This is a genomic window from Burkholderia sp. Bp8986 (assembly GCF_003854225.1).
Classification (GTDB): Bacteria; Pseudomonadota; Gammaproteobacteria; order Burkholderiales; family Burkholderiaceae; genus Burkholderia.
The window spans coordinates 1-57,671 of the sequence record NZ_QTQM01000001.1 but is presented as its reverse complement, the minus strand read 5'-3'; the positions used below and the strand labels follow the sequence as shown (position 1 = coordinate 57,671).

General features: G+C 68.5%; 49 protein-coding genes and 2 pseudogenes (1 of these 51 running past the window's edge). 24 read left to right on the top strand and 27 right to left on the bottom strand.

What is annotated here, in order from left to right:
* Together DID99_RS00255 and DID99_RS00250 are read left to right on the top strand one after the other, a co-directional pair.
* Positions 1-524, top strand: partial view of a cytochrome-c peroxidase gene (locus tag DID99_RS00255; protein WP_124665779.1) — the 3' end only. The gene continues 781 nt to the left of window position 1, outside the view; only the last 524 of its 1,305 coding nucleotides appear in the window; its start codon lies off the left edge, out of view; the stop codon is at positions 522-524.
* 97 nt (positions 525-621) lie between these two features.
* On the top strand, positions 622-897 hold the full coding sequence (locus DID99_RS00250) for a hypothetical protein (RefSeq protein WP_044842898.1): 276 nt from the start codon (positions 622-624) through the stop codon (positions 895-897).
* Positions 898-1,041: 144 nt separating this feature from the next.
* Here DID99_RS00250 and DID99_RS00245 read toward each other — a convergent pair whose 3' ends face one another.
* Positions 1,042-2,526, bottom strand: coding sequence for a PLP-dependent aminotransferase family protein (locus DID99_RS00245; RefSeq protein ID WP_185500275.1), 1,485 nt, complete (start codon positions 2,524-2,526; stop codon positions 1,042-1,044).
* A 203-nt stretch (positions 2,527-2,729) separates the two neighbouring features.
* On the opposite strand from DID99_RS00245, the gene DID99_RS00240 reads away from it, so the two are divergent.
* Positions 2,730-3,080 carry a hypothetical protein gene (locus DID99_RS00240; RefSeq protein ID WP_124665778.1) on the top strand — a complete coding sequence of 117 codons (351 nt, stop codon included), beginning with the start codon at positions 2,730-2,732 and terminating at the stop codon, positions 3,078-3,080.
* A 386-nt stretch (positions 3,081-3,466) separates the two neighbouring features.
* Here the strand turns inward: DID99_RS00240 and DID99_RS00235 are convergent, their stop codons facing one another.
* The 8 genes from DID99_RS00235 to gtdA form a co-directional block, all read right to left on the bottom strand.
* Complete coding sequence (locus tag DID99_RS00235; RefSeq protein ID WP_124665777.1) at positions 3,467-3,889, bottom strand: DUF6691 family protein; 423 nt, start codon at positions 3,887-3,889, stop codon at positions 3,467-3,469.
* Between the two features lies 1 nt (position 3,890).
* Complete coding sequence (locus DID99_RS00230; RefSeq protein ID WP_044842894.1) at positions 3,891-4,325, bottom strand: YeeE/YedE family protein; 435 nt, start codon at positions 4,323-4,325, stop codon at positions 3,891-3,893.
* Complete coding sequence (locus DID99_RS00225) at positions 4,315-4,665, bottom strand: helix-turn-helix transcriptional regulator (protein WP_124665776.1); 351 nt, start codon at positions 4,663-4,665, stop codon at positions 4,315-4,317. The genes DID99_RS00230 and DID99_RS00225 overlap by 11 nt, the downstream gene beginning before the upstream one ends.
* Before the next feature lie 126 nt (positions 4,666-4,791).
* Positions 4,792-6,153: an aromatic acid/H+ symport family MFS transporter gene (locus DID99_RS00220; RefSeq protein WP_124485015.1), complete on the bottom strand. Its 1,362-nt coding sequence runs from the start codon at positions 6,151-6,153 to the stop codon at positions 4,792-4,794.
* 76 nt (positions 6,154-6,229) lie between these two features.
* Positions 6,230-7,438: a 3-hydroxybenzoate 6-monooxygenase gene (locus DID99_RS00215; protein WP_124665775.1), complete on the bottom strand. Its 1,209-nt coding sequence runs from the start codon at positions 7,436-7,438 to the stop codon at positions 6,230-6,232.
* Between the two features lie 19 nt (positions 7,439-7,457).
* Complete coding sequence (gene maiA, locus DID99_RS00210; RefSeq protein WP_124519669.1) at positions 7,458-8,099, bottom strand: maleylacetoacetate isomerase; 642 nt, start codon at positions 8,097-8,099, stop codon at positions 7,458-7,460.
* A 32-nt stretch (positions 8,100-8,131) separates the two neighbouring features.
* Complete coding sequence (locus DID99_RS00205) at positions 8,132-8,830, bottom strand: fumarylacetoacetate hydrolase family protein (RefSeq protein ID WP_124485018.1); 699 nt, start codon at positions 8,828-8,830, stop codon at positions 8,132-8,134.
* 83 nt (positions 8,831-8,913) lie between these two features.
* Positions 8,914-9,960: a gentisate 1,2-dioxygenase gene (gtdA, locus tag DID99_RS00200; protein WP_124665774.1), complete on the bottom strand. Its 1,047-nt coding sequence runs from the start codon at positions 9,958-9,960 to the stop codon at positions 8,914-8,916.
* Positions 9,961-10,124: 164 nt separating this feature from the next.
* Between gtdA and DID99_RS00195 the strand changes: the two genes are divergently transcribed.
* Positions 10,125-11,069: a LysR family transcriptional regulator gene (locus DID99_RS00195; protein WP_124485020.1), complete on the top strand. Its 945-nt coding sequence runs from the start codon at positions 10,125-10,127 to the stop codon at positions 11,067-11,069.
* Between the two features lie 45 nt (positions 11,070-11,114).
* On the opposite strand, the gene DID99_RS00190 is transcribed toward DID99_RS00195, so the two are convergent.
* The 4 genes from DID99_RS00190 to DID99_RS00175 all read right to left on the bottom strand — a co-directional run bounded on the left by DID99_RS00190 (position 11,115) and on the right by DID99_RS00175 (position 14,800).
* Complete coding sequence (locus DID99_RS00190; RefSeq protein ID WP_124665773.1) at positions 11,115-12,404, bottom strand: FAD/NAD(P)-binding oxidoreductase; 1,290 nt, start codon at positions 12,402-12,404, stop codon at positions 11,115-11,117.
* Positions 12,401-12,634: a 2Fe-2S iron-sulfur cluster-binding protein gene (locus DID99_RS00185; RefSeq protein ID WP_011658575.1), complete on the bottom strand. Its 234-nt coding sequence runs from the start codon at positions 12,632-12,634 to the stop codon at positions 12,401-12,403. Before DID99_RS00185 ends, DID99_RS00190 begins: the two co-directional genes overlap by 4 nt.
* A gap of 109 nt (positions 12,635-12,743) precedes the next feature.
* Positions 12,744-13,871, bottom strand: coding sequence for an FAD-binding oxidoreductase (locus DID99_RS00180; RefSeq protein WP_124519672.1), 1,128 nt, complete (start codon positions 13,869-13,871; stop codon positions 12,744-12,746).
* Positions 13,868-14,800 carry a 4-hydroxyproline epimerase gene (locus DID99_RS00175; protein ID WP_124665978.1) on the bottom strand — a complete coding sequence of 311 codons (933 nt, stop codon included), beginning with the start codon at positions 14,798-14,800 and terminating at the stop codon, positions 13,868-13,870. The genes DID99_RS00180 and DID99_RS00175 overlap by 4 nt, the downstream gene beginning before the upstream one ends.
* A gap of 612 nt (positions 14,801-15,412) precedes the next feature.
* Between DID99_RS00175 and DID99_RS00170 the strand changes: the two genes are divergently transcribed.
* The 4 genes from DID99_RS00170 to ilvD all read left to right on the top strand — a co-directional run bounded on the left by DID99_RS00170 (position 15,413) and on the right by ilvD (position 21,895).
* A complete protein-coding gene (locus tag DID99_RS00170) occupies positions 15,413-17,038 on the top strand; it encodes an APC family permease (protein WP_044842883.1) in 1,626 nt (541 codons plus the stop codon).
* Between the two features lie 71 nt (positions 17,039-17,109).
* Positions 17,110-18,702, top strand: coding sequence for an aldehyde dehydrogenase (NADP(+)) (locus tag DID99_RS00165; RefSeq protein WP_124665772.1), 1,593 nt, complete (start codon positions 17,110-17,112; stop codon positions 18,700-18,702).
* Positions 18,695-19,717, top strand: a complete 1,023-nt coding sequence (locus tag DID99_RS00160) for an Ldh family oxidoreductase (protein WP_124665771.1) — start codon at positions 18,695-18,697, stop codon at positions 19,715-19,717. Before DID99_RS00165 ends, DID99_RS00160 begins: the two co-directional genes overlap by 8 nt.
* A 318-nt stretch (positions 19,718-20,035) precedes the next feature.
* Positions 20,036-21,895 carry a dihydroxy-acid dehydratase gene (gene ilvD / locus DID99_RS00155; RefSeq protein WP_044842880.1) on the top strand — a complete coding sequence of 620 codons (1,860 nt, stop codon included), beginning with the start codon at positions 20,036-20,038 and terminating at the stop codon, positions 21,893-21,895.
* 211 nt (positions 21,896-22,106) lie between these two features.
* On the opposite strand, the gene DID99_RS00150 is transcribed toward ilvD, so the two are convergent.
* The gene (locus DID99_RS00150; RefSeq protein ID WP_124665770.1) at positions 22,107-22,907 is read right to left on the bottom strand and encodes an SH3 domain-containing protein; all 801 of its coding nucleotides are present in this window, start codon (positions 22,905-22,907) and stop codon (positions 22,107-22,109) included.
* A 33-nt stretch (positions 22,908-22,940) separates the two neighbouring features.
* The gene (locus DID99_RS00145; RefSeq protein WP_124665769.1) at positions 22,941-23,375 is read right to left on the bottom strand and encodes a hypothetical protein; all 435 of its coding nucleotides are present in this window, start codon (positions 23,373-23,375) and stop codon (positions 22,941-22,943) included.
* A 308-nt stretch (positions 23,376-23,683) separates the two neighbouring features.
* Between DID99_RS00145 and DID99_RS00140 the strand changes: the two genes are divergently transcribed.
* Positions 23,684-25,246 (top strand): sigma-70 family RNA polymerase sigma factor, encoded by a 1,563-nt coding sequence (locus tag DID99_RS00140; protein WP_124665768.1) that lies wholly within the window; start codon positions 23,684-23,686, stop codon positions 25,244-25,246.
* A gap of 187 nt (positions 25,247-25,433) precedes the next feature.
* Positions 25,434-26,312 (top strand): helix-hairpin-helix domain-containing protein, encoded by an 879-nt coding sequence (locus tag DID99_RS00135; RefSeq protein ID WP_124485028.1) that lies wholly within the window; start codon positions 25,434-25,436, stop codon positions 26,310-26,312.
* Between the two features lie 87 nt (positions 26,313-26,399).
* On the opposite strand, the gene DID99_RS00130 is transcribed toward DID99_RS00135, so the two are convergent.
* Positions 26,400-26,825 carry a helix-turn-helix domain-containing protein gene (locus tag DID99_RS00130; protein WP_124665767.1) on the bottom strand — a complete coding sequence of 142 codons (426 nt, stop codon included), beginning with the start codon at positions 26,823-26,825 and terminating at the stop codon, positions 26,400-26,402.
* Between the two features lie 133 nt (positions 26,826-26,958).
* A complete protein-coding gene (locus tag DID99_RS00125) occupies positions 26,959-27,399 on the bottom strand; it encodes a MarR family winged helix-turn-helix transcriptional regulator (RefSeq protein WP_124665766.1) in 441 nt (146 codons plus the stop codon).
* Positions 27,400-27,533: 134 nt separating this feature from the next.
* Between DID99_RS00125 and DID99_RS00120 the strand changes: the two genes are divergently transcribed.
* Positions 27,534-29,066, top strand: coding sequence for a DHA2 family efflux MFS transporter permease subunit (locus DID99_RS00120; protein WP_124665765.1), 1,533 nt, complete (start codon positions 27,534-27,536; stop codon positions 29,064-29,066).
* A gap of 39 nt (positions 29,067-29,105) precedes the next feature.
* On the opposite strand, the gene DID99_RS00115 is transcribed toward DID99_RS00120, so the two are convergent.
* On the bottom strand, positions 29,106-30,620 hold the full coding sequence (locus DID99_RS00115; RefSeq protein WP_124665764.1) for an acetyl-CoA hydrolase/transferase family protein: 1,515 nt from the start codon (positions 30,618-30,620) through the stop codon (positions 29,106-29,108).
* Between the two features lie 642 nt (positions 30,621-31,262).
* On the opposite strand from DID99_RS00115, the gene DID99_RS00110 reads away from it, so the two are divergent.
* The 8 genes from DID99_RS00110 (at position 31,263) to DID99_RS00075 (ending at position 41,416) form a co-directional block, all read left to right on the top strand.
* Positions 31,263-31,943 (top strand): CDP-alcohol phosphatidyltransferase family protein, encoded by a 681-nt coding sequence (locus tag DID99_RS00110; RefSeq protein WP_124665763.1) that lies wholly within the window; start codon positions 31,263-31,265, stop codon positions 31,941-31,943.
* Entirely contained in the window at positions 31,940-32,749 is an 810-nt protein-coding gene (locus DID99_RS00105; RefSeq protein ID WP_124665762.1) for a 2OG-Fe(II) oxygenase, read from the top strand. The genes DID99_RS00110 and DID99_RS00105 overlap by 4 nt, the downstream gene beginning before the upstream one ends.
* On the top strand, positions 32,746-33,747 hold the full coding sequence (locus DID99_RS00100; protein ID WP_044843986.1) for an HpnL family protein: 1,002 nt from the start codon (positions 32,746-32,748) through the stop codon (positions 33,745-33,747). Before DID99_RS00105 ends, DID99_RS00100 begins: the two co-directional genes overlap by 4 nt.
* A 36-nt stretch (positions 33,748-33,783) precedes the next feature.
* Positions 33,784-34,551 carry an NTP transferase domain-containing protein gene (locus DID99_RS00095; protein ID WP_044843985.1) on the top strand — a complete coding sequence of 256 codons (768 nt, stop codon included), beginning with the start codon at positions 33,784-33,786 and terminating at the stop codon, positions 34,549-34,551.
* On the top strand, positions 34,548-36,233 hold the full coding sequence (gene aepX / locus DID99_RS00090) for a phosphoenolpyruvate mutase (protein WP_124665761.1): 1,686 nt from the start codon (positions 34,548-34,550) through the stop codon (positions 36,231-36,233). The genes DID99_RS00095 and aepX overlap by 4 nt, the downstream gene beginning before the upstream one ends.
* The gene (gene aepY, locus DID99_RS00085) at positions 36,230-37,411 is read left to right on the top strand and encodes a phosphonopyruvate decarboxylase (protein ID WP_124665760.1); all 1,182 of its coding nucleotides are present in this window, start codon (positions 36,230-36,232) and stop codon (positions 37,409-37,411) included. Before aepX ends, aepY begins: the two co-directional genes overlap by 4 nt.
* Positions 37,411-38,475: a 2-aminoethylphosphonate aminotransferase gene (locus DID99_RS00080; protein WP_124485037.1), complete on the top strand. Its 1,065-nt coding sequence runs from the start codon at positions 37,411-37,413 to the stop codon at positions 38,473-38,475. The genes aepY and DID99_RS00080 overlap by 1 nt, the downstream gene beginning before the upstream one ends.
* A 427-nt stretch (positions 38,476-38,902) precedes the next feature.
* On the top strand, positions 38,903-41,416 hold the full coding sequence (locus tag DID99_RS00075) for an EAL domain-containing protein (RefSeq protein ID WP_124665759.1): 2,514 nt from the start codon (positions 38,903-38,905) through the stop codon (positions 41,414-41,416).
* A 39-nt stretch (positions 41,417-41,455) separates the two neighbouring features.
* On the opposite strand, the pseudogene DID99_RS00070 reads toward DID99_RS00075, so the two are convergent.
* Both DID99_RS00070 and DID99_RS00065 read right to left on the bottom strand, forming a co-directional pair.
* A pseudogene (locus tag DID99_RS00070) lies at positions 41,456-41,653 on the bottom strand (ATP-dependent protease); the annotation flags it as partial.
* 73 nt (positions 41,654-41,726) lie between these two features.
* A complete protein-coding gene (locus DID99_RS00065; RefSeq protein WP_260426172.1) occupies positions 41,727-42,869 on the bottom strand; it encodes an Acg family FMN-binding oxidoreductase in 1,143 nt (380 codons plus the stop codon).
* Positions 42,870-43,336: 467 nt separating this feature from the next.
* On the opposite strand from DID99_RS00065, the gene DID99_RS00060 reads away from it, so the two are divergent.
* The 4 genes and pseudogenes from DID99_RS00060 to DID99_RS37700 all read left to right on the top strand — a co-directional run.
* Positions 43,337-43,789 (top strand): pyridoxamine 5'-phosphate oxidase family protein, encoded by a 453-nt coding sequence (locus DID99_RS00060; RefSeq protein ID WP_124519684.1) that lies wholly within the window; start codon positions 43,337-43,339, stop codon positions 43,787-43,789.
* Positions 43,790-43,885: 96 nt separating this feature from the next.
* Positions 43,886-44,263 (top strand): hypothetical protein, encoded by a 378-nt coding sequence (locus DID99_RS00055; protein ID WP_124665758.1) that lies wholly within the window; start codon positions 43,886-43,888, stop codon positions 44,261-44,263.
* A 374-nt stretch (positions 44,264-44,637) separates the two neighbouring features.
* The gene (locus DID99_RS00050; RefSeq protein ID WP_124519686.1) at positions 44,638-45,582 is read left to right on the top strand and encodes a GIY-YIG nuclease family protein; all 945 of its coding nucleotides are present in this window, start codon (positions 44,638-44,640) and stop codon (positions 45,580-45,582) included.
* 187 nt (positions 45,583-45,769) lie between these two features.
* Positions 45,770-45,904: pseudogene (locus DID99_RS37700) on the top strand (multidrug ABC transporter ATPase); the annotation flags it as partial.
* A 28-nt stretch (positions 45,905-45,932) separates the two neighbouring features.
* Here DID99_RS37700 and DID99_RS00040 read toward each other — a convergent pair.
* Complete coding sequence (locus DID99_RS00040) at positions 45,933-47,087, bottom strand: acyltransferase (RefSeq protein WP_124665757.1); 1,155 nt, start codon at positions 47,085-47,087, stop codon at positions 45,933-45,935.
* A gap of 353 nt (positions 47,088-47,440) precedes the next feature.
* On the opposite strand from DID99_RS00040, the gene pip reads away from it, so the two are divergent.
* Positions 47,441-48,373 carry a prolyl aminopeptidase gene (pip, locus tag DID99_RS00035; protein ID WP_124485045.1) on the top strand — a complete coding sequence of 311 codons (933 nt, stop codon included), beginning with the start codon at positions 47,441-47,443 and terminating at the stop codon, positions 48,371-48,373.
* Between the two features lie 54 nt (positions 48,374-48,427).
* Here pip and DID99_RS00030 read toward each other — a convergent pair whose 3' ends face one another.
* The 6 genes from DID99_RS00030 to DID99_RS00005 form a co-directional block, all read right to left on the bottom strand.
* Positions 48,428-48,700, bottom strand: a complete 273-nt coding sequence (locus DID99_RS00030) for a hypothetical protein (RefSeq protein WP_124485046.1) — start codon at positions 48,698-48,700, stop codon at positions 48,428-48,430.
* Between the two features lie 172 nt (positions 48,701-48,872).
* Positions 48,873-49,931, bottom strand: a complete 1,059-nt coding sequence (locus tag DID99_RS00025) for a transglutaminase family protein (protein ID WP_124485047.1) — start codon at positions 49,929-49,931, stop codon at positions 48,873-48,875.
* Positions 49,925-52,531 (bottom strand): circularly permuted type 2 ATP-grasp protein, encoded by a 2,607-nt coding sequence (locus DID99_RS00020; RefSeq protein WP_124665977.1) that lies wholly within the window; start codon positions 52,529-52,531, stop codon positions 49,925-49,927. The genes DID99_RS00025 and DID99_RS00020 overlap by 7 nt, the downstream gene beginning before the upstream one ends.
* Before the next feature lie 212 nt (positions 52,532-52,743).
* On the bottom strand, positions 52,744-56,163 hold the full coding sequence (locus DID99_RS00015; RefSeq protein ID WP_124665756.1) for a DUF2126 domain-containing protein: 3,420 nt from the start codon (positions 56,161-56,163) through the stop codon (positions 52,744-52,746).
* Positions 56,164-56,256: 93 nt separating this feature from the next.
* Positions 56,257-57,231, bottom strand: coding sequence for a transglutaminase family protein (locus DID99_RS00010; protein ID WP_124485049.1), 975 nt, complete (start codon positions 57,229-57,231; stop codon positions 56,257-56,259).
* An 8-nt stretch (positions 57,232-57,239) separates the two neighbouring features.
* Positions 57,240-57,671, bottom strand: a 432-nt coding sequence (locus DID99_RS00005) for an alpha-E domain-containing protein (protein WP_148092714.1), incomplete at its 5' end; no start/stop codon positions are given.

The following is a 57,671-nucleotide window of genomic DNA, read 5'->3' as shown; positions in this document are numbered from 1 at the left end:
TGTCGGAAACGTCGAGCCGGCCGGAGCGCTCGCTCTTCACCGATTTCGGCTACGACGCGATCGCGGTGCCGCGCAACCACGCACTGCCCGCGAACCGCGATCCGCGCCATTTCGACAACGGTCTGTGCGATACGGCTGCGCGGCTGCGCTGGCCCGAGCCGACGCAATGGTGCGGCTACCTGCGCACGCCGGGACTGCGCAACGTCGCGGTCAAGCAGACGTTCATGCACAACGGCGTGTTCACGACGCTGCGCGACGCGGTCGCGTTCTACAACACGCGCTCGACCGACCCTGGCCGCTGGTATCACGGCGCCCGGACGTTCGACGACGTGCCGGCCGCCTATCGCGGCAACATTAACGTCAATTCGACGCCGATGAACCGCCGGCCCGGCACGCCGCCCGCGCTGACCGACGCGGAAATCGACGACATCGTCGCGTTCCTCGGCACGCTGACCGACGCACGCTACGCGAATCCCGTTCCGGCCGCCGCCCGCATCGCCCGCGCCGCCGCGCCGGCGCGTTGACCCTGGCCGAACGGCCAGGCGCGTGCGCATCCGCTTGCGGTCGCCGCAAACACTGGTTATATTTACAGTACTGTATTTATGAACAGTGAGGTGCGCGATGGAACATCTGGTCCGTATCGTCAACGACACCGATCGCCAAGTGCTGGCATGGCTGCGTGCGCAGGTGGGCGACGCCCGCGTCGAGCGTGCGGCGCGCCAGCTCGGGCATACGCGAAAGCCCTTTCCGTCGGCGGTATGCCGGTATCTGGGCATGAGCGCGCCGGCCACGCTGCGCCCGGCGGAGCGGCCGCGTGCCGCACGCGACTTCTCGGTCGGAGATCGCTATCTGTCGCTGATCCGTCAGCACCTCGCCGCGCATGCGGTCAGCCGATGAAATCGCCGAAATCGTATCGTCGGCGTGTCGCCGCGCGGCGGCCGGCCGCGGAGAATGCGGCGAGCCGGATCGGCCGGCCCGTGCTCTCGTCACGACCGCCGAGCCCGGTAGCCAACGCGCCAGCCCGGCCGACACCCGCCCTGCTCACGCAGCGGCCGCCGCGTCGCGTATCAACTGGCCGAGCGTTTCGATTGCCGCTTCATGTGCCGTGTCGAACACCCGCGTGCAGGCAAGCCGGATATACGCGTCAAAGCGGTCGGAATTCGAGAAGATCGCGCCTGGCGCGATCCTTACCCCGCGTGCGAGCGCGGCATCGAACAAGGCTTCGGAACGCACGCCGTCGGGCAGCGCGATCCACAGCAGCATGCCGCCGGGCGGCCGGTTCATCCGCGTGCCGGCGGGAAAATGGCGCGCGATCGCATCGATCGTCACATCGCGCTGCACGCGAAGCTGTTCGCGAAACCGGTGCAGGTGGCGGTCGAACGCACCCGAGCCGACGAATTCGGCCGCGACGGCCTGCAGCAACGCGGCGTTGTGCCGGCTTTGCGCGAACTTGAGCATCTTCACGCGCGCGTGCCAGCGGCCCGCGCTCATCCAGCCGAGCCGCATTCCGGGCGCCAGCACCTTGTTGAGCGACGGGCAATAGATCACCGTGCCGTCGCGGTCCCATGCCTTCACGGGTTTCACCGCGTGCGGCGCTTCCACGAGTTCGCGATACGGCTCGTCCTCGATCACGGCCACGCCGCGACGCGAGCACAGCGCGACCAGCGCGGCCTTGCGTTCGTCGGGCATCACGCTGCCGAGCGGGTTCTGCAGATTCGGCACGACGACCACGGCCCGAATATCCGGGTACGCGGTCAGCGCCACGTCGAGCGCTTCGATCGACAACCCGGTCGTCGGGCTGGCCGGAATCTCGAGTGCACGCAGGCCGAGGCTTTCGAGCAGCTGGATCAAGCCGAAAAAGGCCGGCGATTCGATCGCGATCGTGTCGCCGGGGCGTGCCACCGCGCGCAACGCGAGATTCACGGCATCGACGCCGCCGCTCGTCGACATCACGTCGTCCGGCGACACGGTCACGCCGTACGACAGCGCGCGTTTGGCCATCGTCTGCCGGAATTCGGCCGAGCCGCCAACCGGCCCCGCGTCGGTCAGCAGCGTCGGCTTGCGCCGTAGCAGCCGGATCGCCAGCGCCTGCAGGCGCTCGGCCGGGTACAGCGTCGCCAGCGCGGATGCGCCACCGAGATTCAGCGCGTCGGGCCTCGCGTTCGCACGATCGATCACGCGCGACACGCGTTCGTGCAGCCCCGCGAACGGCGGCTCGACGCTCAGCGGCTGCCCGTCGCTTTCCGGCAGCGTGTCGAGCGCGGCCACCGCGCGCCGGCGCACGAAGTAGCCCGAGCGCGGCCTGGCTTCGCACCAGCCCGTATCCTCGAGCCGCCGGAAGGCCTGGGTCGCGGTAGACAGGCTCACGCCGTGCTGCGCCATGAACGCACGCACGGACGGCATCCGGTCGCCGGGCGACAGCGTGCCGGCCGCGATGATGCGGCGGTAATGCTCGGCGAGCCGTTCGTAAAGCGGCTCGCCGGCCATCGGCAAAGTCATGCGGGATGGATCGGTGATGGGCGTCATGCGGGTCATCCTGCCCGCGCGCCCGGGCGCACGCCAGATACAGATTCCGGGGAAACTCACCGATACAGCAACATGAAATCGCCGTCTGCACCGTAACAGATACCCGTCCCCTGAATCTGTCCTGTCCGCACGCGTTTCCTTAACCTGATTGCACGCTGTCGCCCTGCCATCGCCGGGCCGCGCAACCGGGAAAAGGACACGCCATGCGGACGCACGACATCCGGCTCGACGCCGGGCAAAGCCACTTTGCGTGGTTCGACAAGGGCAGCCGCGTCATCGTGCTCGACGGCGCGCTCGCGGTCACGTTACGTCACGGCGGGCTCGACTGGCTGCCCGATGCGCCGCAATACGTTCGCCGCGTGCTCGACGAAGGCGAATGCCTGACGATCGAGACGGCCGGTCACGTGGCATTGTCCGCCGGCGGCGCCGGGCCGGTTGCCGCGACCGTCGCGGCGCCCGTGGCCAAGCCCGGCGTATTCGCGGTGTGGCGTGCGTGGCTGCAGCGGGCGTCCGCGCGGCTGCTCGGCGAGCGGCATGTGCGCGAGCAGTCCTGACGCGATGGCTACAACACCGTCGCCGGTGTCGCCACGCGATCACCGTGTCGCTCCACCCGGCGACGAATTCGAACCCGGCCGCGCGACGCCTACACACCGTCGCCGGTGTCGCCACGCGATCACCGTGTCGCTCCACCCGGCGACGAATTCGAGCCCGGCCGCGCGACGCCTACACGCCGTCGCCGTTGTCGCCGCACGATCACCGTGTCGCCCCCCCCCGGCGACGAATTCGAGCCCGGCCGCGCGACGCCTACACACCGTCGCCGTTGTCGCCGCACGATCACCGTGTTGCTCCCCCGGCGACGAATTCGAGCCCGTCCGTCGCCCTCGCCGGGCCGGGCCGCTTCGGCCACGCCGACAATCTCGGCCGCAGCAGCCGCGCGTTGCTACCGCACCTTCCGCGCGCGCTCGATCCATTCGAACAATGCCATCCCGGCCAGCATCGCGCCGACGAACGCGATGCCCTTCAACGACCCGAGCCCGATCGACACGATCGCCGGCCCCGGGCAGAACCCGGCAAGCCCCCAGCCGATGCCGAACACGGCGCTGCCGGCGACGAGGCGCACGGTAATCGTCCGCCCGGCCGGCCACTGGATCGGCAGGCCGAGCAACGACCGCGACCGGTGCTTCGCCCATGCGAACGCGAACACGGCGACGCCGATCGCGCCGGCCATCACGAATGCGAGCGACGGATCCCAGCGGCCGGCCAGGTCGAGAAAACCGAGCACCTTCTGCGGGTTGGCCATCCCCGACACGATGAGGCCGACGCCGAACATCAGCCCCGCCAGAAACGCGAATCCTGCCTGCATGTCAGCCCCCGAGCACGTGCCGTTGCACGAATACGGTCGCGAAGCCCGCGACCATGAAGACCGCCGTCGCGACGATCGAGCGCGTCGCGCCGCGCGACAGCCCGCAGACGCCGTGACCGCTCGTGCATCCGCCCGCATAGCGCGTGCCGATCCCGACCAGCAGGCCGGCCGCCAGCAACTCGCCCCAGCCTGCATCGACCTGCGGCGTCACGGCGGCACCGGCGACACGCATCAGCAGCGGCGCGGCGATCAGCCCGGCGACGAACGCGGCACGCCAGCCGCGCTCCGCCGCACCGGCCGTAAACAGGCTGCCGACGATACCGCTGATTCCGGCGATCCGCCCGTTGAACGCCATGAGCCACGCGGCCGCAAGCCCGATCAGCACGCCGCCGGCAAGCGACAGCCACGGCGTGAAATGAAGCGCATCAAGCTGCATCGCGCGTCCCCTTCGCGGCCGGGCCGCAGAACTGTTCGTACAGCACGCCCATCACCGCGATCGCAGCCAGGCTGTCGAGCGAGTAGTGGATGTTCTTGCCTTCGCGGCGCGTGCGGACGAGCGCGTTGTCCCGCAACACACCCAGCTGCTGCGACAGCGTCGGCTGGCGAATATCCAGCCGCGCCTCGAGATCGCTCACGCAGCGTTCGCCCTGCGACAGTTCGCACAGCAGCAGCAACCGGTCGGGATTGGACAGCACCTTGAGCAGCGCGCACGCCGATTCGGCGGCGGCGCGCATCTGATCGGGCTCGGGCAGCCCGGTGGAAGTGTCGGCGTTCATGAGGGCGATCGCATTCGATTAACGAATCAATATTATATATATTTATATATCGTTGATTCGTACTTTCGGTCGGCGCCATCGGAAGAAAAAGGAAAGCGCCGTCTGCGACGCCCACCCCTGCCTCCGCTACGCCTGCTCGCCGGCAAGCGCATCGGCTGCCGCCGCGCGCTTCTCGCCGGCCCGTACCGCGCCCAGCACCAGCACCGCGATCCCGGCGATCACGCACGGCACCGCGACGAATGCGAAGGCGATCGGCAACGGCAGCCCCGTTGCGAGCATCGCCCCGCCCGCCATCGAACCGACGACCGACCCGCCGCGGCCGATTCCGTTCGCCCAGCTCACGCCCGTGGTCCGGCACTCGGTCGGGTAGAACGCGGCCGACAGCGCGTTCGCGCCGACCTGCGAGCCCGACACGCAGAAGCCCGCGGCGAACACGACCAGCGCGGCGCCCGCCGGCGACGCGGCCAGCACGCCGATCGCCGCGACGAACACGCCGGCCGCCGCATAGCTGCATGCCAACACGCGATGCGGATCGAAGCGGTCCATCAGCCCGCCGAGCACGATCGCGCCGAGCGTGCCGCCGACCTGGAACATCGCGGTCACGCGCGCGGCCGTCTGCAACGTCGCACCGGTCGTGCGCAACAGCGTCGGCAGCCAGCTCGACAACAGGTAGATGACGAGCAGGCTCATGAAGAACGTGAGCCACAGCAGCAGCGTGCCGCGCAGCAGGTCGGCGCCGAACAGGCGGCCGAGCGGCGAAGCGGCCGGCTTGCCGCGCGGTGCGATGAACGACGCGTGCGCGAGATGCGGGTCCGGTGCGATGCGTGCGAGCATCGCCGCGATCCGTTCACGCGCCGCGCCGGTGTTGACGAGGTAGCGCACCGATTCGGGCAAGCGCCATGCGAGCACCGGCAGAAGCAGCAGCGGCGCGGCACCGCCGACGACGAGCACCGCGCGCCAGCCGTCGCGTTCGATCAGCGACGCGGCCGCGAGTCCGCCGAGCGCGGAGCCGATCGTGAAGCCGCAGAACATCGTCGTCACGAGCAGCGAGCGCCGCCGCGCGGGGCAATACTCGGACGTCAGCGTGATCGCGTTCGGCATCGCGCCGCCGAGCCCGAGGCCCGTCACGAAGCGCCACGCGATCAGTTCGGTCAGACCGCCCGCGCTCGCCGACGCCGCACTCGCGATGCCGAAACACGCGACACAGGCGAGCAGCAGGCGCTTGCGGCCGAACCGGTCGCCGAACGGCCCGAACACGAGCGCACCGGCCATCAGCCCGGCGAGCCCGGCGCCGAACACCGGCGCGAGCTGCGCGGGCGACAGGCCCCATTCCGCACGAATGACGGGGGCGATGAACCCGATCGATGCCGTGTCGAAACCGTCGATCGCGACGATCAGGAAGCACAACACGACGATCGCGGCCTGAAACGGCGCAACGCGATGCCGGTCGATCCATTCGCTGACGTCGATGGACAGCGTATCGGCCATGATGATGTCTCCTCCATGAAGGCGGTCGCGCGCGATGTCGTTGAAATGCGCGCCGCCGGATGCAAACCGAAATGGGTCAGGCAACGGATTTCAGGCAATCCTGCGCGCGCCAGCCGTGCAGCCAGTCGAGCGAATCGTAGAACTGCGCCTGCGTGCGTCCGACCCACAGCGCGTTGCGCACCTGCCGCTCGACGCCCTTCGCGTGATAGATCCGCCCCATCTCGCGCGCCGAATACAGCACGCGTGCGGTGCGCGGAATCCGCACGCGCTCGTACAGCGCAAACGCGGCCTCGAAGTCGCCGTCGGCCTGCGCGACGGCCGCGCCGAGCGTCACCGCATCCTCGAGCGCCTGGCACGCGCCCTGCGCGAGGTATTGCGTCATCGGATGGGCAGCGTCGCCGAGCACCGTCGCGCGGCCCGCACTCCAGCGCTCGACCGGGTCGCGGTCGGCGGTCGCCCAGCGCTTCCACGACGTCGGCCGGTCGAGCATCTGCTTCGGCAGCGGATGGATGCCGTCGAAGTACGACAGCACTTCCTCCTTGCTGCCGTCGCGCACGCCCCAGGTTTCCTGCTCGCGGCTGTGGAACGTGACGACGAGGTTGTACTGCCGGCCGCCGCGCAGCGGATAGTGGACGAGATGGCAATGCGGGCCGGCCCAGACGACCGGCGCATTGATCTGCAGATCCTTCGGCATATTGTCGACGTCGACGACCGCGCGATACACGACGTGCCCCGTCACGCGATGCGCGTCGCCGATCAACGCGTGACGGATCGCGGACTTCACGCCGTCGCAGCCGATCACCGCATCGGCGCGATAACGCTCGCCGTGCTGATCGATCACGGTCACGCCGTGGCCGTCCTGCTCGAACCCGCACACCTGCGTGCTGGTCCGGAACTCGATCAGCGGATGATCCTTGACCGCCTCGTAGATCGACAGGTGAATGTCCGCGCGATGGATCACCGCATACGGGTTACCGAAGCGCTCGCGATACGCGGCGCCCGTATCGATGCACGCGACTTCCCGCGCATCGACCGCATCCATCAGTTGCAGCCGGTCGGTAAACACCGCCCGGCCGCGCGCGGCCTCGCCGACGCCCAGCGCGTCGAGCGCGTTGAACGCGTTCGCGGCGAGCTGGATGCCCGCGCCGATCTCGCCGATTTGCGCGGCCTGCTCGAGCAGCTTCACGCGAATGCCCTGGCGCGCGAGCGCCAGCGCCGTCGCGAGCCCGCCGATGCCGCCGCCGATCACGAGTACGCGTCGGCCTGTGTTGTGTGTCTCGCCCATGTCTGTCTCCTGCTTCGTGTTACGCGATGTAGTCCGGTTGCCGCTGCGGCTGCGCTGCGTCGAATGCCGGCTCGCGCCGCGCGTGTTCATGAATCGCCAGGCTGCGTGGATACGCGCTCAGGTCGCAATCCATCCGCAGCGCGTTCGCGACCTGCGGCACGAGGCATACGTCGGCGAGCGTCGGCGCCTCGCCGAAACACCACGGACCCGTGTCCGCACGCGCGAGCAGACGCTCGACGCCGGCCATCCCTTCCGCGACCCAGTGCCGGTACCACGCGCTCTTCTGCTGCGGCGTGACCTGCAGTTCGCTGTCGAGGTAGCGCAGCACCCGCAGGTTGTTGACCGGGTGGATGTCGCATGCGATCAGCGTCGCGAGTTCCAACACGCGTGCGCGCTGCCGCGGTTCGAGCGGAATCAGCCGCGGCGCCGGACGAATCCGGTCGAGGTAGTCGATGATCGCGAGCGACTGGCCGAGACGGAAATCGCCGTCGACGAGCGCCGGCACCGACGCCGACGGATTCACCTGCGCGACGTAGCCGGCCTCGCGGTGCTCGCCCGTGCGGATGTTCACGGGCAGCGTGTCGTACGACAGTCCTTTCAGCGCGAGCGCGATGCGCACCCGATAGGACGTCGAACTGTTGAAGAAGCTATGCAGTTGCACGATGTGACCTTTCGAGGAAAGCGAGGCGCGCGTCAGACCACGTGCACGGCCAGTTCGCCGAGCCGCTCGACGCCGACCTGCATCACGTCGCCCTTGACCACCGCGCCGACGCCTTCCGGCGTGCCGGTGAAGATCACGTCGCCCGGTTCGAGGCGGAAGAACTTCGACAGGTCGGCGACCGTTTCCGCGACCGACCAGATCAGGTGCGACACGTCGCTCTTCTGCTTCGTCGCGCCGTTGACCGTCAGCCACAGGCCGGCCTGCTCGAAATGACCGACTTCGCTCGCCGGATGCACGGGGCCGATCGGCGCGGAACGGTCGAACGCCTTGCCGATTTCCCACGGCCGGCCCATTTCGCGCATCTTCATCTGCAGGTCGCGGCGCGTCATGTCGAGACCGACCGCATAACCCCACACATGCTCGAGCGCACGCTCGAGCGGAATGTCGGCGCCCCCCTTGCCGATCACCGCGACGAGCTCGGCTTCGTAGTGATAGTTCTGCGTCTGCGACGGATACGCGAGATCGAGCGTTTCGCCGTAGGCGACCGGCACGACCGAATCGGCCGGCTTGCAGAAGAAGAACGGCGGTTCGCGATCGGGATCGAAGCCCATTTCGCGCGCATGCGCCGCGTAGTTGCGGCCGACGCAGTACACGCGGCGCACCGCGAAGCGGGCGTCGCTGCCGGCGACGGGAAGCGCCACCGGCGCTTCGGGCGGGAAAACATAAGTCATGAACGGCTCCAGCGTAGGCATGAAGGAAGGAAGGAACGCGCGCCGCGTCGGCGACGCACGCGACGAAGCGGGGAAAACGGGCGTCAGTCGCGCGCTTCGCGCAGCAGGTTCAGTGCGGACAGCACCGGCCGGTCGGAATAGCTGAACAGCACGCTGTCGGACGACGCAGACAGCCGCACCGGCGCCCACGACGGCGCGACGAAGATGTCGTGCGGCTCGAACGCGAACGCGTCGCCGCCGATGTGCGCGGTGCCGCTGCCTTCGACGACGCAGTAGATCGTCGCGTCGGTGCTGCGATACGTGCGGCCGTCGAAGCCGGCCGGCAGGAACTGCATGAAGGTCGCGATCGTCGGCATCGGCCAGCCGCCCGTCGCGGGGTTCACGTAGCGCAGCTTCACGCCGTCCCACGCGTCGAGTTCGCCGTTGCGGTACAGCGCGTCGAGCGCGTCGCGGGTGCGCGCATACGGATAGCTGAACACCGGCGACGTCGGATCGCTCGCGCGATGCCGCACCGGCGCCATGTTGTGGCCGAAGCGCGCGAAGCTGTCGCCTTCCGCGCGGCTCACCGGCTGCTCGGCCGTCGGATGGTTTTCGGCGAAACCCGCGTCGAGGTTCGCGACGAGCGGAATGTCGAGCCCGTCGAGCCACACGACCGACTCGCCGCCGTCTTCCACCGCCGGATTGCCGTGGTCGTGCCACGCCCAAGACGGCGTGATGATGAAGTCGCCCGGATGCATCGTCGTGCGCTCGCCGTTCACCGCGGTCCATGCGCCCTTGCCTTCGACGATGAAGCGCAGCGCCGACTGCGTATGCCGGTGACTCGGCGCGATCTCGCCGGGCAGGATCAGCTGCAGGCCTGCGTACAGGGTCGGCGTCATGCTCGACTTGCCGGGCAGGCCCGGGTTCTCCAGCACCAGCACGCGGCGCACGGCTTCTTCCGCGCTGATCACGCTGCCGGCCTGCATCACCAGGTCCCGCACCCGCGCGTACTTCCAGATCGCGGCCTGCGCGGCCGGCTGCGGCGTCTTCGGCACGAGGTTGTGCAGCGATTCCCACAACGGGGCGAGGCGCTGCTCGGCGATCCGGGCGTAGTAATCGGCGCGCGACGTATCCGGGTGTCGGCTGGTCATGATGTCTCCTTGGGGCGGCCGATCGCGGTCGGCGCTGTGTCGGGTCGGGGACCGCGTGCCGCAGTCCGTTAGCGCATTTATATTCGACGCAGACATACCCGGTAAAATGGTGAAATCATCTAATCCATATTGATTCGGATATATCTTCCGATACGGAGCGTGCGATGGACTGGACCCACCGGCTGCGCTTGCGGCACCTGCAGGTCCTGCTGAGCCTGGCCAGCACGGGCAACCTGAGCCAGTCGGCGGCTGCGCTCGCGACCACCCAGCCGGCGCTGTCGAAATGGCTGAAGGAACTCGAGGAGGATGTCGGCCTGCCGCTGTTCGAGCGGCATGCGCGCGGCTTGCGGCCGACGGCCTACGGCGACGCGCTGATCGAGCATGCGCGCCGCGTGGAGGCGCAGCTCGACGTCGCGCGCGACGACATGGCCGCGCTGCGCGAAGGCGGCAGCGGCCTGGTCACGATCGGCACGTCGGGCGTCGCGGCCGCCGATACGGTGCCGCTCGCGGTATCGCAGTTGCTGAAGCGGATGCCGCGCGCGCAGGTGCGGCTCGCGGAGAGCACGATGAACCAGCTGATGCCGCAGCTCGCGCGCGGCGAGCTGGACATCGTCGTCGGCCGTTCCGGGTCCGCGTCCGTCGATCCGCACCTGCACGCCGAAGCGCTGTACGTCGATCCGGTGGTGTTCGTCGCGCGGCCCGATCACCCGCTCGTCGGCACGGCATCCGTCGGCTGGGACGAGGTGCTGGCCTGCTCGTGGATCGTCTGGCCGCCCGGCACCCCCGTGCACAACGCGCTACAGGTCGCGCTGACGGCCGCCGGGCGCGTGCAGCCGCCGCATTGCGTCGAATCGAATTCGTCGATCCTGAACCTCACGCTGCTGAACAACACCGACCTGCTCGGCGTCGCATCGCATCGTGCCGCGCGGCGCTTCGAGCAATTGAACGCGATCCGCATCCTGCCGATGCGGCTCGAGGGCCAGGGCGCGGTGTCGATCTACTGGCATCCGGACAGCGCGAAGCGCGCGGCCGTGGCCGCCGCGATCGAGTGCCTGCGTGCCTGTGCGGCGCCGCAGGTGGGCGGATGGGAGAAAGTGAAGGCGGAGTGAGCGACGCAGCGACCCGGCGCGAACCGGGCGCTGCGCCGTGGCGCATCAGCCGCCGTCGCAGGACGCGATGTCGTCCAGCATCAGCGTGCCGACTCGCGCGGGCACGAGCGGCGTGCGCGGCACCGGCGGCGTCCAGCCGAACAGCGCCTGCGCGGCCGCGCCGCACACGCGGCCCTGGCATGCGCCCATCCCGCAGCGCGTCTGCAGCTTCGCGGCCGTCCAGCCCGGCGCAGGCGCGGCCGCGTCTGCGACCGCGTCGAAGCGCACGTCCTCGCAACGGCACAGCAGCGTATCGGGCCGCGCGAGCTTGCGGATCGGCTCGCGTATCGCGAAGCGCTCGCGCACCGCATCCGCGAACGCCTGCCAGTGCGCGCGCAGCGCAATCCGCTCGGCCAGCGGCGCCGTCTGCCCGGTGGCCGCGTAGCCGGCGATTTCGCCTTCGACCATCGCCAGTTCGCTGCCGCCGACACCCGTGCACTCGCCCGCCGCGAAACAGCCGTCGCGGCTCGTGCGCTGATGCGCGTCGACCACCACCGCGCCGTTTTCTATCCGGCAGCCGAGGTGGCTCGGCAGCACGGTGTTCGGCACGAGGCCGAAGCCGCACGCGAGCCTGTCGCAGTCGACCTCGAACTCTCGCTCGCCCTGCCGGATCCGCACGCGTTCGAGCCGCTTGTCGCCGAACGCCTCGACGACGTAGGCATTGGGCCGGTAGGCTGCCGTGACGAGCTTCGCCGCCTGCGTGAGTTTCGACGGCCAGCGCCAAAGCCCCGCGCCGAAACCGGCCACGTCGCTCCACGCCGCCTGTTCGAGCACGTGCGACACCTGCGCGCCGGCCTGACGGGCCGTCGCCGCGCTCGCGAGCAGCAGCGGGCCGCTGCCGGCGATCACCGTGCGCTGCCCGCGCACGTCGAGGCCGTACTTGATCAGGGCCTGCAGGCCGCCCGCGCCGGTCACGCCCGGCAGCGTCCAGCCCGGGAACGGCAGCAGCAGCTCGCGCGCACCGCAACACACGATCAGCGTGTGGAATTCGAGCAGGAAGCCGCGCTCGTCGTCCTCGAGCAGCAGCGTGCCCGGCTGCGTTTCGGCCACGATGCGCGTGGCCGCAAGATGCGTGACGTTCGGCTGACGCAGCACGGCCAGGCGTTCCGCCGCGGCCGGCACCGGCATCGCGGCCGCCGCCTGGCGCCAGATCTGCCCGCCCGCGCGCGGATTGTCGTCGACGATCGCGACCGTCGCACCGCTTCGTGCGGCGGCCCGCGCCGCCGACAGCCCGGCCGGGCCCGCGCCGACGATCGCGACGTCGACGCTCAGTCTTTCCTGTTTCGCCGTGCTCATCGCGTGCGCTCCACCCGCATCCCGTCGCGGCACAGCGTCTGGCAGGCCAGGCGGCGGCGGCCGTCGATCGTCATCCTGCACTCCTGGCAGATGCCCATACCGCAAAACGGCGCGCGCGCCGCACCCGTGCACGACACGCGCGTCGTGTCGTCGCCGCTCGCCGCGACGGCGGCCGCGACGGTCGCACCGTCGGCTACCGTCAGCGCGCGGCCGTCCAGATGAATGATCATGTGAGCCTCCGGCGGGCCGCCCCCGCGGGGGGCGCCTTGCATGGGACCGGGGCAAGCGCTGAAGCGCCAACTCCGGTCGATGGCGAACGAAGTGTGCGTGGGGGTCGTTTCATGTCAGCGCTCCAGCTACGGGGGACGTCGTCAGGAAACGTCCCGGCAAATACGGTTCGATGTCGATGGGCGGCCGCTCGCCGGTCATCAATGCAGCGACGAGCCGCGCGCTGCCCGGCGCGGTCGTCACGCCCAGCCCTTCGTGCCCGACCGCGAGCCATACGCCCGGCCGCGCCGGATGTTCGCCGAGCAGCGGCAGGCCGTCGGGGCTCGCGGAACGGAAACCCGTCCATGCGCGAATCCCGTTCAGATCGGCCAGGTCGGGCAAATAGCCGGCCGCGCGGCGCAGCATGCGCGCGAGGACCGGCGGCTCGATGCGCGCGTCCTCGGTATCGAACTGGCGCGACGAGCCGATCAGCAGCTGGCCGGTCGGCCGCGGCTGCACGTTGAACGCGACCGACGTGCCGTCGCTCGCATGCGCGCTCGCCGCATAGCCTAGTTCGACGAGCTGATGCGACACCCGGCCCGGATAACGATCGGTGATCAGCAGATGCCCCTTCTTCGGGCGCAGCGGCAACTCGGGCAACAGCGTGCGCGCGGCGACGCCGTTCGCGACGACCACGCGTTCCGCGTGCAGCGTGTCGCCGCTCGCGAGCGTCACGCTCGGACCATCGACCGCCACCGCGCGCTCGCGCCGCAACGTGATGCCCGGCGCGCGCTGCAGCAGCCAGCTCGCGGCGACGGGCGCATAGAGAATCGCGTCGCCGGGGATCTTCAGCGCGCCGCCGAGGCCCGCGCGCAGCATCGGCTCGAGTTGCGCGAGCGTCGCCGCATCGATCAGTTCGCCCGCGACGCCATGTGCGGCGAGCGTCGCCTGCTTGGTGCGCGCGAGGTCCATCTCGCTGGAATCGGCCGCGAGCCACAGCGTGCCGCAGTTGCGGTACGCGCAGCCTTCCGGCATCTCGCCGGCGAGCGCGCGCCACAGCTCGATCGAGTAATGGCTCAGCGCGAGCTCCGCCGCGTTGTCGTCCATCGCGACGAGGTGCCCCATGCCGGCGCCGGTTGCGCCGCCGCTCGCGTCATCGACGACGAGCACGCGCAGCCCGCGCTGCGCGAGTTCGTGCGCACACGCCGCGCCGACGATGCCGGCGCCGATCACGACGACGTCGGTCCTGATTTCGCTCACGACACGATGCCCCAGCCGAACGGATCGTCTTCCTCGATCAGCAGCGTCGCTTCCGCGCTGAGGTGCGCGCTGCCGCGGATCGTCGGCACGATGCCGCCGTCGGCCTGCGCATAGCTCGCCTGGAACACGCTGCCGATCACGCTCGCCTGCCGCCACACGACGCCCGGCTGGAGCTTGCCGTCGGCCGCGAGGCACGCGAGCTTCGCGCTCGTGCCGGTGCCGCACGGCGAACGGTCGTACGCGTGGCCCGGGCACAGCACGAAGCTGCGGCTGTCGTGCTCGGGATCGTCAGCGAACAGTTCGATATGGTCGATCTCGCCGCCGTTCGCGCCGGTGATGCCCGCGCGCTCGAGCCCCGCGCGCACCGCGGACGAATAGGCGGTAAGCGCCGCGACGTTGTCGCCGGCCACGCGCTGGCCGTGATCGCTGATCAGGAAGAACCAGTTGCCGCCCCACGCGATGTCGCCCTTCACGGGGCCGTAGCCCGGCACGTCGACATCGACGGCCTTCGCGTGGCGATACGCGAGCACGTTGCGCACGCTGACCGACAGGTCGTCGTGCAGCGTCGCCTCGACCGTGCCGACCGGCGTTTCGATCCGGTGCACGCCCGGCTCGATGCGGCCCATGTGATGCAGCGTGCGCACGACGCCGATCGTTCCGTGCCCGCACATTCCGAGATAGCCGCTGTTGTTGAAGAAGATCACGCCGGCCGCCGCCTCCGGCGACACGGGCTCGCACAGCAGCGCGCCGACCAGCACGTCGCTGCCGCGCGGCTCGAGAATGCACGCGGTGCGATAGCGATCATGCTCGCGCGCGAGCACGTCGCGGCGCTCGGCCATCGTGCCGTTGCCGAGCGAGGGGAAACCGGACACGACGAGCCGCGTGGGTTCGCCGCCCGTGTGCGAATCGATGATCTGGATGCGCTTCATCATGAGCCGTCCGATGTGGGGAAAAGAGCATAGCTTCCTCCGTCGCGCGTCCGTCCGCTTGTGGCTTTTCGATAAGGACGGCGACGAAATCGGCATAGTGCGAAGCACCCTTCGCGGCCCTTCCGGCCACTATGCCGATTTCGTCATTTTGCTCCGCGATCCGGCTCAAGCGTGATGGGTGTTTGCACGGCGATACTGGTTGCACGTCGACACGCCTGTCGTCGACCGATACGAAGCAGGAGATTGCAGTGAGCCGAAACGCCATCCAGCGGACCGGAGTTTTCCCCGCCCTCAGCAACCGGTTCGCACCGGGCGCTTCCATCGCTTTCGACGCCGCGCGCCGCGCCGATCGGAATCGGGCGAACCGCTGACCGCGCCGACCGATTTCCCCCCGGCGGTGCAACGGCATCCCCCGTCGCATCGCCGCTTCCGGTCCGGCATGGCTCGCGCGGGCCGTTCGCTGCGGCGCCAACCCGCGCCGCGCATGAACGGTCCCCGGCCCGCGCCGGTCGCTCGAACCGGTCGCACGCCGGCCGGCAGGTGTTGCGCCGCTGCCCCGTCGGAGCGCAGCGCAAGCCACACCTGCACCGATATTTCCCAGGAGACAAACCCATGCCAGGCCAAGGCAACACACACCCGTCCGTCCCGCTTTCCCGTTCCGTGCCCGCCGACGGCGGTCACGGCAAATTCAAGAAGCAGTTGTCGCTGACCGACCTGACGTTCATCGGCCTCGGCGCGATTTTCGGTTCGGGGTGGCTGTTCGCCGCGAGTCACGTATCGACGATCGCCGGCCCGGCCGGCATCTTCTCGTGGCTGCTCGGCGGCTTCGCGGTGCTGCTGCTCGGCATCGTCTACTGCGAGCTCGGCGCCGCGCTGCCGCGCGCGGGCGGCGTGGTCCGCTACCCGGTGTTCTCGCACGGCCCGCTGCTCGGCTACCTGATGGGCTTCATCACGCTGATCGCGTTCTCGAGCCTGATCGCGATCGAAGTGGTCGCCGCGCGCCAATATGCGGCCGCGTGGTTTCCCGGTCTCACCAAGGCCGGCTCGAGCGACCCGACCACGCTCGGCTGGCTCGTGCAGGCCGCGCTGCTGTGCTTGTTCTTTTACCTGAACTATTCGAGCGTGAAGACGTTCGCGAAGGCGAACAACATCATCAGCATCTTCAAGTTCATCGTGCCGCTGTCGGTGATCGCGGTGCTGTTCACGTTCTTCAAGCCCGCCAACCTGACCATGCACGGCTTCGCGCCGTTCGGCATGCCGGGCATCGAGATGGCCGTCTCGGCCGGCGGCATTATCTTCGCGTACCTCGGCCTCACGCCGATCGTGTCGGTCGCGAGCGAAGTGCGCAATCCGCAGCGCACGATCCCGATCGCGCTGATCCTGTCGATCCTGCTGTCCACGCTGATCTACGTGCTGCTGCAGCTCGCCTTCATCGGCAGCATCCCGACCGACATGCTCGCCGCCGGCTGGCACGACGTGAGCAAGGCCTTCTCGCTGCCGTACCGCGACATCGCGCTCGCACTCGGCGTGGGCTGGCTCGCGGTGATGGTGGTGGCCGACGCGATGATCTCGCCGAGCGGCTGCGGCAACATCTACATGAACGCGACGCCGCGCGTCGTCTACGGCTGGGCGAAGACGGGCACGTTCTTCAAGGTGTTCACGCGTGTCGACGAAGCGTCGGGCATCCCGCGCGCGGGCCTGTGGCTCACGTTCGGCCTCGCGATCTTCTGGACCATGCCGTTCCCGTCGTGGGAAGCGCTGATCAACATCGTGTCGGCCGCGCTCGTGCTGAGCTACGCGGTCGCGCCCGTGTCGGTCGCCGCGCTGCGCCGCACCGCGCCAGGCCTGCCGCGGCCGTTCCGCGCGGTGGCGTTCGGCATCACCGGCCCCGCGTCGTTCGTGATCGCCGCGCTGATCGTCTACTGGTCGGGCTGGAGCACGGTGTCCTGGCTGCTCGGCCTGCAGATCGTGATGTTCGTGATCTATCTCGCGTGCCGCCGCTGGGTGCCGACCGCGCACCTGAGCATCGCCGAACAGGTGCGCTCGTCCGCGTGGCTGATCGCGTTCTACGCGGCCATGATCGTGCTGTCGTACTTCGGCGGCTTCGGCGGCACGGGCCAGCTCGCGCATCCGTACGACACGGTCGTCGTCGCGGCCGTCGCGCTCGTGATCTTCTACTGGGGCGCCAACACCGGCATCCGTTCCGACAAGCTGCAGCTCGAAGACGACGAAGACTGACGCACCCGCTTTCCCCTTTCCACTCCGGCCGGGCGCATCACGTCCGGCCCCGCATTTTCCGAGGAAGAACCATGCAACTCACAGGTCAGCTCCTGATCGGCCAGTCGGCCGTCGCCGGACAGAACGGCACCCTTCACGCGATCGCCGCCGCGACCGGCGAACCGCTCGAACCCGCGTTCGGCGGCGCGAGCCTGCACGACCTGGAGACGGCCTGCGCGCTCGCCGACGAAGCCTTCGACACGTATCGCGAAACGGGCCCCGAGCAACGCGCCGCGTTTCTCGACGCGATCGGCCGCAACATCATGGCGCTCGGCGACGACCTGATCGAGCGCTGCGTCACCGAAACGGGGCTGCCGCGCGCACGCATCGAAGGCGAACGCGGCCGCACGGTTGGCCAGCTCGCGCTGTTCGCGTCGCTCGTGCGCGACGGCGGCTACGTCGATGCGCGCATCGACCCGGCCCGCCCCGACCGCAAGCCGCTGCCGCGCGTCGACCTGCGCCTGCGCAACGTCGCGATCGGGCCGGTCGCCGTGTTCGGCGCGTCGAACTTCCCGCTCGCGTTCTCGGTCGCGGGCGGCGATACGGCATCGGCACTCGCGGCCGGCTGCCCGGTGATTGTCAAGGCGCACTCCGCGCACCCGGGCACGTCCGAGCTCGTCGGCCGTGCGATCCAGCAGGCCGTGCGCGAATGCGGGCTGCCGGCCGGCGTGTTCTCGCTGCTGTTCGATGCGTCGCGTGAAATCGGCCAGGCGCTCGTCGCCGATCCGCGCATCAAGGCCGTCGGTTTCACCGGCTCGCGCCGCGGCGGCGTCGCGCTGATGAACATCGCGGCCGCGCGCCACGAGCCGATTCCGGTCTATGCGGAAATGAGCTCGATCAATCCGGTGCTGCTGTTCCCGACCGCGCTCGACGCGCGCCACGACATGATCGCGCCGCAGTTCGTCGCGTCGCTCGCCCTCGGCGCCGGCCAGTTCTGCACGAACCCGGGCCTCGTGCTCGCGGTCGACGGCCCCGCGCTGCGCGCGTTCGAAGCCGCGGCAGCCACCGCCGTGCAGGCCACCGCCGCGCAGACGATGCTGACGCCGCACATCCACGCGAGCTATGCGCAAGGCGTGGCCACCCTGCGCGCGCACGACGCGGTCGAGTTGCTCGCGGAAGGCGTGGAAGGCGGCCGCTACCAGGCGCGCGCGGCGCTGTTCGCGACGTCGGCGGACGCGTTCCTCGCTCACCCCGAACTGCGCGACGAAGTGTTCGGCCCCGCGTCGCTGATCGTGCGCTGCCCGGATGCCGACACGCTGCATGGCGTGCTGAAGTCGCTGGAAGGCCAGCTGACCATCGCCGCGCATCTCGCCGACGGCGACGCCGCGCTGTTCGCCGCGCTGCGCCCGACGCTCGAGCGCAAGGCCGGCCGTATTCTCGTCAACGGCTTCGGCACGGGCGTCGAGGTCGGTCATGCGATGGTGCACGGCGGCCCGTTCCCGGCCACGTCCGACACGCGCACGACGTCGGTCGGCGCACGCGCGATCGAGCGGTTCCTGCGCCCCGTGTCGTACCAGGACGTGCCGGACGCGCTGCTGCCGGACGCCATCCGCAACGGCAACCCGCTGAACGTGCCGCAACGCATCGACGGCGTGCCCGCGCCGCGGGAAGCGCGCGATGTCTGAGCCGCTCGCCGAAGTCGTCCTGTCGCTCGACGAGGTGCACGCACTCGCGCTGCGGGTGCTGACGCACCACGGGATGTCCGCTGCGCACGCGCAGGCGATCGCCAGCGTGATCACGCAGGGCCAGCGCGACGAGTGCCACTCGCACGGCGTGTACCGGCTGCTCGTGTGCGTGCGCTCGCTGAAGAAAGGCAAGGTCGATCCGCAGGCGGTGCCGACGCTGCGCCGGCTGTCGTCGTCGATCGTCTCGGTCGACGCGCATCGCGGCTTCTCGTTGCTGAGCTTCGAGACCGGCCTGCCGGTGCTCGTCGAGATGGCGAAGCAGCACGGGATCGCCGCGATGACGATCAACCGCTGCTACCACTTCTCGGCGCTGTGGCCCGAGGTCGAGGCGATCGCCGCCGAGGGGCTGGCCGGCATCGCGATGAACCCGAGCCACAGCTGGGTCGCGCCGGAAGGCGGCCGCGAACCGGTGTTCGGCACCAACCCGATCGCATTCGCGTGGCCGCGCCCGGACGGCGTGCCGTTCGTGTTCGATTTCGCGACCAGCGCGATCGCGCGCGGCGACATCGAGCTGCATGCGAAACAGGGCAAGGCGATCCCGCCGCACTGGGCGATCGACGCCGATGGCCAGCCGACCACCGACCCGAAGGCCGCGCTGCAGGGTGCGATGCGCACCTTCGGCGGGCACAAGGGTTCGGCGCTCGCGGCGATGGTCGAACTGCTCGGCGGCGCGCTGATCGGCGACATGACGAGCCAGGAGTCGATGGATTTCGACGCAGGCGTCGGCGCGACGCCGTGCCACGGCGAACTCGTGATCGCGTTCGACCCGAAGGTGTTCCTCGGCGACGAGCTCGACGCAGGCCTCGCGCGCGGCGAGCGGATGTTCGCTTCGATCACCGGGCAAGGCGCGCGGCTGCCGTCGCAACGGCGCTTCGATGCCCGCGCGCGCAGCATCGCGCACGGCGTGCGGATTCCGCAGGCGCTGTACGACGAAATCCTGACGCTGCTCGACTGACGCGCGATCGGCGGGTACGGCGCACGGCTTCATCGTCGGCAGAACGGGCGATGAAGCCGCTGCCGGCTCCGCCGGCGATGGCCGGCGTCCGCCTTCGTGCCTGGTGCGCCCGGTTCGCCTTCACGCTCGGCACACCGAGGCGCTGTCCGGCCCACCACGCCACCCGCGCCCTCGCCCGCGGGCGCCGCACGCCCGGCGGCTGTGGGATAATCGTCGAGTTTGCCCAGGGCGCAGCTCAAGAGGTTGTTCGCACGGGCGCGCGAGAGGCCTTTATTCCCGTGCCTCCACCCTTTTCCGCGATATTTCTTCAGCCATACCATGCCCACATACCGTTCCAAAACTTCCACCGCCGGCCGCAACATGGCAGGTGCGCGCTCGCTGTGGCGCGCCACCGGCATGAAAGACGACGATTTCTCGAAGCCGATCATCGCGGTCGTCAACTCGTTCACGCAGTTCGTGCCCGGGCACGTGCACCTGAAGGATCTCGGCCAGCTCGTCGCGCGCGAGATCGAGGCCGCCGGCGGCGTCGCGAAGGAATTCAACACGATCGCGGTCGACGACGGCATCGCGATGGGCCATGACGGCATGCTCTACTCGCTGCCGAGCCGCGACATCATCGCCGACTCGGTCGAATACATGGTGAACGCGCACTGCGCGGACGCGATGGTCTGCATCTCGAACTGCGACAAGATCACGCCGGGGATGCTGATGGCCGCGATGCGCCTGAACATCCCGGTGATCTTCGTGTCGGGCGGCCCGATGGAAGCCGGCAAGACGCGACTCGCGAACCCGGTCACCAAGGCCATCGAACTGAAGAAGCTCGACCTCGTCGACGCGATGGTGATCGCGGCCGACCAGTCGTATTCGGATGCCGACGTCGCCGAAGTCGAACGCTCGGCGTGCCCGACCTGCGGTTCGTGCTCGGGCATGTTCACCGCGAACTCGATGAACTGCCTGACCGAAGCGCTCGGCCTGTCGCTGCCCGGCAACGGCACGGTCGTCGCGACGCACGCCGATCGCGAGCAGCTGTTCAAGCGCGCCGGCCGCCGCATCGTCGAGCTGACCCGCCAGCACTACGAGCAGGACGACCTGCGCGTGCTGCCGCGCTCGGTCGGCTTCAAGGCGTTCGAGAACGCGATGACGCTCGACATCGCGATGGGCGGTTCGACCAACACGATCCTGCACCTGCTGGCGATCGCGCAGGAAGCCGGCATCGACTTCACGATGAAGGACATCGATCGCCTGTCGCGCAGCGTGCCGCAGCTGTGCAAGGTCGCGCCGAACACGAACAAGTACCACATCGAGGACGTGCACCGCGCCGGCGGCATCATGGCGATCCTCGGCGAGCTCGACCGCGCCGGCAAGCTGCACACCGACGTGCCGACCGTGCACGCGCCGTCGCTGAAGGACGCGCTCGACCAGTGGGACATCGTCCGCACCGAAGACGAAGCGGTCCGCACGTTCTACCTGGCCGGCCCGGCCGGGATCCCGACGCAGGTCGCGTTCAGCCAGGACACGCGCTGGCCGAGCCTCGACCTCGACCGCGCCGAAGGCTGCATCCGCTCGTACGAGCATGCGTTCTCGAAGGAAGGCGGCCTCGCCGTGCTGACCGGCAACATCGCGCTCGACGGCTGCGTGGTGAAGACGGCCGGCGTCGATGAAAGCATCCTCGTGTTCGAGGGCTCGGCCCACGTGACCGAGTCGCAGGACGAAGCGGTCGAGAACATCCTGAACGACAAGGTCAAGGCCGGCGACGTCGTGATCGTCCGCTACGAAGGCCCGAAGGGCGGCCCCGGCATGCAGGAAATGCTGTACCCGACGAGCTACATCAAGTCGAAGGGCCTCGGCAAGGCATGCGCGCTGCTGACCGACGGCCGCTTCTCGGGCGGCACGTCGGGCCTGTCGATCGGTCACTGCTCGCCGGAAGCGGCGGCGGGCGGCGCGATCGGCCTCGTGCGCGACGGCGACAAGATCCGCATCGACATCCCGAACCGCACGATCGACGTGCTCGTTTCGGACGAGGAGCTCGCACGGCGCCGCGAGGAGCAGAACGCGAAGGGCTGGAAACCGGCGCAACCGCGCCCGCGCAAGGTGTCCGCCGCGCTGAAGGCCTATGCGAAGCTGGTGATGTCGGCCGACAAGGGCGCCGTGCGCGACCTGTCGCTGCTCGACGACTGACGCGCGGCGGCGGGCCGCACGACGGGCCCGCCCGCCTCGATCGGGAGCCGCTCTCCGGAGCGGCATCGGACTGCTGACGAACCCCACGTTTTTCGGAGCGTGGGGTTTCGTTTTTCCAGGAACAGGCTTGCAGGGGCGCGATGAGCGAGCCGACCGATCCGTTTTTCGTCCGGCGCAGGCCAAGGGCCGCGCCCCCGCTGCCGTCGGCCGGTCAACGGCGAAACTCGTCGCTGCTGCCTCCACCCCCGCCACCGCCGTGGTTCCCGCCGCCGTTTCCGCCGCCCTGCGGCCGTGCGCCGCCGTAACCTCCACCACCCTGATGCGTCGGCGGCACCATCATCCGGGCCGCGCCACCGCTCGGTGCGGGCGGTGACGATGGCGGCGGTGGCGCCGGCTGACGGGCAGCCGCGCCAGGCATCTGCGCGGGCGCGGGCGCGGCCTGCGGCGCCGGCGCGCGGTTCGGGCCGTTCCAGCCGCCGCGCGTGGCCGACGGCCGTGCATCATGCCGCTCGGGCGGCTCGCCGCCCGGCACGCGCTGAACCGGCCCGCCCGGCTGCGGGCGCCCGTAGGCCGGCGGCATCCCGCCGGGGCCGATGCGCGGCTCGGCACGATGCTCCCAGCGGTCGCGATCGTGAAACCACGGCCGGTGGCGGTAGTAGCGATCCCAGTACGCGCCGATCGCGAACCCGGTCACCGGCACGCCGATGATCGCGCCGTATTCGAGCAACGGCACGTAATTGCCCTGATACGGATAGTCGAGTTGCTCCGCGTCGATCCAGCCGCGCACGCCCGGCAGCGCGACGTCGCACCATGAGTAATCGCTCAGGCAGCCGAACACGTCCAGCGCGGTGCCGGGCGGGACCTGCGCGACGACCGGATAATCGGGCGCCGGCCCCGCATAGATTTCGGCCCCGGAATTCGTATAGGCGCTGCTTTGCGCGTCGGCGAGGCCCGGTATCGCGGCGAGACCGAACAGGACGACGCACAGACTTCGGATGATCGTGTTGCTCATGTTGCTCTCCCGCGCGGTGCCGCCGCGCGTCGGTCAGTGTCGATGGCCCCCGCCCCAATGCCCGCCTCCCCCGTGGCCGCCGCCCCAGGGACGGCGCCAGTACCCGCCGCGGTAGCCGCCGCCCCAATGCCCCCAAAAGCCGAGGCCGATCGTGACGGGCGGCCCGTACCAGCCCGGGTAATACGCGGGATAGTAGGCCGGGTAAGGCACATAGACCGGCGCGGCATATACCGGAGCCGGCGCGTCGGCGTAATCGTCCGCCGGCGGCGGCACGGCCGGCACCGCGGGTGTCGACGGGGCAATCGGCCCGGCATTTGCCGGCGCTGCCGGGAGTTCGCGCTGCGAAACCGTGGCAGGCACGGGTGCGTAATACGGCGCATAGCCGTACGGGCTCGTGTAATAACAACCGCTCAGCGCGAGCATGGCCAGCGCCATGACGGCAGGCCTCGCGGCGGAAATCGGGTTCATTTCATGCTCCGCAGGAATCCGCGCGTCGCTGCGTGGCGCGCGCCTGACTCTAGCTTACGTCCCCCGCATATTTCTGCGGGTTTGATCCGTTACTTTTTGTTTCCACGGGTCGAATCCGGGTCGCAACCGGGCGGGCATGCCGCATGCTCGCGCGTCAGCCGCGCCGACGTTGAAGTTGACGCAAATGCCCTCAACTTGAATATCGAGTCAGGCTGGCCGGCGCGGACGGGCGTTCGCGGCCTCCGGGAGCCTGAAACCCGCGGACTTCGGCCCGCCCAGACAGGAACGCGGCTCACGCCGTCATCGACATGACTACGCCACGCCCCACGCTTCGGGCGGACACGCCCCTCGATCCGATCATCCAGCTGCTGGCGCTCGCCGGCGAACAGGGTTATCTGACGCACGCCGACCTCGTCGACGCGCTGCCGCCGGAAAGCGACAGCCCCGACGCGCTGGACGTCGTGCGCGCCGCGCTCGCAGACATCGGCATCGCCGTGCTCGACGAGCCGGCCGCGCCGGTGCCGTTCGCGGGCGCGGCGCCGGTCGACGTCGATCGCGACGCGCTCGACGAGGGCCGTGCGCTGCTCGGCGATCTGGCCCGCGGCACGAGCGCATCGACCGATCCGCTCGCGCTCTACATGCGGCGCATCCATGCGGTGCCCCTGCTCAAGCGCGAGGACGAAATCGTGCTGGCCCGCGAGATCGAAACGGGCCGCCATCAGATCCTGCACGCGCTCGCCGGCTGTCCGGCGGCCGTCGAGGCGCTGCTCGCGCGCCACGGCGCGACGAGCGCAACCGGCGCGGCCGCCAACGAAGGCGATGATATCGGCGACGGCGAAGGCAACGCACCGGTGCCTGCACGCTACGACACGCTGCAGGACGCGGTGACGGCCGTGCGCCGCGCATTGCACGCGCAGGGGTGCCGCTCGGCCGAATACCGCGACGCGCGCAACCGCCTGGCCGCGCTGCTCGGTTCGCTCGCGTGGGTGGCACCGGCCGTCGACGACGCGAGCCGCGTCGTGCGCGCCTTGGCCGCCGCGCCGGTCGACGCCGCGACGGACGCCGCCGCGGGCACCGACGCCGCGTGCTTCGACACGGTCGCGCGGCGTGCGCTCGGCGCCGCGCTGAGCGACGGCCAGCAGAAGGTGCGCGACGGTACGCGCGCGATGCTCGAGGCGAACCTGCGGCTCGTGCTGTCGATCGCGCGCAAGTACATGAACCGCGGCGTCGACCTGCCCGACCTCGTGCAGGACGGCTGCCTCGGCCTGATGCGCGCGATCGAGAAGTTCGAATACCGGCGCGGCTTCAAGTTCTCGACCTACGCGACCTGGTGGATCCGGCAGGCGGTCGCGCGCGCGGTGGCCGATCGCGCGCGCACGATCCGCGTACCGGTGCACGTCGGCGACCAGTACCAGCGCGTGCATCGGCACGCACTGCGCTTCCGCCAGCGCACCGGCCGGCGCGCGACGCCGGCCGAACTCGCGGCCGAAACCGGGCTCGCCGAGGACAAGCTGCGCGCGGTGCTCGCGCTCCCTGCCGAGCCGGTGTCGCTCGACACGCCGCTGCCCGACGCGGACGCCGGCCTCGTCGACCTGATCGAGGACCAGGCATCGGCGAGCCCGTTCGAGCAGCTGGCCGACACGCGGATGCGCGAATGCGTGACGTCGCTGCTGCGCTCGGTCACGCCGGCCGAGGCCGACGTGCTGCGCCGCCGGTTCGGCCTCGGCGGCGCCGAGCCCGACACCTACGACGCGATCGCGCAGGACGCGGGCATGTCGCGCGAACGCGTGCGGCAGATCGAGAAGCGCGCGCTCGCCGCGCTGCGCACGGCCGCGGAGGCGGAAGGCGCGCAGACGTTCCTCGAAGCGTGACGCATCGCACGTTCGTGCCGCGACCCGGCACGAACGTGCGCGGCCCGCTTCCGCCTGTGCAACGTTTGCTATTGATGCACATCAAGTTTTGTTCGTCGCCGGCCCTGACAATGTGTTGAAATAAAAAAATGCGACCGGCGCGTTATCCGCCGTGTCCATTCCGTTTGCACATCCCCGGGCTCCGCACATGCAAACGACCATCGGCCAGACACACGAGGAAAACCGGCAAATCGCGGCCTGCCTGCGCGAAGCCGCGCAGTTGCTTGCCGAACAGGGGGCGAATCCTTATCGGGTTGCCGCCTACCGCGCGTCGGCCGACACGATCGCCTCGCTCGAAGACGGCATCCGCACCCGCTTCGACGCGGGCGGCGTCGATTCGCTCGCCGCACTGCCGGAGATCGGCACGGGCGTCGCCCAGGCGATCGCCGAACTGCTGGTGACCGGACGCTGGCGCCTGCTCGACCGGCTGCGCGGCGACGCGGAGCGCGCGTCCGCATTCGAAGCCGTGCCAGGCATCGGCCACGCGCTCGCGCTGCGGATTCACGACCAGTTGCACATCGATACGCTCGAGGATCTCGAACGCGCGGCCCGCAGCGGCCAGCTCGAAGCGATCGCGGGCGTCGGCCCGCGTCGCGCGTCCGGCATCCGCGCTGCGCTCGACGACGTGCTGACCCGGCGCCGGCGCTGGCAAGGCCACGCGCGCAACGCCGATCTCGGCACGGAGCCGCCGGTCGAGCTGCTGCTGTATATCGACCGCCTGTACCGCAACAAGGCCGCCGCCGGCATCCTGCCCACGCTCGTGTCGCGTCGGCTGAACGCGGACCTGAGCGTTCAGCCGCCCGTGATGCACATGACGAAAGGCGGCTGGCATTTCACCGCGCTGTGCCCGTATCCCGTTCGCCCGCAGGAGTCCACCCGCACCGCCGACTGGGTCGCGCTCTACTTCTACGATGCGCTGCAATGCGAGTACCAGAGGACGGTCGTCACCGAAACGCTCGGCTCGCTCGTCGGCAAGCGCATCGTGCGCGGACGCGAGATGGAGTGTCGTGTGTATTACGCGGGATGATCCGCTCGGGGGCTCCGGCCGCCGCGGTACGGCCGCCCCGCCGCCCGCCCGCGCGCGCCGTTGCGGCAAACCGGACCGCTTGACCGCTTACGCACCGTCCGTCTTCGTGCGGCGCACCGGATGACGATGCGCGGCGATGCGCAGCAGCTTGCGGAACGACGGACACTCGAGATGACTCGGCGCCGGGCACAAGGCCGCATGCCGCAACGCATCGCGCACCGCGCCGAGACGGCGGATCGTACGGTCGAGCTCGTCGGCCTTGTCGTCGAGCTTCGCGCGGTCGATCGCAAGCCGGCCGTCCGCGCCGAACATCGCGACGATGTCGTCCAACGAAAAACCGGCCTCGCGGCCGAGCGCGATCAGCGCCAGGCGCTCGAGCACCGATTCGTCGTACTGGCGCCGCAGCCCGTGACGGCCGGTCGGCACGATCAATCCCTTTTCCTCGTAGTAGCGCAGCGTCGACGCGGGCAAACCCGAGCGGCGCGCGACATCGGCGATGTCCAGACGGCTCATGCTTGATCTCAAGTGAACTTGAGGTTGCAAGATAGCGGCCCGACTCCTCCGACACAAGCCCGGACCGCCCCGCCGTTGCCGCAGCCGCCCCGCTGCTGCCGGCCGATTCAGCGGCGCCGCGCCCGCGCCCGCGTCATTCGCCGCCGCTGTCGATCAGGTTGTGGCGCACGCGCCCGAGCAGGCGCACGAGCGTGTCGCGCTCGTCGCGCGTGAAGCCGCGCAGCCCGTCGTCGGTGACGGTGTCGCCCACTTCCAGCATCTGCGGAAAGATCTCGCGCGACTTGTCGGTCAGCCGGATCACGAACGCGCGGCGATCGTCGTCGTTCGCGATGCGTTCGATCCACCCGCAGCCTTCCATCCGGTCGAGCAGCCGCGTCAGCGAGATCGGCGTGATCTCGAGCCACTCCGCGAGCCGCGCCTGATTCATCTCGCCCTTCCACGTCAGGTACGCGAGCACGCGGCTTTGCGCGCGCGTCAGCCCGAGGCGCTTCGCGCGCCGGTCGAACAGGCGTCCTTGCAGGCGGGCCACGTCGGTGATCAGGTAGCCGATCCGGTTCTCGTAGGTCTTGTCCATGCGGCGATTATAGGGGCAGGCCGCGAATGACCCGCGGCCCCGACCAAGCGATGAGCACAAACATAATAAGCATGCTTATAATTCGAGCCGTACCGGATCGCCGCCCACGGCGACCGCCCCACGGAGACACCCGCTTGAATCCCGCCGCCGACGCCCCCGCCTCGCCGCCCGCCCTCAATCGGCCGATGCTGACCCTGTCGATCATGCTCGCGACGCTGATCCAGACGCTCGACAGCACGATCGCGAACGTCGCGCTGCCGCACATGCAGGGCACGCTGTCCGCGTCGCAGGACGAAATCACCTGGGTACTGACTTCCTACATCGTCGCCGCGGCGATCGCGACGCCGCTGACCGGCTGGCTGTCCGACCGGCTCAGCATGAAACGGCTGCTGACGATCTCGATCGCGGGCTTCACGATCGCGTCCGCGCTGTGCGGGCTGTCCGAGTCGCTGGTGCAGATCGTCGGCGCGCGGCTGCTGCAGGGCGTGTTCGGCGCTGCGCTGGTGCCGCTGTCGCAGTCGATCCTGCTCGACATCAACCCGCGCGAGAAACAGGGCCAGGCGATGGCGATCTGGGGGATGGGCGTGATGGTCGGCCCGATCCTCGGCCCGACGCTCGGCGGCTGGCTCACCGACAGCTACAACTGGCGCTGGGTGTTCTTCATCAACGTGCCGATCGGCGCGTTCGCACTGGCCGGCGTGCTGACCTTCCTGCCCGCGCGCGCGCCGCGCCCGCACGTGAAATTCGACGCGTTCGGCTTCGCGACGCTCGCGCTCGCGATCGGTGCGTTCCAGGCGATGCTCGACCGCGGCGAACAGCTCGACTGGTTCGGTTCGTACGAGATCCGCATCGAGGCGCTCCTCGCGGCGCTGAGCTTCGCGTTCTTCCTCGTGCATACGGCGACCGTCGGCAAGGCATCGTTCTTCAAGTCGGAATTGCTGCGCGACCCGAACTTCGCGACCGGCACGCTGTTCATCTTCGTCGTCGGCGCGGTGCTGTACGCAACGCGCGCGCTGCTGCCGCCGATGCTGCAGAACCTGATGGGCTATCCGGTCGCGACGACGGGGCTCGTCACCGCGCCGAGCGGCGCGGGCACGATGATCGCGATGCTGTTCGTCGGACGATTGCTGAAATACGTGGACGCGCGGGCGCTGCTGCTCGCCGGGCTGGCGATTTCCGCGCTCGCGCTGTGGCAGATGATGCAGTACACGATCGTGCTGTCCGAGGCGGACATCGTGTGGCCCGGGGTGGTCCAGGGCTTCGGCCTGGGGCTCGTGTTCGTGCCGCTGAGCGCGCTGTCGTTCTCGACGCTGCAGCCCGAGCTGCGCGCGGACGGCACGGCCACCTACAGCCTGATGCGCAACATCGGCAGCAGTATCGGCATCTCGATCGTCCAGACGCTGATGACGCGCAACACGCAGGTCGCGCATGCCGGCCTCGCGACCCACATCACGCCGTTCGACCCGGCCGTGCAGGCGATGGCCGGCAGCCACGTCGACATCGCGCTGCTCGACCGCACGATCAACCAGCAGGCCGCGATGATCGCCTACCTGAACGACTTCAAGCTGATGTTCGTCGCGACACTGCTGATGATCCCGCTGTTGCTGCTGATCCGCCCGCCGCAGAAAACGGCGAGCGTCGACGTCGCGCACGCGGCGATGGATTGACTCAGTGCGGCGGGCACCTGCCCGCCGCGGGCCGCGACGTCAGGCCTTCATCGTCCCGGTGCGCACGTAGCGCTCGTGCCACGACAGCGCCTCGGCGAGCAGGTGCGGCGTGTGCTTGCCGAAGCTCTCGCGCGACGCGCGCTCGAAGTAATCCTCGAGCATCGGCCGGTAGTCGGGATGCGCGCAGGTCGCGATGATCTTGCGCGCGCGCTGCTTCGGCGACAGGCCGCGCAGGTCGGCGAGCCCCTGCTCGGTGACGACCACCGCGACGTCGTGCTCCGTATGGTCGACGTGGCTCGCCATCGGCACGATCCGCGAGATCGCGCCGCCCTTCGCGGTACTCGCCGACATGAAGCACGACAGGTAGCCGTTGCGCGCGAAGTCGCCCGAACCGCCGATGCCGTTCTGGATCTTCGTGCCCATCACGTGCGTCGAGTTCACGTTGCCGTAGATGTCGGCCTCGATTATCCCGTTCATCGCGATGCAGCCGAGGCGGCGCACGAGTTCCGGATGGTTGCTGATCTCCTGCGGGCGCAGCAGGATCTTTTCGCGGAACGTCGCGATCTCGTCCGCGAAGCGCTGCACCGCGGCCGGGCTCAGCGACAACGCCGTGGCCGACGCGAAGCTCAACGTGCCGTCGTCGAGCAGGTCGAGCATGCCGTCCTGGATCACTTCGGTGTACGCGGTCAGGTTCGAGAAGCCGGCCGAGCTGAGTTCCGCGAGCACCGCGTTCGTGATGTTGCCGACGCCCGACTGCAGCGGCAGCAGGTTTTCCGGCAGGCGGCCGCGCTTCACTTCGTGGCGCAGGAAGTCGATCAGTTGCAGCGCGATCTGCTTCGACGTGGCGTCCGGCGCGGAGAATGCGTTGCTGCGGTCGGGCGCGTCGGTCTCGACGATCGCGACGATCTTCTCGGCCGGGCAGCGCAGGTACGGCTCGCCGATCCGGTCGTCGCTTTTCGTCAGCGGAATCGGCTTGCGGTGCGGCGGCAGCGCGGTGCCGTAATAGACGTCGTGCATCCCGTCGAGGCCGAGCGGCTGGCGCGCGTTGACTTCGAGGATCACGTGCTTCGCCTGCTCGAGCCACGTCTTGTTGTTGCCGATCGACGCGGACGGGATCAGCAGCCCGTCCTCGCGGATACCCGCGACTTCGACGATCGCGACGTCGAGGTCGCCGTACAGCCCGAACCATGCGTATTGCGCGACGTGGCTCAGGTGGACGTCCTGGTAGTCGACTTCGCCGGCGTTGATCTTGTCGCGCAGCGTCGGGTCGGACTGGTACGGCAGGCGCATCGAGATGCCGTTGGTGCGGGCGAGCGCGCCGTCGAGTTCCGGCGCGGTCGATGCGCCGGTCAGCACGTTGATCCGGAAGTCCTCGCCGCGCGCGTGGGCCGCGTCGATGTGGGCGGCGAGCGCGGCGGGCACGGCCTTCGGATAGCCGGAACCGGTGAAGCCGCTCATGGCGACGGTCATGCCGGGGCGGATCAGCGCGGCGGCTTCGTCGGCGGTGCGGACGAGCGAACGCAGGGCGGGAGCGAGGATGCGTGAAGAAGACATGGCTGTATATCTGACGCTTTTGGTGTGTCGTTGACGTCGCGGGGGGTGTCTCCTGGGCGACGCGAAGCCCTTGGGGCCGCGAGGGGCGGCCCGGCACCACGGGCACGGTCGGAGTATCGCAGAGGCCATCGCCGCGAAATGTCCGTTGAATGCAAAAGATACTTGCCGAATGCGCCGGGTATCGAACGGCCGTTCTGTGACAGCGCACGGCCGCGCATCGAATCCACTCGAAAGGTTCGCGAAAGTGAACCGCCAGTTTGCCGCGCACGGATTGCAAGCTGCTGACCGGCAATCGATCGATATCTTTCCGGATTGATCGCGTAAACGCGGGGAATCCGCACGCGACGGCCGATCGGCGACCGCCGCGGCCGATTGTCGCCCGACGCGGCTTTTGCGGGCCTGATGCACATCAACGCGACGACGCGCGCGGAGCGCCGCCGCGCCCGCGCGCAAGGCCCGTCCGCCCTTGACAGCCGCGCGACGCGAACCACACTGAAGCTGGTAAGGCCCGCCTGTGCGAACGCCGTTTCGCGCATCCGGTTCGCAACCGGGCGATGTCCGGAATACGCGGTAACACTCCCGTATGTCAGGACATTGATCGAATAAAAAGCAACAAATTACAATTCCGTATATATTTCGCCGATGGACCAAAGAAAAACCGCCACACGTTCCGAACCGCCCCTGCCACGCACCTGGGATGCGCGGCTCGCGCGCTCGCTCGTACGCCCGCTGATCGACACGCCCGTCACCCCGAATCACCTCACTACCCTTCGTCTGCTGATCGGCCTCGCCGGTGCCTGGTGCCTCGCGCAAGGCGGCTTCGGCTGGATCAACGCGGGGGCATTCCTGATCGTGCTGTCGAACTTCGTCGACCACACCGACGGCGAGCTCGCGCGCATCAGCGGCAAGTCCAGCAAGATCGGTCACTTTTACGACCTCGCGGCCGACGCGCTCGTGACGGTCGCGCTGTTCGTCAGCATGGGCCTCGGCATCGTCGCCCAGGGCGGCCAGATGGCCGCGTCGCCGGTGCTGCTCGGCGCGGTGGCCGGCGCGGCCGTCGCGCTGATCTTCTTCCTGCGCATGCGGATCGAATCGATCGCCGGCAAGGCCGGCACCAAGCAGGCGTTCGCCGGCGGCTTCGAGACGGAAGACGTGCTCTACCTGCTGCCGATCGTGACGCTCGTCGACGGCGTGCAGCCGTTCCTGCTCGCGGCATCGATCGGCGCCCCGCTGTTCGCCTCGTGGGTCGTGATCGACTGGTGGCGCATCGTCCGCCGCGGCAATCTCCCGCAGAACCCTACCGAAATCCAGGTTTCCAAATGACTCCTAGCACGCGCGACGACTCCGTGCTGAGCCCGGCACGCCCCGCGCCTGCGCGCGCGGCAGCGGCCGATCCCGATCGCACCGTGGCCGACTGCGTCGGCCGTCTCGACCTCGACCGCCTGCGCGGCGACTACACGCGCCAGGGCTCGTTCCTGTACCTCGACGCATTCCTGCCGGCCGACGCGCACGCGAAGCTCGCGGCCGCCGCCCGCGCGATGCAGGCCGGCCTGAACCGCAATTACCTGCCCGGCCACAAGCAGGGCGGCAGCGTGAGCCGGCACACGATCGACGAGCAGGCGCCGTACATCGCGGAGCTGTACCGCTCGAAGGCGCTGATCGGCTTCCTCGAGAAGGTCACCGGCGACAAGCTGATGCTGTCGCCGGACGACGATCCGCATGCGTACGCGCTGTACTACTACACGAAGCCGGGCGACCACATCGGCTGGCACTACGACACGTCGTACTACGACGGCCGTCGTTACACGCTGCTGATCGGCGTGATCGACGAGTCGTCGTGCCGGCTCGACTACGAACTGCATACGCGCAATCCCGACGTGCCCGACGAACCCGGTTCCGTGCAGATCGCCGACGGCGGCATCGTGCTGTTCGACGGCGACAAGCTGCGCCATCGCATCACGCCGCTCGGCCAGAACGAGACGCGCGTGTCGCTCACGTTCGAATACGTGACCAACCCCGGCATGCGGCCGTGGAAGCGCTTCATCTCGAACATGAAGGACGCGATCGCATATTTCGGTTTCCGCCAGGTGTTCAAGCAGCTGGCTACGCGCCGGCCGAGCGGGTCATGACACGCGCCGGCCTGATCCTGCTGTCCCTCGGAACGGCACTGTTCGTCGCCCTGCTCGCGTGGCAGGGCGTCGGCGCGGTCGCGTCGACGTTCCTCGCGGCCGGCTGGGGCCTCGCGCTCGTCGCGGCATTCCACGTCGTCCCGCTCGTGATCGACGCGCTGGCGATCTCGGTGATGTTCCGCCGCGGCCAGCCGGGCGCCGAGCTCGGCAACGCGCTGCGCGCGCGCTGGGTCGGCGAATCGGTGAACAGCCTGCTGCCCGCCGGGCAGATCGGCGGCCCGGTGCTGATGGTGCGCCACCTCGCGCAGCGCGGCACGCGGATGGCCGACGCGGCCGCCGCGGTCACCGTCAGCACGACGATGCAGGCGCTCGCGCAGATGGCGTTCGCGCTGATCGGCATCGCCACGTTCAGCGTGTACGCGACGCACGAGTCGGTCGCTCACCTGCGCACGCCGGCGCTGATCGCCACCGGCGTGCTCGGCGCGCTGGCCGTCGCGTTCTACGCGGCGCAGCGGCGCGGGCTGTTCGGCCGCGGGTTGCGTCTCGCGTCGAAGCTGCTCGGCCCGCGCGACTGGTCGTCGCTCGCGACCCGCGCGGACGCGATCGACGACGCGGTCGGCGCGCTGTACCGCGATCGCGCGAAGGTCGCGAAGACCTTCGCATTGAGCCTCGCCGGCTGGATCGTCGGCACCGCCGAAGTGTGGCTCGCGCTGCACTTCCTCGGGCACCCGGTCAGCTGGCTCGACGCGCTGCTGCTCGAGAGCGTCGGCCAGGCGATTCGCGGTGCGGCGTTCGCGATCCCGGGCTCGCTCGGTGCACAGGAAGGCGGTTACCTGCTGCTCGCCCCGCTGGTCGGCCTGCCGCCCGACGCGGCGCTCGCGCTGTCGCTCGCGAAGCGCGCGCGCGAACTCGCGCTCGGCCTGCCCGGCCTGCTCTATCTGCATTTCAGTGAAAGAAACTGGCAGCGGCGCCGTGCGCCGCAGCCCATCGCCGACTGATCGTTCAGATCCGCCGGCTTTTTGGTTGGAGAACCCATGCGAGCCATCATTCTTGCGGCAGGCCTCGGCTTGCGCCTGCAACAACCGCCCGAGGCGCAATTCCCGAAGTGCCTGCTGCGCTTCGACGACGTGTCGCTGCTCGAGCGCCATCTGCGTGTGCTCGACGCCGCGGGCGTCGATGAAATCGTGCTCGGGCTCGGCTTTCAGCACGAGAAGGTCGAGCAGGAACTGAAGCGCCTCGGCCGCACCGCCGAGATCGTGATCAACGAGCGCTATGACCTCGGCAGCGTGCTGACCGTGCATACCGTCGCCGACGCGATGACGCGCGGCGGCGACGTGCTGCTGATGGACGCCGACGTGCTGTACGACGAGAACATCCTGCACGCGCTGGTCGCCGATGCCGACAAGTCGGTCGACCGCCTGCTGATCGATCGCGACTTCGAGGCCGGCGACGAGCCCGTCAAGCTGTGCCTGAAGAACGGCGTGCCGGTCGAGCTGCGCAAGCAGCTCGCGGTCGACCTCGACTACGACACGATCGGCGAGTCGGTCGGCTTCTTCCGCTTCACCGAAGGCACCGCGCGCCGCCTCGCGAAAATCGTCGCGGGCTACGTCGACAGCGGCCGCGCGAACATGCCGCACGAGGAAGCCGTGCGCGACCTGCTGCTCGAAGGCGGCCACGCGTTCGACGTCGCCGACGTCACGGGTTCGCCGTGGATCGAAATCGACTTCCCGAACGACGTCGCACGCGCGACGCAAGAAATTCTCCCCCTGATTCAACGCACGACCGCCGGAGCCGCACGATGAACGCACGCGAACCCAACTTCTCCGAATCGCGCAGCGCACGCCTGCGCCGCATGCTCGTCAGCAGCGAACTCGAATTCCTGATGGAAGCGCACAACGGCCTGTCCGCGCGCATCGTCCGCGAAGCGGGCTTCAAGGGGATCTGGGCATCGGGCCTCGCGATCTCCGCGCAGTTCGGCGTGCGCGACAACAACGAGGCAAGCTGGACGCAGGTCGTCGACGTGCTCGAGTTCATGGCCGACGCGAGCGACCTGCCGATCCTGCTCGACGGCGACACCGGCTACGGCAACTTCAACAACGTGCGCCGCCTCGTGAAGAAGCTCGAGCAGCGCGGCATCGCCGGCGTCTGTATCGAGGACAAGCAGTTCCCGAAGACCAACAGCTTCATCGGCGGCGAGCGCCAGCCGCTCGCGGAAATCGACGAGTTCTGCGGCAAGATCAAGGCCGGCAAGGATTCGCAGACCGATCCCGACTTCTCGATCGTCGCGCGTGTCGAAGCGCTGATCGCAGGCTGGGGGATGGACGAGGCGCTGCGTCGCGCGAACGCGTACGCGGAAGCCGGCGCCGACGCAATCCTGATCCACAGCAAGCTGTCGCGCCCGGACGAGATCCTGCAGTTCGCGCGCGAATGGAGCGGCAAGGCGCCGCTCGTGATCGTACCGACCAAGTACTACAGCACGCCGACCGACGTGTTCCGCCAGGCCGGCATCAGCACCGTGATCTGGGCGAACCACCTGATCCGCGCGTCGGCATCCGCGATGCAGGCGACCGCGCGCGAGATCCACGAGAGCGAAACGCTGATCAACGTCGAGGACCGCGTTGCATCGGTCAACGAGATCTTCCGCCTGCAGGACGCCGACGAGTACTCGGCCGCCGAGCGCATCTACCTGTCGTCGTCGTCGCGCGCGTCGAACGCCGCGATCGTGCTCGCCGCGAGCCGCGGCAAGGGCCTCGAAGCCGTCACCGAAGACAAGCCGAAGGTCATGCTGCCGGTCGCCGGCAAGCCGTTGCTGCGCTGGCTCGTCGACGGCTTCAAGACGCACGGCGTGAACGACATCACCGTGGTCGGCGGCTATCGCGCCGACGCGATCGACACGTCGGGCATCAAGCTCGTGGTCAACGAACGCCATGCGCAGACGGGCGAACTCGCGTCGCTCGCATGTGCGGCCGAACGCCTGACCGGCGACACCGTGATCTCGTACGGCGACCTGCTGTTCCGCAGCTACATCGTGCGCGACCTCGCGGAGAGCGAGGCCGAGTTCAGCGTCGTCGTCGATTCGTCGCTCACGGAAACCAACCAGAGCGTGCGCGACTTCGCGCTGTGCTCGGCGGCGGACGACCGCGGCCTGTTCGGCCAGAAGACGTATCTGCAACGTGTGTCGAGCGACGTCGCCGCCGGCACGCCGCACGGCCGCTGGATCGGTCTCCTGAACGTGCGCGGCGCGGGCGTCGACCGCCTGAAGGCGATGCTCGCGACGCTGCAGGCACGCCCCGATTTCGACACGCTCGACATCCCGTCGCTGCTCAACGAGCTGATCGCCGCCGGCGAGAAGATCGAGGTGCAGTACGTGCACGGCCACTGGCGCGGCGTCAACGATCTGGAAGACTTCCGCCGCGCGGGCGACTTCGCGCACGGCCAGACGCCGCTGTCCGAGCCGGGCACCGGCAACGGGAGCGCGCAATGATCGAAGCGGCCCAGTTCGTCGAGGCCGCGCGCGAACGCGGTTTCGACTGGTACGCGGGCGTGCCCTGCTCGTACCTGACGCCGTTCATCAACTACGTGCTGCAGGACCCGACGCTGCACTACGTGTCGGCCGCGAACGAAGGCGACGCGGTCGCGCTGATCGCGGGCGCCACGCTCGGCGGCAAGCGCGGGATCGCGATGATGCAGAACTCGGGGCTCGGCAACGCGGTGAGCCCGCTCACGTCGCTGACCTGGACGTTCCGGCTGCCGCAGCTGCTGATCGTCACGTGGCGCGGCCAGCCGGGCGTCGCCGACGAGCCGCAGCACGCGCTGATGGGGCCGATCACGCCGGCGATGCTCGACACGATGGAGATCCCGTGGGAGACGTTCCCGACCGACCCCGAACAGGTCGGCCCGGCGCTCGACCGCGCGATCGCGCACATGGACGCGACGGGCCGCCCGTACGCGCTCGTGATGCAGAAAGGCAGCGTCGCGCCGTATGAGCTGAAGGCAAACCCGGCGGCAGCGCCGCGCGCGCATGTCGCCGCGCAAGCGTCGTCGCGTGCCGCGTCGGCCGACGCGTGGCCGACCCGCCACGACGCGCTGCAGCGCGTGATCGCGCACACGCCGGTCGATTCGACCGTCGTGCTCGCGTCGACCGGCTTCTGCGGCCGCGAGCTCTATGCGATCGACGACCGCCCGAACCAGCTGTACATGGTCGGCTCGATGGGCTGCGTGACGCCGCTCGCGCTGGGTCTCGCGCTCGCGCGCCCCGACCTGCGCGTGGTGGCCGTCGACGGCGACGGCGCCGCGCTGATGCGCATGGGCGTGTTCGCGACGCTCGGCACCTACGGCCCGGCCAACCTCACGCACGTGCTGCTCGACAACGGCGCACACGAATCGACGGGCGGCCAGGCGACCGTGTCGCAGCATGTGTCGTTCGCGGGTGTCGCGGCCGCATGCAGCTATGCGTCGGCGGTCGAAGGCGACACGCTCGACGTGCTCGATGCGACGCTCGCCGCGCGGGCCGACGGTGCGCAGTTCGTGCGCGTGGCGATCCGCACGGGCGTGCCCGACGGCCTGCCCCGCCCGACCGTCACGCCGGTCGAGGTCAAGACCCGCCTGATGCGGCATATCGGCGCCGCACAGGCTGAAGCCCACGCCGAAGGAGCTCATTGATGCTGCTGCTGAATCCCGGCCCGGTCACGCTCACCGAACGCGTGCGCCGCAGCCTGCTGCAACCCGACCTGTGCCATCGCGAAAGCGAATTCTTCGATCTGCAGGATGAAGCGCGTGCGCGCCTCGTTGCCGCGTACGAGCTCGATCCGGCCGAATGGGCCGCCGTGCTGATGACCGGCTCGGGCACCGCCGCCGTCGAGAGCATGATCGCGGCGCTCGTGCCGCAGGACGGCAAGCTGCTCGTGATCGAGAACGGCGTGTACGGCGAGCGCATCACGCAGATCGCGACGCAGTACGGAATCGCGCATGAGGTGCTGAAGCACGAATGGATGCAGGCGCCCGATCTCGCGCAGATCGCCGCGCGTCTCGACGCGGGCGGTTATTCGCACGTCGCGGTGATTCATCACGAAACGACGACCGGCCGGCTGAACGACCTCGGCGCGATCGCCGACGTGTGCCGTGCGCGCGGCGTGAAGATGCTCGTCGACGGCGTCAGCAGCTTCGGCGCCGAAGCGATCGACTTCGCCGGCGGCGTGATCGACGCGGTCGCCGCGACCGCGAACAAGTGCCTGCACGGCGTGCCGGGTGCCGCGTTCGTGATCGTGCGCCGCAGCGCGCTCGCGAAGGCGGCGAGCCGCACGTATTACCTGGATCTCGGCCGGCTCGCGAAGCTGCAGGATCAGCGCAATACGCCGTTCACGCCGTCCGTGCACGCGTACTACGCGCTTGTCGAGGCGCTGCGCGAGTTCGACGAAGCCGGTGGATGGCGCGCGCGGCATGCGCACTACAAGGCGCTCGCCGATCAGGCGCAGGCCGGGCTCGCGGCGCGCGGGATGTCGCTCGTGCTGCCGGAAGGCGCGTCGTCGGTCGTGCTGCGTGCGTACCGGCTGCCGCAAGGCGTCACGTACGAGACGCTGCACGACGGGCTGAAGGCGCGCGGCTTCGTGATTTATGCGGGGCAAGGCGGGTTGTCGAAGGAACTGTTCCGGATCTCGACGATGGGCGCGATTCAAGCGGCTGATGTCGAGCGGTTGCTGGAGGGGTTTGCCGCGTTGACGCAATGAACGTTGCTCACCCCTTCATCCGTAAGAGGCCCGCAAGGGCCTTTTTTGTTGTTCGGGAAGTAGCGTGAGCATCGACGTGTCACCCCTGCCCGCAGCCGTTCGACTTGCCGCCACGCAGCCCCGATGCCGTCATGGCACTCAACTCTTGTCCGAACCTGTCGTTAACGCAGGATGGCCGCTCTTGAGAAGGCGATGCTCCGGCGTTTGGGTGCGCTGGACATCGGATCGTCGAATGTGGTGCCGGGGGTCACGGCACCGCGCTCGCCGCCACGATGCCTCGAGCGACGGGGCAATACCCCGCTTGCGAATTCGACGAGTACGCAACTATTCGAGGCGAGCGGAATCAGATCTTGCCGGCCGCCGCAGACGAGCCCGCAGGTTGCCGGATCACCATGCGCCGGCAAGGTTTCTTCGTGTTGGTTAGAAAATGTATCCGAACAGCTACGATGTTCCGATCGCGCGCCTGATCGCGCGTCAGATTCTATCTTGCGCACCCGCCACACCGGTGCGGGAGGTCGCGCGACGCATGTTCGCCGAGCACTGCAGCTCGATCGTCGTGATGCAGGATGACCAGGTCGTCGGGATCTGGACCGAGCATGATGCACTGTCGGCCAGCGACAATCCGCGCGGGCTCGATCGGCCGGTCAGCGAGGTGATGAGCCATCCGGTGCTGACGCTCGAGGCCGATACGCCGCTGGGTGAAGCTGCGATGAAGTTCACGCAGTCGGGCGTGCGGCACTTCGTGGTGGTCCGGGATGGCGCCGCGATCGGTGTGCTGACGCAGACCGACGTCGTCGTGAACCAGGGGCCGGAATTTTTCCTCCACCTGAAGCCGATCGAATCGATCTCCGTCCATCCGCCCGTCGTAGTGCCCGAGCATGCCGCGCTGCACGCAGTCATCGCGCAGATGCGCGCGCAACGGCTCGATGCGATCCTCGTCGGCTACGATGACGGCGAGCGCGGCATCCTGACCGAACGGGACGTCGTCCGGCTCCTGGCGGACGGCGGAACCCAAGGCGCGGTCGGCGCCTTCGCCAGCAAGCCGCTGCAGATGCTGTCCGCCCGGCAGAGTCTGTATGCCGCGCAGCGCTTCATGACCGAGCACAATATGCGACACGTCGGCATCCAGGACGAGGACGGCAGGCTCACCGGGCTGCTCTGTTTCGCGGACGTGCTGCAGAGCATCGAGCACGAATACGCGAACGAGCTGCGCAGCGCCCTGCGCGAGCGCGACGAAGCACTGGGTCTCGCCCGCTTCAACCTGCGCATGGCGGATCGGGTGTTCGAATCGGCGCTCGAAGGCATCATGGTGACCGACCGGCACGCGAAGATCGAGCGCGTCAACCGGGCCTTCACGCGCCTGACCGGGTACACCGAGGACGAAGTGATCGGGCGCAACCCAAGCATGCTGAGTTCAGGGCGCCAGACGCCCGAATTCTACAAGCAGCTGTGGCATTCGCTAACGACCGATGGCCACTGGCAAGGCGAAATCTGGAATCGTCGCAAGACCGGCGAGCTGTTTCTCGAATATCTGACGATCACCAGCATTCGCGACAACGCAGGCGGGATCTCCCACTACGCGGCGATCTTTTCCGACATCACGCAGCGGCGCCAGGCGGAAGAGCGGCTGGGCTATCTCGCCACGCACGACGTGCTAACCAATCTCGCGAACCGGGCGCTGTTCGAGGAGCGGCTCGCGCACGCGATCGTCCAGGCGAAGCGGCTCGGTCGCAAGGTCGCGGTGATGTACCTCGATCTCGACCGCTTCAAGCTGGTCAACGATACGCTCGGCCACAACGCCGGCGACGAGGTGTTGAAGATCGTCGCGGGACGCATCGTCGCGGAAGTGCTCGCGAACGACACTGTGGCACGCATGGGCGGTGACGAATTCGCGCTCGTGCTGGAGGAGTTCGACGACGTCCGCGACGTCGGGCGCATTGCGCGCACGCTGCTCGACGAAGTGGCGCGGCCCATCGATATCGGTGGCCACGAGATCTTCGTGACACCGAGCATCGGCATCAGCATCTATCCTGACGACGGGATCGAGGCGGAGCACTTGATCCTGCTTGCGGACCAGGCGATGTACGGCGCGAAGAGTCGCGGCAGGAACGTGTTCCAGTTCTTCGAGAGCAAGATGACGTCGTCGGCGATCGAGCAGCTGGATATGCTCGGCGAATTGCACCGCGCGCTCGAGCAGAATGAATTCCGCCTGTTCTACCAGCCGCAATACGATCTGACCAGCGGCCGGATCGTCGGCGTGGAGGCGTTGCTGCGCTGGTTGCATCCACGCAGGGGGCTCGTACCGCCGGGCGACTTCATCGGGCTCGCGGAGCGGTCCGCGCTGATCGTCCCGATCGGCCGATGGGTGCTCCATGAAGCCTGCCGCCAGGCGTGCCGATGGCTCGACGCGGGCTTCGAGTTCGGGCGTGTGGCGGTGAACGTGTCGGCACGGCAATGCCTTACCGACCATTTCCTCAGCGACCTGACGACCATCCTCAGCGAAACCGCGTTGCCGACCGAATGCTTACAGCTCGAGTTGCTCGAAAGCATGGCGATGAACACCCGCGAGGAAATCGGCATCCTGCTGCGCGAACTGGCGATCCGGGGGATCAGCCTGGCGATCGACGATTTCGGTACGGGATATTCGTCGCTGGTGTATCTGAAGGATCTGCCCGTCGATACGCTGAAGATCGATCGGTCGTTCCTCACGGACTGCGGTTCGGGCAGCACGGACGATGCGATCGTGCGCGCGATCGTTGCAATGGGCCGCGCGCTCGGGCTCGATGTCGTGATGGAGGGCGTAGAGACGGAAAAACAACTGGCCTTCCTGCAGGAGATCGGTTGCCATCAGGGGCAAGGTTTCCTGTTCGCGCGGCCACAGCCCGCCGACCAGTTCGTCGGGATCTTGTCGCGCCACAGCGCGAAATTGCTGGTGGAGTGAGCCTTTCCGGCAGCGGGCACATGCGACTGCAAGCAATGATCAGAGATCTCCACGCACTTCGCCGGTTCCCAACCCGCTGCGCTGCCGGTTGACTTCCGCCCACTGCTCATCGCTGTCGTCATTGCGCAGCACGACCTTCCAGTCCGGTTGATTGTCGGTCACGTCGAAGTATTCCAGGATTTCCCGGCGAACCGCGTCGACGAACTGCGCGCATTCCGCTTTGGCCCGTGCAAAGGCCCCATGATTGGATTGAACAGCGGCAATTGGCCGACGCTCGCCTGACGTCAACAGCGCGTCAATACCGGCGGCGTCAAGCCAGCGCAGTCTCCACGGGACGGCGGGGCGAGAATGGCAGGGTCGGTCCATAGCCGAAGCGCATGACGATATCAGGCCGTCGCCGGCTGGTATCGCCGACGATGCCTGCCAGATGCGGACGAAGGCGAGCGACCTCGACGGGCTGATTGACGAAGGCGACCTTGATCCCAAGGTTTGTCGCTGTCAGCGCGAAGCGCTGACAGGCCTGGCCGACCCTGATCCAATGCGTCTTGTCTTCCCGATCGCCAACAAACACGGCAATGCCTGCCGACGAATCGATTTGGCGGGCATATTTGTCGTTCTCGGTTCGGGTGTCAAAGAACCGTTCGAACGCAAAGCGTCCAAGGGAGCTCGGCAGCACTGGATTCCCGCTTGCAGCGGAGAACAGGCCATCGCCCGACGACATGGCGCTGCGTGGGTTGAACCGGATCCATCGCTTCAGTTCGCTCATGAAAGCCGAATCCGCCATTTGAATGTCGTTGGCGGCTACCACCAGATCTCTGACCTTGTCGATCCCCATTCGGTCGGTGATGAGGGTCAAGTGAACGCCGGGCGTGGCAGCCGTCCGCTCGAGGAACGCGAGATCGGCGGCAGGAACGGCACGCCCGTCATATTCCGCGCGCGTCGATTGTCGTTTGGCAATTGCGGCAAAAAGCGAACTCGCCCTCATCGATCCGCGTACGAATGCATAACGTGCGCCGTCTCCGCCGGAAGCCATCTGAACCTCTCCAGGCCAGCCCGTTGCTGCAGCCGAGATGGCGAGGTTTTCCGCCGCGCATCCAAGGCTCACAAACAGATGATGGTCGTCCGGGTCGACAGCGGGTGTGCGGCGCGAGAGGTCCGGCAGAATGTCGATGAACCCGTCGCCGACATGAAACCGCCAAGGCTGCGTGTTGTGGCTGTTGGCGGCAAGTGTCGCATAGCGGATGAGGCCGCCAAGGCTCGGCGGCATTGTCAGAGCCGCACGCAGGCGCTTTGCATAGGCCTGATAGTCGGCCATCGATCCCACGGACGACATCCAGGCAGTCGCGCCGCCTGCCAGCATCAAGGCGCCGCCGGCGCCGACGAAGAAAGTTCGCCTGTCCATGCCAAATTCCCGTAAGTTGTCGCGGCTGCCGTGCCAGAGTGCGGCGCGCATGCAGTGACTTGACGCGCAATGTTGCTCGCGTGCAGCGCCAATGGAAAATTCGCAACGCCCCTTTGGACTGCGATTCCGAGCCCCCAGCGCAGCCCCAAATCCTCCACAGCGAGACTTACTGAAAACCGCCACGGCGACACGCGACTCGGCACGCATCCAGACGCAAAGGCAATTCCCTTCATCGCTTGAATTCTCAACACCCGTATCTCCGCACCGGGCCGTTTTCGGCGCGCGTTGTCGACTATCTAGCCTGCCACGTCAACCTGTGTCAGGCAAATGCCGGCTCCGTTGATCTGAGTCAATTGCGGTCGGCGTGAATCGCGGCCTGCGCGGCAGGTCGTGCAGGCGGGCCGCTCACGCTTGCGCGCCGTGCGTCTCGAAGTCGGTCATCTTCGGTATTTGATTTGCATCAAGCGCCGGATGACCCGGTGGGACAGGATAGGATTTCACGAACTGGAAGGTGATCCATGGACGAGCAGATCAAGGAAAAGATCCTGTCATTGCTGGATCAGCACCGAATCATGACGATCGCCACGCTAAGGCCGGACGGCTGGCCGCAGGCGACCACCGTCGGATACGTGAGCCAGGGACTGACGCTTTACTTCCTTTGCGGCCTGGAAAGCCAGAAGGCGGCCAATCTGGCCCGCGACGACCGGGTATCGCTCACGATCGACCACGACACATCGGATCTGATGGCGATTACCGGTTTGTCGATGGCGGCACGTGCACAACCGGTAACTGATCGTGCCGAAGCAGAGAAGGTCTTGCACATGCTTCCACTGAAGTATCCGGACATGCACGCGCTGCCAATGCCGATGCCGTCTCCTGACGAGGTCCGGATATTTCGCGTGATTCCGATAGTCATTTCGGTGCTCGATTATTCACAAGGCTTCGGGCACACCGATCTTTGCATTTGCTGATCTCCTTCCATATCAAAAACGCAAGACGCCGTGACGCGGTGCTCACATCGTAGCCCCCGATGGGCAACCTGCGCGGAAGCGGGCTGCCTTTATGCATTGATCGTTTTTGCGATCGGCTTCGCCTTCGGGGCGATGCGCGTCCTGCTGCTTGTGCGGCTGCTGGGAGAGACGGCAGCCGTATCGCTCGAAGCGCCGTTCATGCTGGCCGCGAGTTGGTACGTGTCGCACTGGAGCACGAAAAAACACGACCTCCTGACGGATACCAACGAGGCGTTGCTGATGGGCGCGATCGCCCTGGCCACATTGACGATTGCGGAGTTGTGCACCAACGGACTCCTGTTTGGAAGGACCGTGCTCGAGTACTTTGCCGGCTTTTGGTCTGTGCCCGGCGCGATCGGCCTCGCAAGCCAACTTTGCTTTGCAAGCTTTCCATTTCTGCAGGCGCGCGGTAATCGAATGGGCGCGAGCAGGTGAGCGCAATTGCAGGCGGCCAGGATCGCAACGCCGAAGCGCCCCCTCGGCAAAACCGTGTGACCTGCGATCGGATCCGCTGAACTGCCCTGCTCACGAAGGCTGGTCAGCCAGGAATATATGCAGTTGACGCGTACATGTCGGTGCCCGGAGTCGATGCGATACTCGGACGTTCGCGGTAGTCTACGTGCGAATGGCCGCTTCTGGCGGCGGATTCAACCGGTCGATGCTGACCGACGAGGCAACCAGTTGAATCGGCAACCAAGAGCAGCCGCCGATTTTGCGGTCTTTACGCGTTCTTGGAGGGACTAAAGTTTGCGGTGTCGGAGCGACGGTCGCTTGCCGTCATCGTCGGTATGCAGTTACAGTCGAGTCCCATGTTTGAAGACCTACTAGACCTTCTAAAGAACGCCGGTGTCGATCCAGCCGCACAGCAAATCACTCTGATGCGCCACAAGGATAAGCGGTATCCCCTCGTGAAATATATCGGCACGCGCGCACTGAATCTGTATCAGGCGATGCAGCCCAGAGAGATGCCCGTGGGAAGCCTGCTCGTAGCGTTTTACGGCAATCGGCCCGGCCATGCCCTGCTTCTGGGCGTCTGGCGTGTCGACGGTGTGCTGTCGCCCGGCGAGGCGATTCGTCGGGGACTACTTGAGGGAAGCTTTGAGCCGTTGCACGAGAACTGGGGCGGCTACTACCACGATTTGCGCGAACTCGATCTGCTTGCCGATCTGCGTTTGAAGCTCGAAATCGAGTGGACCGGAAAGGAAGTGGCCTGGCGGCGTGTCCTGCGACCGGAGAAAACCCAGCGAGTACGCCGGACAACCAACTCACCAATCGAGCAAATTGCGCACGAGGCAAAGCCAGGCTCCTGCAGTCAATTTCCTATGCGGATGGGCCGCCGGTACAGCGTCACCGCACAGCTCGAATCGGCGGTGCCGTTCCAGGGACTCACTGGTGTCTCACTCGTTATGGCGGAACTGCGGATCGCACTGCGTGACGCAGCCTGGCAACAGGGGTTGGCTGGCGTGTCCGGAATCTATCTGATCACGGACGAGCGCGGCGGCCAACACTATGTGGGTTCGGCCTCCGGCGCACAAGGGGTGCTACAGCGTTGGAGCAACTATGCGACCACAGGACACGGAGGCAACAAGCTGCTTGCGCAGTTGCTCGCCGCTACGCCTGGACGCGAACTGGATCTCCGGTTCACGCTGCTCGAAGTGTTGCCGGCAGATACATCCCGCCAGGAGGTGATCCGGCGCGAATCGTATTGGAAAGTCGCGCTGGGTTCGCGCACATTCGGTCTGAATCTGAACTGATGCAATCAGCCGGAAACAGCCTCTACGGAACGCTGACCGCAGCGAGACGTGCACCCAAATGGCGTACTACTCTCTAATTTCAGGCGGCAAGCCCCACTCCGCGATGTCGCCCCGGAAGCGTTGCTGACCTCTGACCGTCAGCTTCGGGTAGGAATGCAGCCGCGCCAACGGCATGTTTCCCTGATAGCGCGACGACGACAGCTACTCGGATACGGGCAAGCGAACCGCGCGCACGGTCGTCAAATACGACGGCAAATCGTACGGGATCGACATGTTCAGTACCTTTTGGTATTCGCCCGAGGCGCTGAAGCGTTTCAAGTGAGGCCGCAAGCGGGTCACGCCAGGCCCGCCTACTCCGCCACCTTCGGCCCGATCGGATCTGCCGGCGGCGCCGGCATCCGCAACGCGTCGCCACGCATGCGTCGCGCCTCGCGCGCCGTATAGCGATCCTTCAACCGCAGGAACGGCTTCTCGACGAGGAAGTAGCTGGCCATCGCGGCCAGCAGCGCCCACACGATGCCGAGCGGGAACGCGTGCGGAACCGCCAGATCCGGGTTCGCGAACGGCTGCTGCCACAGATACAGGCTGAACGAGATCGAGCCGACGAACACGATCGGCGCGGCCCGCAGCCACCGCGCGCACCAGAACTCGCTGCGGAAATTCAGCACGACGATCACGATCGCGATCAGCGCGGCCTCGAGCGTCACGCCGTAGGTCGCATTCCAGAAGCCGCCGAGCCGATGTTCGGCAAGCGGCATCCCGAACAGCACGATGAAGACGAGCGCCGTCACGATGCGCGTCTCGCCGCGCCACGAGCCGATCCATGCTTCGAGCCGTTCGCGTTCGAGCGCCGCGTAGCAGCCGATCAGGATCGGATCGACGCCCGTATGCAGCATCATCCCGAGTTGCCCGCGCAGCGCCGGCGCGACGAAATACGTGAGCGCGCGCGCGAGCGGCACGGCCAGGATCAGCGCGGCCAGCCAGCGCGTGCCGCGACGGCGGGCGCCAAACACGAACAGCAGCGGCCAGAACCAGTAGAACTGCTCCTCGAGCGCGAGCGACCAGAAATGGCCGAGATACCACGCGCCGTCCGGATGCAGCACGTTGTCGCCGCTCAGCCCGAACCATGCCGAGTAATTCCACAGATGCAGCGCCGCATACAGCCACTGGCGGCGCCCGACGTCGAGCCAGCCGACGGCGGCGAGCACGCCGACAGTCGCGAGATACACGTAGCACGCCGGCCAGATCCGCAGCGCGCGGCGCACGTAGAACGACGTGAGCGCGATCCCGCCGGTGCGCGCGAACTCCGCGCGCAGCACGTTGGTGATCAGGAAGCCGCTGAGGACGAAGAAGATCAGCACGCCGAGCCGGCCGTCGGCGACCAGCCGCAGCGGCGCGAGCCAGCCGGTGTAGCCGCCCGGCAGCACGCGTTCCGCATGGCCGACGACGACCATCGTGACCGCGACGGCGCGCAACCCGGTCAGTTGCTTGACGCGATGGTTCATCGGTTCGTTTCCCGTTGGCACGGCGGAGGAACGGAATGAAGGTCGGCGCCCGCGATCGGTGCGCCGATATGCCGCCGGGATTTTGTCTGAAAAATATCCGAATGAAATTGCTCAAAAAATTCCGCCGAGCATGCCGGCCGCAATGCCGCGCCGTGCAACCGGCATCGCCATCGCACGCAGCGGCCGGAATGAATGGGCATAATGACAAGCCTTGCCCGGCGGCCGCCGGGCCGATGCCGACACAACGAATCTGCGGCGCCGCAATATCCGCGATACCGGCGCTGCCGTATTCCGATCGCCCACCGGCCCGTGCCTCGTCCGCCGCCCTGCCGACCCTCACCCGGAGCCTGCCTGTGTACCCACCGATCGAACCCTACGCCCACGGCCACCTCGACACCGGCGACGGCCACCGCATCTACTGGGAGCGCTGCGGCAACCCGTCCGGCAAGCCCGCGGTGTTCCTGCACGGCGGCCCGGGCGCGGGCTGCAGCCCCGACCATCGCCGCCTGTTCGATCCCGAGCGCTACGACATCCTGCTGTTCGACCAGCGCGGCTGCGGGCGCTCCACACCGCACGCGAGCCTCGACAACAACACGACCTGGGACCTGGTAGCCGACATCGAGCGGTTGCGCGAGATGGTCGGCGCGCAACAGTGGCTCGTGTTCGGCGGCTCATGGGGCAGCGCGCTCGCCCTCGCGTACGCGCAGACGCATCCGCAACGCGTCGGCGCACTCGTCGTGCGCGGCATCTTCACGATGCGCCGCGCGGAGTTGCTGTGGTACTACCAGGAAGGCGCGTCGTGGCTGTTCCCGGACCTGTGGGAAGAATTCCTCGCGCCGATTCCGCAAGCCGAGCGCGATGACCTGATGGCCGCGTACCATCGCCGGCTGACGGGCGACGACGAAGCCGCGAAGCTCGAAGCCGCGCGCGCATGGAGCCTCTGGGAAGGCCGCACGATCACGCTGCTGCCGGACCCGGCGCTGGCCGCGCACTTCGCGGACGGCCACTACGCGCTCGCGTTCGCGCGGATCGAAAACCACTACTTCGTGAATCGCGGGTTCGTCGAGGAGGGCCAGTTGCTGCGCGACGCGCATCGCCTCGCCGGGATTCCGGGCGTGATCGTGCAAGGCCGCTACGATATCGCGACGCCCGCACGCACCGCGTGGGATCTCGCGAAGGCATGGCCCGACGCGAGGTTCGAGATCGTGCCGGATGCCGGACACGCATACAACGAACCGGGCATCCTGAAGGCGCTGCTCGCGGCGACGGACCGGTTCGCGGCGTAAGCGCAAGCAACGCAGCACATACCGCGCAATACCACGCGGCGCGCGCCGCCCCGCTCAGAGCGCCGCTTCGACGATCGTGCGGCCGCTGATCGCCCGCTCGACGAGTCGTTCATCGCCAACCTTGCGGATCGCATCGTCGAGCAACCCTTCCGGCTCCTCGGTCGCGACCTTCAGCAGGCCCGACAGGCCACGCGCGTCGAGCACCACGAGCGTTTCCATCGAATCCGCACGGCTCACGAGCACGCGGCGGAACGCCGGGCCCGCGCCGAAGCTCGCGCAAAGCTCGATCGTCTCGTTGCCGAGCGTGTAGTCGAAGTTCTTGATCATGTCTGCCGCCGTTGCAAGGGAATGGCGACGCGCGACGGCGCGGCGCCGTGACGTCGACGCACCCGTGCGTGCCGCCGGCGCCGGATCGGGTCCGATCCGTTCGCCGGCAACACCATGCTAGGCGGGCAGTATTAACGACGACTTAAACGTCCGGCGGCCGGCGCGTCAGGCCTTAGAGCGCCTCATCGAGCGGCTCGACCGTCACACCGACCTTCAGCTCCTGATCCGCGCCGCCGCCGCGAATCACGCCGCGCAGCGGCGTCACGTCCGCGTAGTCGCGGCCGATCGACAGCATCACGTAATCGTCGCCCGGCGCGCGGTCGTTGGTCGGATCGAGCTGCAGCCAGCCGCCGTCTTCTGGCCACGCCGGGTCGTACACGTCGACCCATGCATGCGATGCGTCCGCACCGATCAGCCGCGGCTGCCCGGGCGGCGGCTGCGTCAACAGATACCCGCTCACGTAGCGCGCGGCGAGCCCGAGCGAGCGCAGCGCGCCGATCATCACGTGCGCGAAATCCTGGCAGACGCCCTTGCGCAACCGCAATGCATCGAGCGCCGTCGTCGTGATGTCGGTGCTGTTCGGCGTATACGCGAAGTCGGCGTGAATCCGCCGCATCAGGTCCCATGCGGCCTGCACGAGCGGCCGCTGCGGCGTGAAGCTGGCGGCCGCATACGCAGCCAGTTCGGGATCGCACGCCACGTGCGGCGACGCGAACACGAACTCGCTCGCCGCGTCGTACGGCTGCCCCGCGCGAAACCGCAGGCGGTCGCGCACGGCTTCCCATGCGGTTGCGTGCTCGGGGTCGGGATGCGCGATCGCGGGCGGCGGCGCGCCGCGTGCGCCCTGCGACCAGACGGGCGGGCTCACGCGCACCGTGCTGCGGCTGCGCACGAGCAGCGCATCGTGCGGCTGGTTCAGCGCGAACGATGCGCGCGCGTTGCCGAACGCGTCGATCTCGGTGCCGACCGTTTCCGGTCCGGGTTCGATGTCGAGCGCGAACGACAGCACCTGCTGGCGCGGCGTCGCGAGCGGCTGCAGCCGCGCCTGGTGCTGGGCCGATTCGACGCGCGCCGCGTAGCGATATTCGGTGTCGTGCGTGACGCGCAGGACACGACCGGCCGACGTGGCCGATGCATTCGAGGCCGCGGGCACGACCGCCGCCGCTGTCTGCTTCGCACTGCCGGGGGCGGCCGCGGGCGGCGTCTTCGCCGCGTGTTTCGGCGTCACCATAGCGTCCTGCCCGCCTCGCGAACGTGGCTGAAATACCGCTCGCCGATCCGGTTCGACAGATCCCACACGGCCTTCACGGTCGTGTCGAGCGCATCGAGCAGCGCGTCGTGCCGACCATCATCTCCGGTTTCACACAGTTCGTGCAGCGACCACGCGGGCACGTCCGGAATCGTCTCGGCCAGTTCGGACAGCGCATAGCCCTCGCTGCGCTCGACCTTCGTCAGCCGGCCGCGCAACGCCTGCACGACCCAGCCGAGCGAGCGCGGATTGTCGGTGTCGAGCACGACGAGCGACAGCAGCGGCGCGACGTCGAAGCCACGCTGGAAGCGCGATCGGAACGTGATCGTGCTGTCGAACAGCTCCAGCACGAGTTCGAAGCCGTCCTGCCGGTGCACCGCGCCTTCTTCGAACGCGAACTTCAGCACGCTGCACAGGAAGTCCAGCCGGTCGATCTGCCGCCCGATCGACAACAGCCGCCAGCCGTCGTCGCGCGTCATGTTGTCGGTCTGCGCGCCGGTGATCGCGCCGAGCAGCAGCCCGAGGCGCTCCAGCAACTGCAGCGCCTCGTTGCCGATCTGCTCCTCGGCTTCCGGATGATCGGCGCTGTCGGCGAACAGTTGCGTCGCGTCGTCGATCAGCCGCCACTGATCGCTCGACAGCCGTTCGCGGATCGCCGCAGCCGCGCCGCGCATCCCGAACAGGCAGGACGCGATGCCCGACGTGCGGTCCGCGCCGCGCGTCAGCGACGTCGCGAGCGCGTACTGGAACGCACGCGGCGCATCGACGGCGTTCGGCGCGTCGGGCGCGATCAGGCCGGTGTCGCGGCACAACGTGTCGATCAACTCGAGATGCGCGGGACTGTCGACGTCGTCCTCGCCGCGCAGCCGTTCGAGCGCGGCGCGCGCGAGACGCATCAGGTTGGTCGCGCGCTCGGTATAGCGGCCGAGCCAGAACAGGTTCTCCGCCGCGCGGCTCGCGATCGCGCGCGGACGCTCGACCAGATCGTCGGGACCGAGACGCGTCTGCAGCAGCGTCGTCGAATCGACGATGCCTTCGGTCATCACCCACGTATCGATCGTGCTGCCGCCGCGCGGCATCGGCGCGTTGAACAGCGTATCGCGCGTGCCGACCCGCGACAGTCCGCCCGGCAGCAGCCGCCAGCGCTGCGCGCCGTCGGCGAGCGCGAACACGCGCAGCAGCAGCGGCTTCGGCACGATGCGCGCGCCGCCGCTGCCGTCGGACGCGTCGTGCCCCGGCCAGGTCGGCGCCTGCGACAACGGCAGGTCGGCCTGCACCGTGTAATGCTCGGGCCGGGCCAGGATCCGCGCACGCCATTCGGCCAGCTGCGCCGGCGTGAGGCGCGCGCCGATCACCGGGTCGAACGCGCCGCCGGCCTGCACCTCGGGCGGATACGACGGCTTCACGATGCTGCGCGCAAGCTGCGGCAGCGCGTCGCCGCACGCGGCCGCCTCGCCGCACCACCACGAATGCACGGCCGGCAGCGTCAGCGTTTCGCCGAGCAGCGCTTCCGCGAGGCGCGGCATGAAGCCGAGCATGCCCGGCGACTCGAGGAAGCCCGAACCCGGTGCATTCGCGAGCAGCACGTTGCCCGCCCGCACGGCCTGCAGCAGGCCCGGCACGCCGAGCATCGAATCGGGACGCAGTTCGAGCGGATCGAGCCACGCGTCGTCGACGCGCCGCAGGATCCCGTGCACGGGTTCGAGCCCGCGCAGCGTCTTCAGGAAGACGCGGTTGTCGCGCGCGGTCAGGTCGCCGCCCTCGACGAGGGTGAGGCCGAGGTAGCGCGCGAGATACGCATGCTCGAAGTAGGTCGCGCTGTGCGGCCCGGGCGTCAGCAGCACGATCCGCGAATTCTTTCTGGCGGGACTGAGCGCCTGCATGCTCTGCAGCAGCGACCGGTACGCGGAAGCGAGCCGCTGCACGCGCAGCCCGCGGAAACCGCGCGGAAAGAGCCGCGACACGATCAGCCGGTTCTCGAGCAGATAGCCGAGGCCGGACGGGCCCTGCGTGTGCTGCGCGACGATCCGCCATTGGCCGTCGGGGCCGCGCGCGAGATCGAACGCGACGACGTGCAGCCACGTGTCGCCCGGCACGCGTGCGCCGCGCATCGCGCGCAGGTAGCCCGGGTGGCCGGTCACGAGCGCGGGCGGCAGCAGCCCGCGCTGCAGGATCGTCTGCGGTCCGTACAAATCGGCCATCGTCGCGTTCAGCAGCCGCACGCGCTGCAGCACGCCGCGCTCGATCGCGACCCAGTCCTCGGGCGTGACGATCAGCGGCAGCAGGTCGAGCGACCACGGGCCGGCCGCGCCGTCGCCCGCGCGTTGTTCGTGGAGCTGGTAGAACAGGCCGTTCTCGCGCATGCGGCGCTGCAGCGCGTCGGCGCGGCGGTCGAGGTCGGCCACGCCGTCGCTGCCGATCGACGTGAAGAAGCTGCGCCATGCGGGGGCGAGCAGCGGCGCGGTGAGGCCGGCGGCACTGCCGCGCAGTTCGTCGTAGCGGCCGGCCGCGGCCGGCGCCGCGAGCGCGGCGGCCAGTTCCGCGGCGTCCGGCTGCGCGCCGGTATCGAAAAGCGTGGGCATCGCGTCGGCGTCGGCGAGATCGTCGGGGTGAATGGGCGGCACGGTCGGTATCGTTCCGTCGTCAGGGGGCAGCGGTGCCCGCGCGCCGCCGCACCGTCGTCCGGGCACGGCAGACGCGGCGGGCGGCCGCAGTCTGCCCGCATCCTAGCACTCCTCCCGGCGCGCCGGGAGGTCGGAAACCGCGCATCGTCGTGCGTCCTTTCATCCGACGATCAGGGCCGTCGCAGGTCGAGCGTGAACGGGAATTCACGGCTCGGCGCGGCGGCCGCCACGTCCATCCGCCCCGGCGTGTGCCCCATCGCGACGAAACGCGCGAGCCGGCGGCTCTCGGCCTCGTACGCGTTGACCGGGAACGTCGCATAGTTGCGCCCGCCCGGGTGCGCGACGTGATACCGGCAGCCGCCCAGCGAGCGCTGCAGCCACGTATCGACGATGTCGAACGTGAGCGGCGCATGCACGCCGATGGTCGGATGCAGCGCCGACGGCGGCGCCCACGCCTTGTAGCGCACGCCCGCGACGTATTCGCCGACGGTGCCGGTCGGCTGTAGCGGCAGCGCGCGGCCGTTGACGGTCACGACGTGACGGTTGTCGTTCAGCCCGGTCACGCGCACTTCGAGCCGTTCGACCGACGAATCGACGTAGCGCACCGTGCCGCCGGGCGCGCCCTCCTCGCCCATCACGTGCCACGGCTCGAGCGCGCCGCGCAGCGACAGCTGCATCCCGTTCACCGCGATCTGGCCGAACAGCGGGAAGCGGAATTCGAAATGCGGCGCGAACCACGCGGAATCGAACGCGAAACCGGCGTCGCGCAGCTCGGCCAGCACGTCGTCGAAATCCATCTTCAGGAACGCGGGCAGCATGAAGCGATCGTGCAGCGCGGTGCCCCAGCGCGTGAGCGGCGTCGTATACGGCGCGGCCCAGAAGCGCGCGACCAGCGCGCGCAGCAGCAGTTGCTGCACGATGCTCATCCGCGCATGCGGCGGCATCTCGAACGCGCGCAGTTCGAGCAGGCCGAGCCGCCCGGTCGACGAATCCGGCGAATACAGCTTGTCGATGCAGAATTCGCTGCGGTGCGTGTTGCCGGTCACGTCGATCAGCAGGTTGCGCAGCACGCGGTCGACGAGCCACGGCGGCATGTCCTGCCCGTACAGCAGCTTGTTGCGCTGGATTTCCGCGAATGCGATGTCGAGCTCGTAGACCTGGTCGTTGCGCGCCTCGTCGACGCGCGGCGCCTGGCTCGTCGGACCGATGAACAGCCCCGAGAACAGGTACGACAGCGACGGATGGTTGTGCCAGTAGGCGATCAGGCTCGCGAGCAGGTCCGGGCGGCGCAGGAACGGGCTGTCGGCAGGCGTCGCGCCGCCGAGCACGAAGTGGTTGCCGCCGCCCGTGCCGACGTGCCGGCCGTCGACCATGAACTTCTCGCTGGACAGCCGCGACTGCCACGCGGCGTCGTACAGGAATTCGGTCTGGCCGACGAGTTCGTCGAAGCTCTTCGCCGGATGGATGTTCACCTCGATCACGCCGGGATCGGGCGTGACCTGCAGCAGCTTGAGCCGCGCATCGCGCGGCGGCGGATAGCCTTCGAGCACGAGCTTCACGCCGAGGGCCTGCGCGGTCAGCTCGATCGCCGCGAGCAGGTCGAGATAATCCTCGAGCGCGGCGAGCGGCGGCATGAACAGGTACAGGATGCCGTTGCGCACTTCTGCGCACATCGCGGTACGCGTGATCCACGCGGCCGATTCGAAGCGCTCGGGGTGGCGCTGCGGGTCCTGCGCGGCATGCGCGTGCCGGTCGCCGGCGGCGCTGCCGTCGCTGCGCAACTGCATGACCGTTTGCGCGGACGCTTCGCGATGCACGCCGGCCAGGTAACGCGGCGCGTCGGCCGCACCCGCATGACGCGCACGGAACGCGGCCGCGTCCGGCAGCGCGTCGCGCGGCGCGAACGGATCGCGTTCGACCAGGTACGGATAGTCGGCGCCGGCGACCCACGGCAGCGAATCGAGCGGCAGCCGATAGCCCATCGGCGAATCGCCGGGCACGAGGTACATCCGTTCGTCGCGGAAGAACCACGGGCCGGTCTGCCAGCGCGGACCGTCGAGACCCGGCGCGTCGTCCGTGCGCTTGATCGGCAGCACGTAGCCGACCACGCTGTCGAGATGCTGGTCGAACACCTTGCGCAACCGCGCGCGCTCGAGTTCGTCGTCGAGGCGCGAGTCGAACGGATCGACGTTGACGGGCAGCCGGCGCTCGCGCCACAGGTAGTACCAGACATCCTCGTAGCCGGGCCGCACGAATTCGTCGGTCAGTCCGAGGCGCGCGGCCAGCGCGTCGATGAAGCGCTTCGCGTCCTCGGTCGTGCACGCGGACGGCTCGCGCTCGTCGGCGAACAGCGACGGGTCGTGCCACACGGGCTGGCCGTCGGTGCGCCAGAAGATCGACAGCGCCCAGCGCGGCAGCTGCTCGCCCGGATACCACTTGCCCTGCCCGAAATGCAGGAAACCGCCTTCGCCGTATTCGGCGCGCAGCCGCTGCACGAGTTCGGTCGCATAGCCGCGCTTGGTCGGGCCGAGCGCATCGGTGTTCCATTCGGCGCCGTCGCGATCGTCGATCGACACGAAGGTCGGCTCGCCGCCCTGCGTCAGCCGCACGTCGCCGGCCGTCAGCGCGCCGTCGACCTGCGCGCCGAGCGTGCGCACGGCGTCCCATTGCTGCTCGGTATACGGCTTCGTCACGCGCGGCGATTCGTACACGCGCGTCACCACCATCTCGTGCTCGAACGACACTTCGCATTCGTCGATCAGCCCCTCCACCGGCGCGGCGCTGGTCGGCTGCGGCGTGCACGCGAGCGGGATGTGCCCTTCGCCGGCGAGCAGGCCCGAGGTCGGATCGAAGCCGATCCAGCCCGCGCCCGGCAGGTAGACCTCGCACCACGCGTGCAGGTCGGTGAAGTCGACCGACGTGCCGCTCGGGCCGTCGAGCGCCTTCACGTCGGGCGTGAGCTGGATCAGGTAGCCGGACACGAAACGCGCGGCGATGCCGAGATGCCGGCACAGCTGCACGAGCAGCCACGCGCTGTCGCGGCACGACCCGGACGCGAGTTCGAGCGTCTGCTCGGGCGTCTGCACGCCCGGCTCCATCCGCACCAGATAGCCGATGTCGTGCTGCAGCTGCTGGTTCAGCGCGACGAGGAAGTTCACGGTGCCGGCCGGCGTGCGGTCGACGCCGTCGAGATACGCGCGGAACAGCGGCGCCGCGCTCGTCTGCGGATCGCAAGCGAGGTACGGCGCGAGTTCGGTCTTCAGCGCATCGTCATAGCTGAACGGGTATTGCTCCGCGCTGGCTTCCAGGAAGAAGTCGAACGGGTTGTACACCGACATCTCGGCAACCAGGTCGATCGTGATCTCGAAGTGTTCGGTGCGCTCCGGAAACACGAGCCGCGCGAGATAGTTCGAGAACGGGTCCTGCTGCCAGTTGATGAAGTGCTGCGCGGGCTCGACGGTCATCGAATACGCGACGATCGGCGTCCGGCAGTGCGGCGCGGGCCGCAGCCGCACGATCTGCGGCCCGAGGTTGACGGGCCGGTCGTAGCGGTAGCGGGTGGTGTGATGCAGCGCGACGTGAATGGGCATGGGAGAGCCGCTCGGTTCGGGTTGGACCGGCCGCGCGCGCCGCGTCGCCGTCGCTGCGGCGGCACGGCACGGCGGGTTCGGAGAAGGTATGCGTCAGACCAGTTCGGGCGACTGCACGACGCTGATCTCGATGCCGACGGCGCTCGCGCCAATCCCCGTCACCGGTTGCGCGTCGCGATAGTCGAGGCCCACGGCGATGCGCACGTAGCGCTCGTCCGGGCAGCGGTTCATGAACGGATCGAAGCCGACCCAGCCGAGCCCTTCGACGTACGCCTCGGCCCACGCGTGACCGGCCGGCTGCTGCATCAGCGCGACGGCCTGCGGCTGCGCGCCGAGTGCCGCCTGCGGCAAGCCCTGCGACTGTGCGGCATGCGATGCGCCGAGCACCTGCTGCATGCCGTCGCCCGTCTGCAGCGCGAGCGCTTCCTCGGCATCCTCGTCGCTCGCGCTCTGCTTCGCGTCGGCGATGCGCTGCATCGCGCTGTCGGCGAGCACGTAGCCCGAGATGTAGCGCGCGGGCACCTTCAGCGCGCGAGCGGCCGCGATGAACGCGTGCGCATGGTCGCGGCTGGTGCCCTCGCCGCTTTGCAGCGCGGTTTCGGCATCGACCGGCGCGTCGGCCAGGTTCGGCGCGTATGCGATGCGGTCGTGCACTTCCGTCATCAGCCAGTGCAGCGCATCGAGGCTGTGCGGCTCGATCGGCAGCGCCTGCGTGAGCTCGCGCACGGTGTCGCCGGCTTTCGTGAGCGCGGTCTCGCGCTCGAAGATCCACGGCGGCGCATAGCCCTCGGGGTGGCCGAGAATGCCCGCGCGGTCCTGCGTCTCGACGACGCCGGCCGCGACCACGACGACCTCGTTCTTCGCGCCGCGGTCGTGGCGCACGAGGTCGATCCGGTTGCCGAATCCGTCCGCATAGGAAAGCGTCGGCTCGACGCCGTCGATCGTGACCTGCCACGCGCGCACCGTCTGCCCGGGCCCCGATTGCGGGCGCAGCCGCAGCCGTTGCAGCGCATGGGTGGCTTGATCGTCGAACTGATAACGCGAGATGTGTCGGATGGCGAGTCGCATGGCAAGTCTCAGTCGAAGTTGTAGGCCTGGGCGATATCGATCCCCAGGCTGTTGTTGCGGCCGATGAAGTCGGTCAGGAACTCGTGCAGGCCGCTCTTGAAGATCCGCTCGACCGAGGTGTCGGACAGCATCTGCAGAATCTTCGTGGCCGTGTCGTGACACGGGTGTGTCACGCCGTAATCCTTCGCGAGCAGGTTCAGGCTCGACACCACGCGCCCGTAGCAATAGCGCAGCGAGCGCGGCATGCGGCCGTTCAGGATCAGGTAGTCGGCGATGTTCATCGGCTTGTACTGCACGTCGTACACCCAGCGATACGACCGGTGAGCGGCCACGCAGCGCAGGATCGTCTCCCACTGGTAGTTGTCGAGGATCGTGCCCACGTGCGACACCGACGGCAGCAGCAGGTGGTATTTCACGTCGAGGATCCGCGCGGTGTTGTC

Bases quoted from the DNA above. Each gene is read 5' to 3' on its own strand.
- DID99_RS00250 (WP_044842898.1), top strand. From the start codon at position 622: ATGGAACATCTGGTCCGTATCGTCAACGACACCGATCGCCAAGTGCTG.
- DID99_RS00245 (WP_185500275.1), bottom strand. From the start codon at position 2,526: ATGACGCCCATCACCGATCCATCCCGCATGACTTTGCCGATGGCCGGC.
- DID99_RS00240 (WP_124665778.1), top strand. From the start codon at position 2,730: ATGCGGACGCACGACATCCGGCTCGACGCCGGGCAAAGCCACTTTGCG.
- DID99_RS00235 (WP_124665777.1), bottom strand. From the start codon at position 3,889: ATGCAGGCAGGATTCGCGTTTCTGGCGGGGCTGATGTTCGGCGTCGGC.
- DID99_RS00230 (WP_044842894.1), bottom strand. From the start codon at position 4,325: ATGCAGCTTGATGCGCTTCATTTCACGCCGTGGCTGTCGCTTGCCGGC.
- DID99_RS00225 (WP_124665776.1), bottom strand. From the start codon at position 4,665: ATGAACGCCGACACTTCCACCGGGCTGCCCGAGCCCGATCAGATGCGC.
- DID99_RS00220 (WP_124485015.1), bottom strand. From the start codon at position 6,153: ATGGCCGATACGCTGTCCATCGACGTCAGCGAATGGATCGACCGGCAT.
- DID99_RS00215 (WP_124665775.1), bottom strand. From the start codon at position 7,438: ATGGGCGAGACACACAACACAGGCCGACGCGTACTCGTGATCGGCGGC.
- DID99_RS00205 (WP_124485018.1), bottom strand. From the start codon at position 8,830: ATGACTTATGTTTTCCCGCCCGAAGCGCCGGTGGCGCTTCCCGTCGCC.
- gtdA (WP_124665774.1), bottom strand. From the start codon at position 9,960: ATGACCAGCCGACACCCGGATACGTCGCGCGCCGATTACTACGCCCGG.
- DID99_RS00195 (WP_124485020.1), top strand. From the start codon at position 10,125: ATGGACTGGACCCACCGGCTGCGCTTGCGGCACCTGCAGGTCCTGCTG.
- DID99_RS00190 (WP_124665773.1), bottom strand. From the start codon at position 12,404: ATGAGCACGGCGAAACAGGAAAGACTGAGCGTCGACGTCGCGATCGTC.
- DID99_RS00185 (WP_011658575.1), bottom strand. From the start codon at position 12,634: ATGATCATTCATCTGGACGGCCGCGCGCTGACGGTAGCCGACGGTGCG.
- DID99_RS00175 (WP_124665978.1), bottom strand. From the start codon at position 14,800: ATGAAGCGCATCCAGATCATCGATTCGCACACGGGCGGCGAACCCACG.
- DID99_RS00170 (WP_044842883.1), top strand. From the start codon at position 15,413: ATGCCAGGCCAAGGCAACACACACCCGTCCGTCCCGCTTTCCCGTTCC.
- DID99_RS00165 (WP_124665772.1), top strand. From the start codon at position 17,110: ATGCAACTCACAGGTCAGCTCCTGATCGGCCAGTCGGCCGTCGCCGGA.
- DID99_RS00160 (WP_124665771.1), top strand. From the start codon at position 18,695: ATGTCTGAGCCGCTCGCCGAAGTCGTCCTGTCGCTCGACGAGGTGCAC.
- ilvD (WP_044842880.1), top strand. From the start codon at position 20,036: ATGCCCACATACCGTTCCAAAACTTCCACCGCCGGCCGCAACATGGCA.
- DID99_RS00150 (WP_124665770.1), bottom strand. From the start codon at position 22,907: ATGAGCAACACGATCATCCGAAGTCTGTGCGTCGTCCTGTTCGGTCTC.
- DID99_RS00145 (WP_124665769.1), bottom strand. From the start codon at position 23,375: ATGAACCCGATTTCCGCCGCGAGGCCTGCCGTCATGGCGCTGGCCATG.
- DID99_RS00140 (WP_124665768.1), top strand. From the start codon at position 23,684: ATGACTACGCCACGCCCCACGCTTCGGGCGGACACGCCCCTCGATCCG.
- DID99_RS00135 (WP_124485028.1), top strand. From the start codon at position 25,434: ATGCAAACGACCATCGGCCAGACACACGAGGAAAACCGGCAAATCGCG.
- DID99_RS00130 (WP_124665767.1), bottom strand. From the start codon at position 26,825: ATGAGCCGTCTGGACATCGCCGATGTCGCGCGCCGCTCGGGTTTGCCC.
- DID99_RS00125 (WP_124665766.1), bottom strand. From the start codon at position 27,399: ATGGACAAGACCTACGAGAACCGGATCGGCTACCTGATCACCGACGTG.
- DID99_RS00115 (WP_124665764.1), bottom strand. From the start codon at position 30,620: ATGTCTTCTTCACGCATCCTCGCTCCCGCCCTGCGTTCGCTCGTCCGC.
- DID99_RS00110 (WP_124665763.1), top strand. From the start codon at position 31,263: ATGGACCAAAGAAAAACCGCCACACGTTCCGAACCGCCCCTGCCACGC.
- DID99_RS00105 (WP_124665762.1), top strand. From the start codon at position 31,940: ATGACTCCTAGCACGCGCGACGACTCCGTGCTGAGCCCGGCACGCCCC.
- DID99_RS00100 (WP_044843986.1), top strand. From the start codon at position 32,746: ATGACACGCGCCGGCCTGATCCTGCTGTCCCTCGGAACGGCACTGTTC.
- DID99_RS00095 (WP_044843985.1), top strand. From the start codon at position 33,784: ATGCGAGCCATCATTCTTGCGGCAGGCCTCGGCTTGCGCCTGCAACAA.
- aepX (WP_124665761.1), top strand. From the start codon at position 34,548: ATGAACGCACGCGAACCCAACTTCTCCGAATCGCGCAGCGCACGCCTG.
- aepY (WP_124665760.1), top strand. From the start codon at position 36,230: ATGATCGAAGCGGCCCAGTTCGTCGAGGCCGCGCGCGAACGCGGTTTC.
- DID99_RS00080 (WP_124485037.1), top strand. From the start codon at position 37,411: ATGCTGCTGCTGAATCCCGGCCCGGTCACGCTCACCGAACGCGTGCGC.
- DID99_RS00075 (WP_124665759.1), top strand. From the start codon at position 38,903: ATGTATCCGAACAGCTACGATGTTCCGATCGCGCGCCTGATCGCGCGT.
- DID99_RS00065 (WP_260426172.1), bottom strand. From the start codon at position 42,869: ATGCGCGCCGCACTCTGGCACGGCAGCCGCGACAACTTACGGGAATTT.
- DID99_RS00060 (WP_124519684.1), top strand. From the start codon at position 43,337: ATGGACGAGCAGATCAAGGAAAAGATCCTGTCATTGCTGGATCAGCAC.
- DID99_RS00050 (WP_124519686.1), top strand. From the start codon at position 44,638: ATGTTTGAAGACCTACTAGACCTTCTAAAGAACGCCGGTGTCGATCCA.
- DID99_RS00040 (WP_124665757.1), bottom strand. From the start codon at position 47,087: ATGAACCATCGCGTCAAGCAACTGACCGGGTTGCGCGCCGTCGCGGTC.
- DID99_RS00030 (WP_124485046.1), bottom strand. From the start codon at position 48,700: ATGATCAAGAACTTCGACTACACGCTCGGCAACGAGACGATCGAGCTT.
- DID99_RS00025 (WP_124485047.1), bottom strand. From the start codon at position 49,931: ATGGTGACGCCGAAACACGCGGCGAAGACGCCGCCCGCGGCCGCCCCC.
- DID99_RS00020 (WP_124665977.1), bottom strand. From the start codon at position 52,531: ATGCCCACGCTTTTCGATACCGGCGCGCAGCCGGACGCCGCGGAACTG.
- DID99_RS00015 (WP_124665756.1), bottom strand. From the start codon at position 56,163: ATGCCCATTCACGTCGCGCTGCATCACACCACCCGCTACCGCTACGAC.
- DID99_RS00010 (WP_124485049.1), bottom strand. From the start codon at position 57,231: ATGCGACTCGCCATCCGACACATCTCGCGTTATCAGTTCGACGATCAA.